Source organism: Zoogloea sp. (assembly GCF_023150065.1).
Taxonomy (GTDB): Bacteria; Pseudomonadota; Gammaproteobacteria; order Burkholderiales; family Rhodocyclaceae; genus Zoogloea.
On record NZ_JAKLLN010000020.1, the window covers coordinates 1 to 56,480 of the forward strand.

Below are 56,480 nucleotides of genomic sequence, written 5' to 3' on the forward strand. Positions count from 1 at the left end.
GGGACTGCAATTTTTTTCGGGCACGCAGCTCCAGCATCGCTTCCCCGTAGGCCTCCTGCAGTTGCTTGATCTGCTTCTCGTACTGCTCACGGATGTCCAGCGGGTTGGCACGCAGCGCGTTCTCCATGCCCCGCTTCGCCTCATCGATCCAGGTCTCGATCTCTGACGGGGGCAGATCATAAGAACGGCTGGCCTCTGCCACCGTCGTCTTCCCCTGCAGGATTTCCATCACCAACGCGCTCTTGCGCTTGGCTGTCCAGCGTTTGATTTCGTCTTCCATGGCCGTGCTCATGTGTCATTCCTTTCAAGGTTAACACCTGAGCAGGATTTCACTGGGTCAATACACGGGCACGCGTTTCTCGCAGCCTCTGGCGGGCTTCGGCCTTCAGCTCCCGCGCGTCTTGCTCGATGCCGTAGAGCGCAGCGATGCGCTCCAGCGCCTCGCCGGCGATCTGGCTTTGCCCGTGCTCCTGGAGCTCGAAGAACTTGCGCCGCGCGTGGGCCATGCAGCCGGCTTCGGTCACGCCTTTGGCGATCAAGGCCTTGTAGCCCGAGTAGTCGTCGCAGACGAGGGTGCCACGCCAGTCGCCCAGGAAGTCCTGGGCGTGTTTGCCGGCGCGGCTCTCGGCAAAGTCGTAGATCACCGCTCGGACCGGATCGTGGGCGCCGATGCTGTAGGACCACAGGTAGGCCCGGTGGGTCTTGCCGGCCCCGGGGTCGAGCATCGCCACTGGCGTCTCGTCGGCATGCAGTACCGGGAAGGCGAGGAGTTCTACCTTCAGGGCATCGACCAGGGGCTGAAGCTGGACACCCATCTGGCAGACCCACTTGCCGCGGATGTGGCGCTCGACGCTGAAGATGCCCGGGGTGTAGTCGAGCTTCTCGGCGACGTCCTCGCCGATGCGTTTCATCTGGCAACCGCAGGCGCAGAGGGTGGAGTCCGGTTCGTGATGGATCTCGGTGCGAGGCAGTTCGGGCGGCAGGGGTTTGCGCTTGGCCTGGCCCTTGGCGGATGCGGGTTTGCCGGAGAGCTGTTCAAGCTCCTCGGTTATCGCAGCCAGGTCGGCCTCGACCGTTTCCTCGAACAGCTGGGCCTGCTCTGCCGACAGGCGCTCGGTCTTGACCCCGAAGCGCCAGCGCTTGTGCAGTGCCAGCTCATGGGTGAGCTGGTTGATCTTGCTTTGGCGCCAGGTAAGCTCCCGATCCTGCGCGATGAGCAGCTGGCGCAGGGCGTTGGCGTCGAGTTCGTGGAGGTTGGTAGGGAGAGCCATGCGCAGATCATGCCGCCACAGCATCGCCCCGGCCATCGGGGCATCCCCCGATGGTGGACCTTTAAATCATCCGGATCACACCGTCATCCCGCAGCTGTTGCCAGGGAAGCCCCAGCACCAGCGCGTCGAACTGGGCCTGGGAGAGCGTGAGCGAACCGTTCCCCGCCGCCCAGTGAAAGCGCCCCTGGTGGAGGCGCCGGCAGGCGAGCCAAATCCCCTGGCCGTCGTGGATCAGCACCTTCATCCGGGTGCCGCGCCGGTTGGCGAAGAGGTAGGCATGATGGGGGCGCGCCTCGCCGAAGACCTGTACCACTTGGGCAAGGAGCGTGTCCATGCCGGCGCGCATGTCGAGCGGCGCCACCGACAGCCACAAGGCTTCGACCCGGATCACCCGAGCCACTCGCGCAGCCAAGCACCACAGGCTGCGGCCGAGGACGCGGGCCACTCGACCGTGACCACTGCAGCACCTTTGCGCAGTTCCAGCCGGATGGGGGGATCAACGTGGGGGGAAAGCTGCACCGGGACAAAGCCGCCCATCGGCTCGGAGGCCGCCACACGTAAGGGCAGGCAAGACAACGCCGGCGGCTCGATGCCCCGCTCGCGCATCCAGCGCCGCAGCTGGTTGGCATTGATCCCGTTCACCAGGGCCACCCCGGCGACCGACGCGCCGGGCTCCCCGCAGGCTTCGATCAGGGACTGTTTGAATGCCTCGGAGTGGGTGCGACGGGTACGGCGGGGCTTCGTGACGTTCATGAAAGTGTCCACTTCTATGCGTAGTGGACACTATGCTTAGCGAGCTAAGCCGATGGGGGAAGATGGGTTTGCCGGGGGCTTACCCACCTTCGGCGGCTTCAATGAGCACAGAGAGAACCTCGGCGCTGCCGGGGTTTTTACTTTCTTGGGCTTTCGCACTGAACCGCCACGACCCTAGGGGTTGATATCTGCCAGGGTATGCTTGTGGGGGCCACTTGGGACGAGATTCGGTGAGGCGCTTACATAGGTCGGGTGGGGCGAGTTTCAGCTCGAGCCGCCTTCGGCGTTCACTGCCGCGAAGACCTCACGGGCGGCGTTCAGGCCGTTGAGTGCCGCCGGAAACCCGGCATAGACCGCCATCTGCATGATCACCTCGACGATCTCTTCCCGCGTGACGCCGACGTTCAGTGCGCCGTGCAGGTGAACCTTGAGTTGCGGCGCGGCGTTACCCATGGCCGTGAGCGCCGCCACCACGGCGATCTCGCGACTGCGCAGATCGAGCTCGGGGCGGGAGTAGATGTCGCCAAAGGGGAACTCGATGAGATAGCGGGCGAAGTCAGGCGCGATGTCAGCCAGGCTGGCGATGACGCGCTCACCCGCCTGGCCGTCGATTTCGCGCAGCTTTTCCAGGCCGCGGTGGTAGCGGGGATTGGTGTCGGGGGTCATGAGAATTTTCCTTCCGTGGTTCAGGCGCGTAGCGAAGGGGTGTCTCCAGATCCCGGTAGTGCTCGATCTTGGCGTGCAGCGCCTGGGCGGCCTGCTGCATGGCGTCGATCGAAGCGAGCACCTGCGCGAGGTGCTGTTCCAGCATCTCGCGCCGCGCGGGCGCGGTACCTTCCCCTTCGCTGCGAAGTTGGGCGAAAGCCTGCATCTGCCCGATGGGCATCCGGGTTTCGCGCAGGCGCAGCAGGAATCCGATCCAGTCCAGGTCCGAGGCCGAGTAGCGGCGCTGGCCGCCGGGCGCGCGGGCGACGGGCACGATCAGCCCGGCACGCTCGTAGTAGCGCAGGGTGTGTGCCGTCAGGCCGGTGCGTTCGGCAACTTCGGTAATGGTCAGGAGGGATGCCATGGGAAGGATTTTCAAAGTTCGAGTGCGCTCGAAGTCAAGCCCTTCCACTTGGCGATGTCAACCGCTACCCACCGACTTGGGCGCCTGCCCGAAGTGCCGGGAGAAGGCCGCGCTGAAGCTGGCCGGGTGGCCCTTCTCGTCGTCTGCCGCGCAGGTGGTGGTGGTTGCCGGTTTGGGGGTTGAGCCCTGGGGCGCTGGGCACGACGCTGGCCGGTCCCCGTCCCCGACGCTAGGGCTGCGCGACCCCCAGTTCTTCGATGCTTGCCGGCCCCTGGCGGGGTTCGGCGGAGATGGCCTGGAGAAAGGCGAACAGGGCTTTTCTTTCGCGGGCGTTGAGGCCGAGGGGGCGGACTTCCGGCGAGGTGACGGGAAGATCGGGCTGGTATTTGGCCGGGCCGGTGGGGCGGAACTGGACCATTCCCGCGTCGTACATGGCGATGACGCCCTGGTTCTCGGTCAGGGGGAAGCGGCCGTTGTGCATGTAGTTGCCGGTGTGCATGACGTCGCGCAGGCTGGGGGTGCGGAAGCGGCCCTTGTCTTCGGGCCGGCCGGTGACCTCGAATCGTCCCAGGTCTTCCAGCTCGCGGCCATGGAAATGCAGGCCGTTGCTGTGGAAGCGGTTGTCGGAGAACAGCGGGGTGTTGTGGCAGTTGATGCAGCGGGCCTTGGTGCGGAACAGGTGGAGGCCCCACAGGGCGTTGTCGGAGAGGGCCTGGGGCTGGCCCTTGAGGAAGCGGTCGAAATCGCTGTCGCGGCTGATGAGGGTGCGTTCGAAAGTGGCGATGGTCTGGGCGATGCGCTCGATGCTCACCGCGCGGCTGCCAAAGGCCGCCTCGAACAAGGGGCGGTAGTCGGCCCGGGCGGCAACCCGGGCGACCGCCTCGGCGGGCGTGGAGTGCATCTCAAGGGGGTTGGCGATGGGGCCGCTGACCTGCTCTTCGAGGCTGGCGGCGCGGCCGTCCCAGAACAGGTCCTCCACGTAGGCCGTGTTGAGGATGCTCATGGAGTTGCGTGTGCCGAGCTGGCCGATGTGCCCGGGGGATACGCTGCGCCGGTCGGTCCAGCCAGTGGCCGGGTCGTGGCAGTGGCTGCAGGCGATCTGCTGGTTGCGGGAGAGGATGGGGTCGAAGAACAGGCGCTGGCCGAGGGCCACCTTGGCGGCGGAATAAGGGTTGCCGGCGGGGAAGGGGACAGGCGGTAGCAGGCCCAGGTCGGCGAAGCCCGCCTTGACGCTGTCGTCCACCGTGGGGGCGGGCCAGTGGGGCTGATGGGCAGCACCGGGGACGTAACGGGCGTAGGCGCTGCGCAGGCGGGCCAGTTCGGCGGCGGGCAGATCCTGCTCCGGCGCGGGCCGCGGCCGGGCCAGGCTGGGGCGGCTCAGGGAGGCGTGGAGCAGCAGGCCGGGGGGCTGGCCGGTGTCGGGGCAGTGCTGGAAGCAGTAAGGGGCGAGGCTGCCGTCCGTGTGCCGGGCCCATACCGGGGTGTCCGGGCGCAGGCCGGGAAAGGCCGCCTGCAGTTCGGTGGTGGAACCCGGCGTGGTGCTGCGGAACAGGGCATGGATTTCGTCAGGGGTGGGCAGGCGCCAGTTGCCGAGGCCACAGGGCGCGGCCTGGCGGAGGCGGTGCTCGGCCGCGTCGAGCTGGCCCCGGGTGAGCGGGCCGGCCAGGTGCCACAGGCTCTCGACGGTGAGCGGGGTGGGGCCCTGGGTGTCGTCAACGCAGGCGGCGGCCTCTCCGGGTGCGGCGGCGATGCCTTTGCCGATGAGCGGGACGAAGCGCCGGGCCGGCGGGATGTGGGGCAGGGGCGGGTCGTCCAGGCGCGGGCCGCGGACCAGACGGAGGTGGGCGTGGTCGCCCCGGGCCAGGCTGATGCCGGGCTGGATGTAGTGCCCTGCATCGAAGGCCACCGCGAGGACGCCGTCCACCCGGCGCAGTGTGCGTGTCCAGTAGAAGCCGGCGCGCCGGTCTGGGAAGGCCTTGGCGTCGACGGCCGGATCAGTCGCCGCGGCAGCCCCGGTGCGCAGGGTTTCCAGCTCCCTGGCGCTGGGCAGTCGCCAGTCGGTGTGGCCGCACAGCGCGCTGCGGTTGACCGCGGCGACGTAGTCGGTGGCCCGGCAGCTGGCGGTATGGCCGCCACAGTCGGGTGGATGGATCGGTGCCGCGGCGGGCTCGGGCAGGTAGCGGTGGTCGGCGGCCCGCGGGCCAGCCGGCGTTTTGCGTTCCCAGCTCAGGCCGCTGGCGGTGTCGATGACGCAGGCGGCCGAGGCTGCATCGGCGGGCGCTCCGCCGGCATCCTTGAAGCTGTAGCGGGAGGGGCCGACCGGCAGGGTGCAGGAGGCGGCCAGGGGCAGGAAGGCGAGGGCGAGAAGGTGCCGGTTCATGGGGCGTTCAGGGTTGGGCGGGCAGCATGGCGGCCCGGTGGATCTTGAGCCGTGGGGCGAGGCTGCGGATGCGCTGGTTGACTGCGGCCGCGTCGAGCTGCGCCAGGGCCGCGGTGGTCCGTTCGGGGCGGAGCAGGTCGCCGTCCTGGCGGTAGCTGCGCAGCATGGCGGCCATGCGTGATTCGTCGGAGGCCTGCTGCGCGGGTTCGGCGGATTCGCGCTGACGCCGGAAACGTTCGATGGCGTCTGCATCGAGGCCGTGGGCAAGCAGGTCGTCGAAGGTTTGCAGGGTGTGCCGGACGAGTTCGTCCTCCCGCTCCGGCGAGCAGGTGAAGCGGATGCTGCCGAGGAAGTGCTTGTCCACGGCATCGATCTGGTTGCTGACGCTCACGCTGTAAGTGCCGCCCAGGTTCTCGCGCAGCTCGGTGCGCAGCCGGGTGCTCAGTTCGCGCATCAGGGCCTGCAGGGCCAGTTCGTTTTCCGGGGAGGCATCGTCGGCGGGGCCCTGGATCGACAGCAGGACTTCGGTGCGCTGGGCCGTGCCGCCGTGCAGGCGCAGATCGGCCGGCGGGCTGCGGCGGCGCAGGGGCCGGGCCGCAGGGGCGGCATCCTCGTGCGCCGGGAGGCTGGCCAGGTAGCGCTCGACGAAGGGGCGCAGGGCCGTCGGCTGGCCGGGCGTGAGGAGGATCACCGTGCTTTCGGCGGGTGGCAGCAGTGCCCGCACGATGTCCCGGGCACGGGCGCTGTCGGCCAGCCACAGGATGTTCTCGGAGTCCAGTGGGGTGCTGCGGGGGTCGTCCAGCAGGCTTCGGCGGACGGCTTCCTGGAGTTGCCAGGAGGGGTTGCCGGCAAGCTCCTTCAGACCCGCCCGGATGCGGGCCATCTGGGCCGGGCTGGCGACGGGGCGGGGCCGGGTGAGCTGCAGGTGGAGCAGCTGGAAGGCGTCTTCCAGGTGGGTGTCGGGGCTGGTGATGATGATCTGGCTGCCCAGGTCGGCGGCGCTGCTGCGGATGCCGATTCCGCGCTGGGCCTTCCAGCGGGAGAAGGGTTCGGCATCCATGTTGACGGTGCGCCGGTCGAGCCAGGACAGGGCCTGGCCGGCGAGGGGGTGGTTGCCGTCGGACAGGTGCAGCAGCCCGCGCGGGCTGTGCAGGCCGATGGTGAGGGTATTGCCCCTGCGGGTGCTGGGCACCACCAGGGCTTTGAGGCCGTTGGAGAGGGTCCAGGCCTCGCCGCCGGGAATGCCGTCGAGGGGGGCGATGGTGGTGATGCTGCCGGCCTTGGGTGGGTCCGTCAGGCGGACCAGGCGGACGTCCTCCTGCTTGCGGGCAGGGGCCGCGGCGGCCGGGCGGACGGATTCCTCCAGGCGGGCAAAGTGCGCCGCATCCAGCGGCGGGGTGTCGAAGTCCTTGCCTTCCCAGATCACCAGCTGCTCGGCGCTGGCCCGCATGTCCAGCCACGCGGCGTTCAGTTCGCCAGGCTCGAGCATGAGCAGGCGGTCGGCCAGCAGGGCGTGGTGCTGGCGGGGCGACAGCAGGGGCTCGCCGTTGCTGCGGGCCGCTTCGAGGCGCCCGATGAGGGTGCGGGAGTCCATCAGCGTGGTGCCGCTGGCGAGCTGCTTGAGGCCGGTGACGAAGAGGTCGCGCTGGGGGCGCAGTTCATCCAGGGAGAAGCCGTTGCGGTCCAGGTCGCCAAGCTCGGCGAGGAGCTGGCGGGCGCCGTCCTCGGCGCTGTGCCCGGCGGCCAGGGGCAGACGGGCCTGGAGCATGCGGCTGCCGTCGGGCAGGGGGGCGAGCTGCAGGCTCAGGCTGGCCCGGTGGCCTTGCTGGCGGGTGGCGCTGCGCTGGCTGGCCAGCCGCAGGGCCAGGTTTTCGACGGTATGGGTCCACAGGGCTTCCTGGCTGTTCAGGACCAGCCGGGGCTGGCGCTGGGCCAGGGAGACCGCCCGGGTGCTGCGCTCCGGGTCGGCCAGGGCGAGGTGGCGGATGCCGTCGGTCACCGGTCGCAGCCGCGGCGGGCGCTCCGGGAAGGGGCGGGCGGGGAGGCCGCCCAGGGTGCGCTCGATGAGCCCCTGGAGGTGCCGGGGGTCGAAGTCGCCGACAGCGAGAACGTGCATGTTGCCAGGGGCGTACCAGCGTTCGTAGAAGGCCTTGAGGCGGGGGGCCTCGGCGGCCTGTACCTGTTCCATCACCCCGATCGGGTTGCGCTCGGGGTAGTGGCTGCCGGGCAGAATGGCACTGATGAGGCGGGGCGACAGGCGCTGGCCGGGGCCCTGGCGGGCCCGCCATTCGGCTTCGATCACGCCCCGCTCGCGGATCACCTCGTCGGGGCTGAAGCTGGCGTGGGCGGCCCATTCCCGGAAGATCTCCAGGGCTTCGGCGAGCCGCGCCGGCTCGCTGTCGGGCAGGGTCAGCATGTAACGGGTCTGGTGATGACCGGTGAGGGCATTGGAGTCGCGGCCAAAGCGCAGGCCGAGGGCTTCAAGGCGCGTGACAAGGCTATTGCCGGGGTAGCGCGCGGTGCCGTTGAAGAGCATGTGCTCGACGAAGTGGGCGTAGCCACGCTCATCGTCGGCTTCATCCATGGCACCCACGTCAACCGTCAGCCACAGGTGGATCTGGCCCTTGGGGTGGGCGTTGGGCAGCAGGCTCCAGCCCAGGCCGTTGCCAAGCCGCCCACTGCGGAGCTCCGGGTGGGTCGGCAGGGGGGTATCGGCCAGGGCGGGGAGGGCGGCGGCCAGCAGGCAGCCCAGCAGCAGCGCGAGCGGCCGCCGGGCGGAGGGGCGAAAAGAAAGCAGGGGCATCAGAAGCGGTAGCCGAGTTCCAGCCAGAACTGCCGGCCGGCCTCGTAGATGGTCGAGGTGGAGGTGGTGTCCAGGGTGTTCGTGCGGTTGAGCAGGTTGTTGATGGTGAAGGTGACGAAGGCTTCCTGGCCGGCGGTGGTGGGGATGCTCCAGTTGATGCGGGTGTCCCAGGTCAGGGCCGGGCCGAAGCTGACCTGGTCGTAGCTGTTCACCTGGGTGCCCTGGTAGTCGGCCTTGCCGTTGAGGGCCATCTTCTTGAAGCCGGTGCGATAGCGCAGGAAGTTGCCGATCTGCAGCCGGGCCTGGGGGATGTAGGTGTTGAAGAGCAGCCGCAGGGTCTGGGGCCGGGCGTAGTTGTCGGCGGGGCGGTCGGCCCAGCGGATGAACTTGCCGTCGTAGCGCACCATGCGCTCCAGGTCGCCGCTGCCGAGGTCGCTGAGGGTGTCGGCGTAGCTGGCATGGGAGGTCTCGACCCGGGTCCAGTCCAGGGCGCCCATCACCGTGGTGGTGGTGCCGAAGGCCTGGATGGGCTTGCGGCTCTCGTAGGCCAGGGACCATACGCTGCTGTCGGACTTGCCCACGTTGTCCCACCAGTAGTTGCCGGCCGAGCGCAGGTGGAGGACGACTTCATCGCGGCTCTTGCGCCCGACCCGCTTCAGGGTCCATAGGCCATCGGCCCATTTCTGGCGGACGCCCAGTACGGTTTCATCGCTGTAGGGCACGTCCAGGTCGCCGATGTGGTACATGGCGGCGGTACTGGAGGGGGTGGGGGTGCCCCACATGCCGAGCACGCCGCCCACGAGGTTGCGGTCCTGGGTGGCCATCTGCAGGGACAGGCGTTCGCGGAAGGTGTGGAACTGCATGAAGTTACGACCGTAGTAGCGGTTGTAGCCGCCTTCCAGCACGGTCTGGCCGTTGCCCAGGGCGTCGAGGAAGAGGGCACTGCGCGGCGCCAGGCTGCCCTTGGGCGACAGGTTGCTGTCGTCGTAGCGCAGGCCCAGGCGGGCGGTCAGGCGATCGTAGCGGATCTCGTCCTGGATGAAGGCGCCCTGGCTGGATTCGTTTACTTCGAACTTGCCCGCCTGGTAGATGATGCGCCGCTTGAGGAACTGGCCCTTGCCGGTCGAGGTGGGCGCGAGGGAGCAGGTGGCGCTGTCGATGGTGCCGTCGGCCTGCATGCAGGTGGTGGTGGCTGTGGCGACGGTGTATTGCTCGTACTGGGTGCTGCGCTCGTAAAAGGACTCCTTGCGCTCCAGCTCGATACCGGCCTGCAGGCGGTGCTCCATGCCCAGCAGGGTGAGGGGCTTGAGGTCGGCCCGGCCGGTGTAGTTGAGGGTGTCCTGCTGCTGGTTGATGTCGCCGTAGCCGCCTTCGCCGCTGCTGCTGCCCGGCACGCCCCAGTTCTTGTCGGCGGCGGAGTAGCTCCACTGCTTCCAGGTGCTGGCGTCGCCATCCCGGGAGCTCTTCATGCTGCTCCAGGTGAGGCGCTGGGTCAGCTTCACGTCGTCGAAGCGCTTGACCAGGCCGGCGTTCACGCCGACCCCGCCGGACTCCAGGTGGAAGAAGCTGTTCCGGGCGTTGCTGATGAAGTAGTCGTTGTCGGACGGCGCATAGCTGATCGAGAGGTCCAGGTCGGTGTCCCGGTCGAGCTTGGCGAAGCCCTTCAGGAAGAGGTTGTCGATCTGGCGGTGCTGGACCTTGCGCGTGCTGTCCCCGGCCATGCCGGCGTTCCCGGTGTAGCCGGCGAGGGGGATTTCCGCGCTGCGGCGGACGAAGCTGCCGATGAAGCCGAAGCTGTCATTCACCTTGGATTCGATGGCGGCCCGGTAGGTCATCTTGTCGAAGCGGGGCTGCTCGGTCATATCGGCGGAGCGTTCGTAGTCCTGCCTGTCGGCCGGGGCGACCTTGGCCTGCATCCATTCGGAACGGGTCATCTCCACCGACACGCGGCCGCCGAGGCTGCGTTTGGGCGCGCAGGTCTCGGCGCTGACCACGCCGCCGCTGAAGCGGCCGTAGGCGGCCGGCACGTTGGCGTCGCGCACGGTCACGTCGCAGATCAGGCTGGAGTCGATGGCGAAGCCCTGGCTGGCTGAGGGCGGGCTGTTGTTGCTGTTCACGCCGCTGAGGCTGGCGCTGGTGCTGGCCGGGTTGATGTCGTTGTTGATCGGCATGCCGTCCAGCTGGTAGAGGTTAGCGTAGAACTTGGCGCCGTTGATGCTGATGTCGGCGGGGGCGATCTCGCCCTGGGAGCCCGAGCGCTGCTGCTGTTCGCTGAACTGCACGCCGGGGTGCAGCTTGAGCAGGCTGGTGATGTCGCCGTTGCCGGAGGGCATGGCGCGCAGGGTGGCTTCATCCACGCTGAACACGCCGACCGACGGATCCCGCTCCCCCTTTACCCGCACCGGCGCCAGAGTGGCGTCGTCGCTGGCCGGGGTGCCGGGCGGCGGCAGGGCGGCCGTTTGCGGCACGGCTTCCACCAGCACCGCGTTGCCGCTTACCGGGCGGTGCCGCAGGCCGCTGCCGGCGAGCAGCTGGTCGAGGGCTTCCAGCGGGGTGAGGCGGCCCTGAACGGCCGGGGCCGTCTTGCCGGCAACCACGCCGGGGGCGTGGGAGATCTGCAGCCCGGTCTGCTGGCCGAGCACGACCAGGGCCGCACCGAGGGGCTGGGCGGGGATGAGGACGCTGACTTCCTGGGCGTGGGCAGCAGGGCAGGCAAGGCCGAGCAGCGCCGCGGCGAGCAGGGCGGGAGCGGTGGGGCGAAGTGCGTTGGTTTTCATCGGGGCAGTCGAATGGTTGTTGTTCGATGCCTGTAAGACGCTGCGGACAGGGGGCTACCTCACCCCCTTGCGCAAATATTTTTCAGCGCACCACCCGAATGCCCGGCAGCCGCATCACGCGGCGCTCGGCGGCGGCGGCGAGCAGGGCCAGGGCGGTGTCCGGGTCCTTGCTGCTGACGGTGCCGGAAACCCGCTGCCGGCGGGCGTCGGCCGAGGGCACCAGGATGATCAGGTGGGTGTGGCGGCCGAGTAAGGCGAGGGCATCGGCCAGGGGCGTGTCCTGGAACACCAGGGTGCCATCGGTCCAGCCCTCCTCCTGGGGCAGGGCGCGGGGTTCGACGTGGATGCCGGTGACGTCGAGGCGTACCCGCTCGCCGGCTCCCAGCGTGGCCGGGGGGGTATCGGCCGGACACTCGCTGCAGGTGGCCCGCACCCGGCTTTCGAAGACGCTCAAGGTGGTGCTGCCGGTTTCCTGGCTGACATCAAAACGTGTGCCCAGGGCTTCTGCATTTCCGTCCTGGGTCTTGACGGTGAAGGGACGAGGCGGGGTCTGGCGGGCCACCTGGAAGTGGGCCCGCCCGGCCAGTAGTTCGATGTGCCGGCCGGCGGCATCCATGTGCACCCGGATGGCGCTGTCGGCGTCGAGGGTGGCGATGGAACCATCGGCCAGGGTGATCCGGCGGATTTCGGCCTTGTCGGTGGCGTAGTCGGCCTGGCGTAGGGGGAGGAGGGCCTCCCGGGCGGGGGGGAACAGCACCACCAGGCCGCTGGCCAGCAGGATCGCCGCCGCCGCTGCCCGCGGCCGGCCGCGGCACAGGCGACGCCTGAGGGTGCCGGAGTCCACGTGGCCCATCTGGGCCCAGATCCGCTGCAGGCGCTCGAAGGCGCTGCGGTGCCTGGGGTCGGCGGACTGCCAGGCCTGGAAAGCGGCTTCCTCATCGGCGCTGAGGGGGCCGCGTCCGTGGCGGATGACCCAGCGGCCGGCTTCCTCCAGGAGCGGGTCCGGGTTCGCAGGGCTGGACATTCAGCCAGCCAGTACGGTCTGGCAGGCCAGCAGGACGCGCATCATGTGCTTTTCCACGGCGCTGACCGAGATCCCCAGCAGGCGGGCGGTTTCGGCATAGCTGAGGCCGTCGAGCTTGTGCGCTACAAAAACCTCGATGCTGCGGGTGGGTTGAGCAAGGAGGACCTGCTCAAGACGTCGAATGGTATCGGCCGCCGCGACTGTGTCGAAGGTGTCCGGCGCGGCGGCATCCCCGTGCAGTGCGCCATATTGCTCGAGGGCGGCCTCTTCCCGGCGCCGCTGACGGTGCCAGTCCATGGCGATGTTGGCCGCCACCCTGAACACGTAGGCCTTGAAATTGGCCGGCGGCAGGCTTGGTCGGGCGGTATTCAGACGAAGCCAGGTGTCCTGGGCGCAGTCCCGCGCGGTCTCCCGGGAACCCGTGCGCAGGGACAGGAAATCCACGATTTCCGAGTAATGCGCGACCAGGGTTTGGGGGAGACAGGCAGGCATTGGTTTGGGCTGGAAGGCCTCTATTGATAATAATTATCATTATATTTTTAGGCTCCAGTCTTCGCAAGAGGCAACTACTGGCGTGTGTGTCCGCCATCGTGGCGCCGGGAGGCGATATTGCCCACGGTGACCAGATCGTTGCCGTATCCTCGCCGAGCATCGGCGAAGCCATATGGGTGCCGGTCGTTCAAGGGAGCAAGGATGGTGATGCTTAGTGGTGCACTGCTGGTTGTTCTGCCGACCTGGTGGGCGATGTCGGTCAGGCTCGCGGGCCTGGGGCAGGGGCGTTTGGCCTGTCAGCTCAAGGGGTTGGCCTTTGCACTGTTCCAGCTGGCGGTGATGGTCGGCCTGATTTACCTGGATGCCTGGTGGGCGGTGCTGATTTACGTGTTTCTGATGCTGGCCACCGGCAACATGGTGCTTGAGGCGGTGGCGCTGCGCCACCCGGACAGTGCCCTGGGAGCCTGGTGGCTGCGTCAGAAAACGGCGGCGGGACGTCGCGCCGGCTGAATCTGCCCGTTCTGGGCGCTGGGCCTGGCTCCAGGTCCTCAAGCTTTGCCGTTTGGGTTCGCTAATCCTGCATGGTGCTCATGAACAGGTAAGCGAGATGGCAAGCGACTCACGTTTTCAGAATCTGCGGGCTTTGCTGGTGGAGCCTTCCGCCGTGCAGGCCCGGATCATCCGCGCCGAGTGCGACGAGATCGGGCTGCATCAGGTGGAGATTGTCGGCACGGTAGCCGATGCCCTTGATGCCATGCTGCGCAGCGCGCCGGATCTGACCTTGTCGGCGCTGTATCTGCCCGACGGCACTGGCACCGAGTTGGTTAAGGCGATGCGTGCCGAAGGCCGGCTGGCCGAGGTGCCGTTTCTGCTGATTTCCAGTGAAACCCGGCCCCAGGCCCTTGAGCCGGTGCGTCAGTCCGGCGCCTGCGGCATACTCCCTAAGCCTTTCACTGCCGCCCAGCTATCCCGGGCGATCAGCCGTACCCTGGATTTGCTCGGCACCAGTAGCGCACTGGAGAACGAGTTCGATCTGGAGTCGATCCGGGTGCTACTGGTGGATGACAGCCCCAATGCCCGGCGCTTCATCCGCCGGGTGCTGGAGAACCTGGGGCTGCGCAACTTCATCGAGGCCAGCAATGGCCGGGAGGCGGCAACGCTGCTGGCCGACACGATGGTGGATCTGATCGTGACCGACTACAACATGCCGGAGATGGACGGCCGGGAGTTTGTGGAGTACGTGCGCACCCGCAGCTGGCAGCAGGAGGTGCCCATCCTGATGGTCACCAGCGAATCCAGCGAAAGCCGTCTGGCGGCGGTGCAGGAAGCGGGCGTGTCGGGCATCTGTGACAAGCCCTTCGAGCCGGCGCTGCTGCAGCAACTGCTGGCCGGCATGCTGGGCCCTACCGACGCTGCGTAAGCGCCACCGTGGCCCGGCCTGAGCCCGGGCTCAGGCCTTCACCGCCTCCAGCAGCTCCTTCACTGCCGTCACCCGCATCTTCAGATCCGGGGTGGCGAGCTTGCGCACCAGCTTGTCGGGGCCGGACATCTTCACGCTGCGGTCCTTCTGGATGAGCATGATCACCTTCACCGGGTCGATGGGGGCGTTCTGGCCGAACTGGATGCTGATCTGGCTCTCGGACGCGTCCATCTTGGCCACGCCGTAGGGCTTGACCAGCATGCGCAGGCGGTGGGTTTCGAGCAGGGTGCGGGTCTGGGCCGGCATTTCGCCGAAGCGGTCGATGAGCTCTTCCTGCAGAGCCTGAAGATCGTCCTCGCTCTCGCAGTTGGCCAGGCGTTTGTAGAGGGTCAGGCGCTCCTGCACGTCGCTGCAGTAGTCGTTGGGGAGCAGGGCGGGAGCGTGGAGGTTGATCTCGGAGACGACCTCCAGGGGCTGGCTGAGGTCGGGCTCCTTGCCTTGCTGCAGGTCGCGCACGGCGCGCTTGAGCATCTCGGTGTAGAGGCTCACCCCCACCTGCTGGATCTCGCCGGACTGGTTCTCGCCGAGCACCTCGCCGGCGCCGCGGATCTCCAGATCCTGCATGGCCAGGTAGAAGCCGGAGCCCAGCTCTTCCATCATGGTGATGGCCTCAAGGCGCTTCTGGGCCTGGGCGGTGGGTTTGGCATGGGCGTCGGTGAGCAGGTAGGCGTAGGCCTGGTGGTGCGACCGGCCGACGCGGCCGCGCAGCTGGTGGAGCTGGGCGAGGCCGAAGCGATCCGCCCGGTTGATGATGATGGTGTTGGCCGTGGGGATGTTGATGCCGGTCTCAATGATGGTCGTGCACAGCAGCAGGTTGGCCTTTTGAGTGGTGAAGTCGCGCATCACCCGCTCCAGTTCCCGCTCGGGCAGCTGGCCGTGGCCGATGACGATGCGTGCTTCGGGCAGCAGCTCCTCCAGGGATTCGCGCACGTTCTCGATGGTCTCGACCTCGTTGTGCAGGAAGTACACCTGCCCGCCGCGCTTGAACTCGCGGATCACCGCCTCGCGGATGATGCCCTTGCTGTGGCGCTGCACGAAGGTCTTGATGGCCAGGCGCTTCTGCGGCGCGGTGGCGATCACCGAGAACTCGCGCAGGCCTTCCAGGGCCAGGCCGAGGGTGCGCGGGATGGGGGTGGCGGTGAGGGTGAGGATGTCCACCTCGCTGCGCAAGGCTTTAAGGGCTTCCTTCTGGCGCACGCCAAAGCGGTGCTCCTCGTCGATGATGACCAGGCCCAGGCGCTTGAAGGTGACGTCCTTCTGCAGCAGCCGGTGGGTGCCGATGAGGATGTCCACCTTGCCCTCGCCGAGCTGCTGGATGGCCTCGGCCTGCTCCTTGGCGCTCTTGAAGCGGGACAGCTCGGCCACCTTGATGGGCCAGTCGGCAAAGCGGTCGGCGAAGGTTTGATAGTGCTGTTCGGCCAGCAGGGTGGTGGGGCACAGCACCACCACCTGCTTGCCGTCGGCCACGGCGATGAAGGCGGCGCGCAGGGCTACTTCGGTCTTGCCGAAGCCCACGTCGCCGCACACCAGGCGGTCCATGGGCTTGCCGGACTTCATGTCGGCCACCACGGCGTCGATGGCGGCCATCTGGTCGGGGGTTTCCTCAAAGCCAAAGCCGTCGGCGAAGGCTTCCAGGTCGTGCTGCTTGAAGTCGAACTGGTGGCCCTTGCGGGCGGCGCGCTGGGCATACAGGGCCAGCAGCTCGGCGGCGGTGTCGCGCACCTGCTGGGCGGCCTTCTTCTTGGCCTTCTCCCACTGGCCGGAGCCCAGGGTGTGCAGATGCACGGCCTCCGGGTCGGCGCCGGCGTAGCGGGTGATGACGTGGAGCTGGGAGACGGGCACGTAGAGCTTGTCGCCGTTGGCGTACTCCAGGTGCAGGAACTCGGTGTCACCCTCGCCCAGGTCCATGTGCACCAGGCCCATGTAGCGGCCGATGCCGTGGCTGGAGTGCACCACCGGGTCGCCCGTCTTGAGCTCCGACAGATCGCGCAGCCAGCCTTCCATGGTGGCGGCCTTGCGGCTGTCGCGGCGGGTGCGGGTACGGGCGGTGGCGGCGTAGAGCTCGGACTCGGTGACCACGGCGAAGCCGGCCTCGGGCAGCACGAAGCCGGCAGCCAGGGGGCCGCTACCCAGGGCCAGGCGCGCATCACCGGCCAGGAAGGCGCCGAAATCGGCGTTGGCGGCGGGTTTCAGGGCGTACTCGGCGAAGTATTCGGCGATGGTCTGCTGGCGCCCGGCCGATTCTGCCAGCACCAGCACCCTGCCGGAAAACCCGCTGCAGAAGGCCTTGAAACGGTGCAGCGGATCGCTGGCCTTGCGTTCGACGGCGATGTCGGGAAGGGGCTCGACCGGGCCGCCCAGGGGCGAGACGGGCAGGCTCAGGCGGATGCGCTCCTTGAGGGCGACGAAGAAGGCTTCCTCCGAGAGGAAGAGCTGCTCCGGCGGCAGGATGGGCCGGGTCTTGTCGCCACCCAGAAGCTGGTGGCGGCTGCGGGCATCCTTCCAGAAGGCTTCGATGGCACCCGGAACGTCGCGGTGCAGCAGGATCGGGGCGCTGTCGGGGAGGTAGTCGAAGAGGGTGGCCGTCTCGTCGAAGAACAGGGGCAGGTAGTACTCGATGCCCGCCGGGGCGATGCCGTTGGAGACATCCTTGTACACCATGCAGCGGGAAGGGTCGCCCTCGAAGGTCTCCCGGAAACGGCCGCGGAAGCGGGTGCGCCCGGCTTCGTCCATGGGGAATTCCCGCGCCGGCAGCAGGCGCACTTCCTTTACCGGAAAGACGGTGCGCTGGGTGTCGGGGTCGAAGGTCTTGATGCTCTCCACTTCTTCGTCGAAGAGGTCGATGCGGTAGGGCAGGGCGGCGCCCATGGGGTAGAGATCCACCAGCCCGCCACGCACGCTGTATTCGCCCGGCGACATGACCTGGGTGACGTGGGCATAGCCGGCCACGGTCATCTGCATGCGCAGGCGGTCCACGTCGAGCTTTTCGCCCTGCTTGAGGAAGAAGGTGTAGGCCGCCAGGAAAGCCGGCGGGGCCAGCCGGTAGAGCGCCGTGGAGGCGGGCACCAGGGCGATGTCGGCCTCACCACGGCTGATGGCGTAGAGCGATGAAAGCCGCTCGGAGATCAGGTCCTGGTGGGGCGAGAAGCTGTCGTAGGGCAGAGTCTCCCAGTCAGGCAGCAGGTGGGTGCGCAGGCCGGGGGCCAGCCAGGCGATCTCGTCGGAGAGGCGTTGGGCGTCGATGGGGTTGGCGGTGACCACCACCAGCATGCGCTTTCCGCCGGCCAGCCGGGCAATCGCCAGGGCGTCGCCTGACCCGGCGACGGGTGGCAGGTCGAGGCGCTGGCCGGGCTTGGCCTGGGCGAAGGCGTCAAGGGCGGGAAGAAGGGCTTGAAAGGGGCTGGAGGCGGTCATGCGCGGGCGTGCTGCGGGAGAAACAAGGGGCGGATTATAGGCGTCCGGCTCAGGCCCGGGCGACCTGGAAGGTGTCCACGACGCGGCCACTTTCGACGCCTACCGGGCTCCAGGTGGATTCGACCACGTGGGTCCAGCCGTAGCGGTCGCGGCGGATCACGGTGGAGCAGCGGGTGCCGTAGCCCGGTGCCCGGATGAAGGCGCTGGAAAGCATCCGCTCCCAGGCCAGGCTCACCCCGGTGCGGGGCAGTTCGGCATCGGCCGCGGGGCGGTCATCACGCAGGAGTTCGGCCAGGGGGGTGTCGTCGGGCAGGGCACGCAGGGCACGGGCGAGGCGTGACTTGCCCGCCAGTACCTTCGGCCATGGCGTGTCGAGGAGGTGGTTGGACAGGGCGTATAGGCCGGGCTCGAGATGCCGGGCGCTGCCGGTTTCGCTTTCGTAGATGCCGAGGCTGTCCCCGTCGCTGAGCAGCAGGTTGAAGCCGTTGTAGCGCGGGCCTTCCGCCGTCAGGCGGGCCAGGGCGGCATCGGTGGACTCGGTGCCCGCCAGAAAATCGGCTACCAGGGCGCCCCGCGAGGGGGCATCCGGACGCTGGCGGGCCGGGTCGCGGAAATTGGTGAGGCCGGCAAAGCGGCCATTGCGGCTCAGGCCGAGCCAGGTGCCGCCCGCCTCCAGATCACGGCCGGCGAAGACGCCCGGCCGATCTGCCCACCAGCCGGCTTCTGCCGTGGCGCGGGCGAAGAACTCGTCCCGGTTGGCAGCCACGACCAGCGGGTAATCCGGATGGGCGCGCCAAGCGAGCAGGATCAGGCACATGCGACGAAGCGTTCGGTGTGGCGACGTCCACCGTCTTCAAGAAAGCGCATCAGGCCGTGGCGCTCAATGGCCTGCTCCAGTGCGGCGTCGAAGGCGGGGGCATCCAGCACGTTCTCGTAGATCTCCATCCAGGTCCAGGGGTCGTCGGCCTTGCGCAGGAAGCGTCCTGCGATGCCTGTCGATGCCTGGATTTCGGCCTGGAGGTTATACAAGCCCCGGGCCAGATCGGCCTCCATGCCGATCCGGACCGGGTAGTAGATGAAGTAGTGGGAGGGGCTCAAGGTTGGGTGTGCTCAGGCGAGGGCGTAGGGCAGGGGGAGAAAGCTCACCGCAGGGCCGCCGGTGCTGCCGAGATGCACTTCGGTGGATTCGGCGCTGGATGTCTGCAGGACCACGAGAGCATCGAAACCGCCGGCCGGCGCGGGCGCCGCGATGACCACCTTGCCGGCCGACTGCTCACCGAACTCGGGGGAGAACACGTCGGTGCCGGCAACCGGCAGTTCGGTGGCATCCGTATGCACGCGGAACATGCGCTTCTTGAGCTTGCCCAGATAATGGGTGCGGGCCACGATCTCCTGGCCGGGGTAGCAGCCCTTGTTGAAGCTGACACCGCCGATCAGATCGAAGTTGAGCATCTGGGCGACAAACTCTTCCTGCACCGGCAGGGTGACGGTGGGCAGGCCCTGGCTGATGTCCAGCCAGTGCCAGGCTGCCGTGCCGGCCGGCGCAGCGCCTGCAGCCACGAACTTGCCCCACAGGGCCACGGCTTCGGAGATCGGTGCCGAGATCAGGAAGCGGGCGCCATCCAGGCGCACCACCGTTGCCACGCCGGAGGCCGTTGCCCGGGGGGCGCCCGGAATGTGCAGCCCGGCAGCCTCAAGGGCGGCGCCGGCCTGGGGGCCGGCAAGGCCGATCAGGACGCTGTCGCCGCTGTCGTCCATCAGGCGGACCTTGGAGCGCAGCACGTACATGGACAGCTTCTTGAGCATGGCCGCGTGGATGTCGGCGGACAGCGTCAGCAGGTAATCGCCTGCCTCGCGCCACAGCACGATGCTGGCCAGCATGCGCCCCTTGGGGCTGTTGAAGCTGGTCAGCTGGGCCTCGTTGGAGCCGAGCTTCTTCACGTCGTTGGAGAACAGGTTGTGCAGGAAGACGCTGGCGTCTTCACCGGTGGCGCGGATCGCACCGAGGTGCACGAGAGGAACCAGCACGGTTCCCTGGGCCGCGAGCGTCACATCCTGCCGCTCGTCGTCATTGAACTTGACGGAGTTGTCCAAAAACTTCGCGCCGTTGGCGCCGAGATGGGATTGCCAAGTTGCATTCATCAGTCGTGTCCTGTCGCAAAAACGAGTCTTGAAGCGGTTTGCGCTATTATAGGGCGTTGCCGCGCGGGGGCTGGCCAATCAATTGAAGCAAGAATCAAGCCCCTGGTTTTTGCCGGATCTTCCTCCTTTCTTCACCTCTTTCGTTCCTCCCGAAAGCGCCAAGTTCCCCGATGAAGCGCCTGTTTTTTCGTGTTTTTGTTGTTGCGCTGATGGGCGTCCTTGCTGCAGTCGCCGGCCTTGTGTGGTTTGCCCTCAGTCCGGTGGGTTTGCGACAAAGTCCGCTGGATTTCACCATCGAGCCTGGCTCCGGCATGCGTCAGGTGGCGCGCCAGCTCACGGAAGCCGGTATCGACACCTGGCCCCCGGCACTGGTGTTCCTCGCAAGGGTGACGCGCCAGGCCAACGGGATCAAGGCCGGAAGCTATGAGGTCGAGGCCGGGGTCACACCGCTGGCCTTGCTCAACATGCTGACCCGTGGTGATGTCAGTCAGGCCGAGCTGGCCCTCATCGAGGGCTGGAACTTCCGTCAGTTCCGTGCGGCCCTGGATCGCCACCCGGATCTGCGCCATGACAGCGCAGGCCTGTCCGATGGCGAGCTGCTGGCGCGCATCGGCGCCGACGCATCCCACCCTGAAGGTCAGTTCTTTCCCGACACCTATCTGTTCTCCCGCCGCAGCAGTGATCTGGAGGTGTTGCGGCGCGCCCACCGCCAGCAGCAGAAGATCCTGCAGCGGGAGTGGGACAAGCGCGCCGAGGGGCTGCCTTACCCGACGCCTTACGAAGCCTTGATCATGGCGTCCATTGTCGAAAAGGAAACCGGCCAGGCCGCCGACCGGCCAATGGTGGCCTCGGTTTTCGTCAACCGCCTGCGCAGCGGCATGCTGTTGCAGACCGACCCCACCGTGATCTATGGCCTCGGCCCGGCCTTCGATGGCAACCTGCGCAAGCGTGACCTTCAAACCGATACGCCCTACAACACCTATACCCGGCCCGGATTGCCGCCCACCCCGATCTCCATGCCCGGCGTCGCCGCCCTCAGGGCAGCGCTCAATCCGCCCAGTACCGACTATCTCTACTTCGTGGCCCGGGGAGACGGCTCCAGCGCCTTCTCCCGGACCCTGACCGAACACAACCGGGCCGTCGCCCGCTACATCCGGAAACAAGCACCGTGAAATCCCGCTTCATCACCTTTGAAGGCATCGATGGTGCCGGCAAGAGCAGCCAGATTGCGGCCGCCGTCGCCCTGATCCAGTCCCGAGGCATTCCCGTGGTGCAAACCCGGGAGCCGGGCGGTACGCCTCTCGGGGAAAAGCTCCGTGAGCTCCTGCTCCACGAACCGATGCACCTCGAGACCGAAGCCCTGCTGATGTTCGCTGCCCGTCGCGAACATCTGGCTGCGCGCATCGAACCGGCCTTGTCGTCCGGCGCGTGGGTGGTCTCCGACCGTTTCACCGATGCCACCTACGCTTACCAGGTGGGCGGGCGCGGGCTGGATGAAAAACGCTTTGCCACCCTGGAAAACTGGGTGCATCCTCATCTGCAGCCCGATCTGACACTGATTTTCGACCTCGATCCCCAGGTGGCGGCAAGCCGTCTGGCGGGTACGGGCAACGCCCCTGATCGTTTTGAACGGGAGCAGGCCGATTTCTTTGAGCGGGTGCGCAATGCCTACCTGCGCCGGGCTGCGGCAGACCCGGCGAGAGTCAAGGTGATCGATGCTGGGCAGCGCCCGGAAGAGATTCGCAAAGAACTTGAACAAATTATTCTAGAAAACTGTTTTCAATGATCTTTGAATGGCAATCCGGCTTGTGGGCCCGGGTGCTCGACAGCGCTGGCCGCATGCCCCATGCCCTGCTTTTTGCCGGTCCGGCAGGCGGGGGCAAGCGCATTTTTGCCGAGGCCCTGGCTGCCCGTATCCTGTGCCTGCGTCCTGGTGCGGATGGGCATGCCTGTGGGCAATGCGAGGATTGCCAGTGGCGTCTGGCCGGGAATCATCCGGACCTGCTCCGGGTGATTCCCGAAGCCGATCAGGAAGATCGGGCCGATGCCTCCACCGAGAAACCCGAAGGGGGCAAAGCCGCCAGCCGGCAGATCGTGATCGACCAGATCCGCGCTCTTCAACAGGCCCTGACCACGGGCGGGCACCGGGGCAGTCAGCGAGTGGTGATCGTCGACCCGGCCGACGCAATGAATATCTTTACGGCCAACGCACTTCTTAAACTGCTTGAAGAACCAACGACAAGCACCCTGTTTTTATTGATTTCCTCTGCGCAAAAACGTCTGCTGCCGACCATCCGCAGCCGTTGCCAGACCTGGGCCTTTCCGCGCCCTCCGGCCGAGCAGGCGGCCCGCTGGCTCGCCGGGCGCAGGCTTCCGGATGCCCCCGCATTGCTGGCCTTCTGCGGTGGTATGCCCCTGGCTGCTGCCGCGCTGGCTGAAGGCGGCGGTGCCGCCGCCCGGCGACGTTTCGCCGACGAGATCTCGACACTGCAGGGCAAGGCCGCCCTGCGTCTTGCCGGCGAGTGGGAGAGTTGGCTGAAGGGCAAGGATGCCCTGGCCAGCGGGTTCGACATGCCGACCCTGGTGAGCTGGATGCAGCGCTGGGTAGCCGACCTGGTCAGCCTGAGGCTGGGCGGGCCGGTGCGTTTCTTCCCCGATCGGGAGGACGTGCTGAGAAGCCTGGCCGGGCGCCTGTCCGTGGATGCCGCCCTTGGCTGCTACAATGAAATCACTCAGTCGCGCCGGGTCTCGCAGCACCCTCTCAATGCCCGGCTTTTCTTGGAAGACATGCTCTTGCGGTACGCCCGAAGCCTTCAGGCTGCCGCACCGGCGGTGCGTAAATGAATGATCCTGTAAGACGATCGACGATGGCGCGCCCCAGCGTCCTGTCCCTGAACATCAGTTCAAAATCAGCGCTTTATGCTGCGTATATGCCGTTCATCAAGAACGGCGGGCTGTTTATTCCCACCGCCCGGATCTACAAGCTCGGTGACGAGATCTTCATGATCCTGCAGATCATGGACGACCCCACCAAGCACCCCGTTGCCGGAACCGTTGCGTGGATCACCCCCGCGGGTGCCCAGGGCAACAAGACCCAGGGCATCGGAGTCCAGTTCGGCGGAGACGAAGCAGGGCAGGTGCTGCGCAACCAGATCGAGCAGATTCTTGCCGGCCACCTGGGTTCGTCCCGTCCAACCCACACCATCTGATTCACCGGCACCAATCAATGCTCGTCGATTCCCATTGCCATCTCGATTTTCCGGACCTGATTGAAAACGAAACCGCCGTTCTCGAGCGGATGGCCGAAAACGGGGTAACCCACGCCCTGTGCGTCAGCGTCAAGCTGGAAACCCTGCCCGCCGTCATCGGCCTGGCCGAACGTCACACCAACCTGTTTGCATCGGTGGGAGTGCATCCGGACAACGCCGATTGTGACGAGCCCGACGAGGCAAGGCTCCTTGAACTTGCGGCCCATCCCAAAGTGGTTGCCATTGGTGAAACCGGGCTGGATTATTACTGGCACAAGGACTCCCCCGAATGGCAGCGTGACCGGTTCCGGACGCATATCCGTGCTGCGCGGCGCTGTGCCAAGCCGTTGATCATCCACACCCGGGAGTCCGCTGCCGACACCATCCGCCTGATGCGTGAAGAGCGTGCCGGTGAGCCTGGTGGGGTGATGCACTGCTTTACCGAAACTCGCGAAGTGGCAGAGCAGGCACTGGATCTGGGTTTCTACATCTCTTTCTCGGGTATCGTCAGCTTCAAGAATGCCGAGGCCTTGCGTGACGTTGCACGCTTCGTGCCCGCCGATCGCCTGCTTGTGGAGACCGACTCCCCCTATCTCGCACCCATGCCTTTCCGCGGAAAAACCAATCAGCCTGCCTATGTCCGACACGTGGCCCAGGCGATTGCCGACGCACGGGGAGAAAGCCTGGCCACCGTGGCCGAGGCCACGACCTGCAATTTCTTTCGACTGTTCAAGGACGCACGCCCCTCATGAAGCCCGTTGCGCAGATCTTTCGCCCCCGCACCCAAACACTTCTCGCCTTGCTGCTGGGCCTGCAGCTCTCCCTGCCTGTAGTGGCCGCGTCCCTGGACGACCTCCTGAATGCCGCCAAGATGGGTGATGCCAAGGCGGTCGCGCAGCTGGTGTCTCAGGGGATGGACAGCAACTCCACCGACCAGAACGGCAATACCCTGCTCATTCTGGCTGCCCGCGAAGACCAACCCAGGGTGGTGGAAGCGCTCGTCAAACAGCGGGGCATCAAGCTCAACGCCCGCAATGCCGCTGGCGACAGCGCCCTGATGCTGGCCAGCCTGAAGGGGCATGCCGAGGTGGTTCAGCTGCTCCTGGCGGCAGGGGCCGAATTTGATCACGACGGCTGGAATCCGCTGCTTTATGCGGCCTTCGAGGGGCGACTGCCGGTGGTGGAGCAGTTGCTGGCCAAGGGAGCAAACCCCAATGTGAAGGCTCCCAACCGCACGACGCCGCTGATGTTTGCCGCGCGAAACGGCCATGAGGAGGTTGTGCTGCGTCTGCTCAAGGCCGGTGTGGATCTGGACTGGAAAAACGACCAGAACGAATCGGCAGAGAGCTGGGCCATCAAGAACCGCAACACGGACATTGCCGGGCTGATCCAGGCTGAACGCAAGGCCCGTGCCGCGGGGGCAGGCAAGTAGGCCTTGCCCAGCACCGGGTAAAGCGGATCAGTAGTGACGCCCGTGGCCGAAGCGCCACGGCAGGGAAGGGGCAATGCGCCGGAACAGGGCGACCCCGACGAGGGCCAGGATGGCGGGAACCAGTGCCTGGCCGCCCTGGCCGCCGGCCAGCAGTACGCCGACAATGAGACCAACCAGCATCAGGGTGCGGCAGATGAGGCTTTCCATGATTGACTCCTTTTCAGAACGATTCGAGCCCGAGCGGGGCTGAAATGCATCACGACCAGGACTCGCCTTTGATTGTTGCCTGGCTCACCCTTCGATAACTGTAATTATATACAGCACTCGACGTATGGCAAGCCCTGTCGGGTGAAAAATGCTGCCTGACGGGTAAACTCACGCCCATGAAGGCGAAGAACCCCGACACCAGCGCTCCTCCCACCCCGCAAGGGCCTGTCCCTGTCCGCCCCCTGGACGAGCTGACGATCCCCCCTGAACTGGACGGGAAGAGCGGCGTTAACAGGGCCGACCCGGCCCGCCTGCAGATCACGGCGAACACGGACGCCGACGCGATCCGTTGTTTCCTGACCGAGTACGACCGTTCGCCCGGCACCTATCGCATCTACCAGCGGGAGTGCGAGCGCCTGCTGCTCTGGTCCCTGATCGACTGCGGCAAACCCTTGTCCAGCCTCAATCGCCAGGATTTCGAGGGCTATCTGAATTTTCTGGCGGATCCCCAGCCAGCCGCCTTGTGGTGCGGCCCCAAGGCGGAGCGCATCACCGAGCGCTGGCGTCCCTTTGTGGGCCCGCTCAGTGAGAGTGCGGTGCTCACGGCCATGGCGGCCATCAATTCGCTGATGAGCTACCTGGTGGATGCCGGCTATCTGCTCGGCAATCCCCTTGGGCTGATCCGTCAGCGCCGGCGCAAGATGTCCGCCGAGGTAAGCGGCCCCCTGCGCGCCGTGGCCAGCACGGAAGAGGTCGACAAGATCGAGCGCTTCCTGGATACGCAGATGTGGCAGGCGGTGACCGACGCCATCGAAGCCATGCCGAAGGATGCCGAGCGAGGGCGTGACGAATACGAGCGGGCGCGCTTCATCGCGGCAACCCTCTACATGCTGGCGCCGCGTGCCGGTGAACTGGAGAGCCACCGCATGAACAGCTTTCGGGAAGAGCGTGGCCTGTGGTGGTGGTACGTGGTGGGGAAGGGGGGCAAGAAGGCCAAGGTGCCGGTGGCCGACGACATGCTCCAGGCCTTGATCCGCTATCGCAAGTATCTGGGCCTGACGGCCGTGCCGCGCCGGGATGATGAGACGCCGCTGCTGGTATCCGTCAAGAATGGAAGCCCGATCACGGCCCGCCGGCTCAATCAGATTCTGAAGAAGATTTTCAACGCCGCGGCTGACCTGCTGCCGGACGATGCCGAGCACAAGAAGGAGAAGCTGCGTGCCGCTTCCGCCCACTGGGGGCGCCACACAGGCATCACTGCCAAGCTGGACAGCGGCATCGACGAACGTTTCGTGCAGAAGGATGCCCGCCACACCGACGCCCGGACAACCCAGCGTTACATCCACGAAGAGGAAGAGCGCTGGCACGAAGAGGCCCAGAAGCAGCGCCTGCGCTGGACGGAAAAAAAGGCGGACTGAACATGCGGTAAGCCGTCGCCCCAAGATGGGGATCGTAAAATTCAATCCGTGCCAAACAATACGGATTACGACCGTACACGTATGCTATGGTTTCCAGGACACACTTTTGTGCAAACCTGGCAAACGAGGGCTTGATTGATGGCACGCAGCAGCAGCGTCACCTTCGAGGCAGTCGAGCAGATCTGTTTTCAGCTGCTTTCCCTGGGCGAGAACCCGTCCTTCAACCTGGTCTATGCGGAGCTTGGCAACAAGGGCTCCAGCGAGATCGTCCAGCGTTACATCGATCAGTGGCGACGGGACACCGGCACGGCATTCTTTCGGCAACGCAGCGTGCCGGGCATGCCTGACGAGCTGGTGTCGTCCACCGACGGACTGATGGCGAAAGTGTGGTCGCTGGCCCTGCAGCATGCGGATCAGGTCTTCGCCAGCCAGCGCCAGCTCCTCGAGCAGGAGCAGGAGGCCGTGCTGGGGCGCCTCCAGGCCGCGCTTGACCGAAACGCGCAGCTTGAGTCAGAGGCCACCCAGGCGGCAGCCCAGGTTGAAGCCCTGAATCTTGGTGTCCAGACCCGGGAAACCAGTATTGCTGACCTGCGCAATCAGGCCCTGGAGTTCCTGCGCCAGAGGGAAGGCCTTGAAAACCGGGTCAGGCAGCTCGAAGAGGCCGCCGAGGCCCGGGAGCAGAAGTTCACTGCCGAATCCGAGCGTCTGAGCCGCCTGCTTCAGAACGACCGGGATCGCTACAACGCATCCCTGAAGGAGGAGCAGGACCGCAGCGCCCTGGACCGGGAGCTGCTGATGAAGCAGATTGATCAGGCGCGCCAGGAGAAGCTCGCCGAAATCACCACCATGCGCCAGCAGCTTGCCAACCGCGAGGATCGGGAAGCCCGACAGCGGGAGCAGACCGAAGAAGCCAAGGCGGGCCTGCGGGAGGCGGTATCCCGTGCCCGCCAGATCGAGACCTCCCTGGCGGCAGCCGAGGGGCGGATCGAACGTCTGCAGGTCCAGCTCAAGACGGCCAGCGAGGCCGCCCACGGCAAGGAGTCTGCCGTTGCCGCAGCAGAAGCGAGAGCCCGTGCGGTGGAGGAGGTTCGACTGGCTGAAACCGTAAGGGCCCAGCGGGCCGAAGCGGCGCTGGCTGAAGCCCTGGCTGAACTGGGGATGCTCAAGAAGAAGAACTGAAGCAGGCAGGAAAGAGGAAGAGACCGCAATCAGGTCAGGATTTTATTTTTTATTCAAATAGAAGAGGGGCTTTTCTGGTGTATTTATTTAACTTCTGAAAACAGTAATTTTCAGAAGTTAATGTTTGTCGTTGTTTTATTGAGCAAATATTGATTATTTTTAATAAATTTAAAGGCTTAAAGATCATATTTCATGCTCTTTAGAAGCACTTCCGTGCCGAGTTTGAAGTATGGCCATGCCGCCTTGGCGACGCTGCCTCCAGTAGCCTGAAAGCACCTGCTCTGCCTGATCGGCCCTGCCCTTCAGAATGAACTGCCGGAGTTCTTCCTGCAGAGCTTTCGACGGCTGCATGTCCGGGGATTCAAGGAGAGGACCGCATGCCAGCTTGAGACGGGTCACTGCGTCATCGATCTGATTGGCCAGATAGGGGTTTCCCGATGCCTGGCAAAGCCCGGGCCAGAACTGGCATCCCTCGTCGGGCGGTCGCCGGGCATCCGCAGCCTGGCGCATGGCAAAGCCCTCGAGCAGCTCCAGCACATCGAAGAGCTGCGAGACATCCTGACGGGTGGGAGAGGCAACATGGAAGCCCCTTGAATTGAACTCCACCAATCCGTTCCTGAGCAGGAGGGAAAGCGCTTCCCGGACAGCGCTGCGGCTCACGCCATACGAGGTGGCCAGGCGGTACTCGTCCAGGGTCTCTCCGGGCATGAGTTCATGCGCGCACATCCGCTCGCACAGGGAATCGGAAAGGACCTCGAACAACGGACGCGGGCGCACAGACATGCTTTGTTTCTCCTGACTCAGGATCGTGGCTACTCAATCAAAGGGTCCTTGGCATCGACCAGTTCGTCCGATGCATCAAAAACACGGGGTGGGCTTGCGTCGGGATCGGTGTTAATCGACGTTTTCATCGTCATCGGGAGCACCGATCACTACGCTCATCTCGCAATATACGCAGCAGAAAATTTGAAGCCACCCCTGAAAGAGCCGAGTTTTGCAAACACCAGAATGCGGGATAGCAAATCTTGCGAATGTGCCGGGTTGGTTTTCTGGCGCAGGAACCGGACCGTTGGCAAGGAGAGCCGGATGCTCAGCAGCGGCTGGCGCGAAGGCACTTCGCTGCGGCCACCATGTTGGTCAGCGCCGGCGTCACCTCAGCCCACTGCCGGGTCTTCAGGCCGCAGTCGGGATTGACCCACAAGCGTTCGGCGGGGATACGTTCGATGGCCTTCTTCATCAGGCCGACAATGTCTTCCTGGGTCGGGATGTTGGGCGAATGGATGTCGTACACACCGGGGCCAATCTCGTTGGGATACTTGAAGTCGTCGAAGGCATCGAGCAACTCCATGTCGGAGCGGGACGTCTCGATAGTGATCACATCGGCGTCCATGTCCGCAATGGCGGTGATGATGTCGTTGAACTCCGAGTAGCACATGTGGGTGTGGATCTGGGTTTCGTCGCGAACGCCATTGGCGGTGATGCGGAAGCTCTCCACGGTCCAGTCCAGGTAGTCCTGCCACCGGGATTTGCGCAGTGGCAGCCCTTCACGCAATGCGGCCTCGTCAATCTGGATCACCCGGATCCCTGCCCGCTCCAGGTCCAGCACTTCCTGGCGGATGGCGAGCGCAAGTTGCCTGCATGATGCAGAGCGCAGCTGGTCGTCCCGCACGAAGGACCAGTTGAGGATGGTCACCGGGCCGGTGAGCATGCCCTTCATCGGCTTGCGGGTGAGGGACTGGGCGTAGGTGATCCAATCGACCGTCATCGGGCGCGGTCGGCTGATGTCACCGAACAGGATGGGCGGCTTCACGCAGCGGGAACCGTAGGACTGCACCCAACCGAACTGACTGAAAACATAGCCGTCGAGTTGCTCGCCGAAGTATTCGACCATGTCGTTGCGTTCGGCCTCGCCGTGCACAAGCACATCCAGGCCAAGGGCCTCCTGCTCACGCACACTGCGCGCGATTTCGCTGCGCATAGCGGCCTTGTAGCCTGCCAGATCGAGACGGCCGGCCTTGAAGTCGCTACGTGCTTGGCGGATCTCCGCCGTCTGCGGAAAGGAGCCAATGGTGGTGGTGGGGAACGCGGGCAGCTTGAGCCATTCAGCCTGCTTGGGTGCCCGGTTGGTATAGCGGCTTTCCCGCATGCCCATATGGGCATCGATGCGCGCGACAGCGGCCTGGACAGCAGGGTTGGTAACCCGCGGGGAACTACGCCGGGCGAGCAGCGCGGCCTGGTTGGAGGTGAGCGCCTCCCGGACGGCTTCACGGCCATCCCGCAGGGCAGTGCCCAGCACTTTGAGCTCATCGAGCTTTTGCAGGGCAAAGGCCAGCCAGGACTTCACTTCGGCATCCAGCCTCTCCTCACTGCCCAGGTCCACCGGCACGTGCAGCAAGGAGCACGAAGGCGCGATCCACAGGCGCTCGCCCAGGCGTTGGGCAATAGGCTCCAACCAGTCGAGCACGGCCGTGAGGTCGGTCTTCCAGATGTTGCGGCCATTGATCACCCCCAGTGACAGCACCTTGCTGGAAGGCAACAGGTTGAGGATGGGGCCGACATCCTCGCGGCCGTTGATCGCATCGATATGCAGGCCCGCTACCGGCAGGTTGGCCGCGAGGTACTGGTTTTCAAGAAGCTGGCCGAAGTAGGTGGCCAGCAGGAGCTTGATGCGGCCACTCTTGAGTTCGTGATAGGCCGCGTTGAAGGCATGCCGCCAGTCGGCATCGAGCTCGGTGACCAGCAGCGGTTCGTCGATCTGCACCCACTCCACGCCCTGCTCCGCCAGGCTGTCCAGCAGCTGGGCATAGACCGGGAGCAGGCGTGGGAGCAGGGCCAGCTTGTCGGAATCATCCTTGGCCTTGCCGATGGCAAGGTAAGTCACGGGGCCGATGATGACAGGCTTGGCGTTTACCCCCCGGGCCCGGGCCTCGGCAAGTTGCTCGAGGAGGCGCGATGCATCGAGCCGGAAACGGGTCTCCGCGGTGAACTCCGGGACGATGTAGTGATAGTTGGTATCGAACCACTTGGTCATCTCACCGGCTGCCACACCGCTGCAGCAGCGCGCTTGATCGTCGGTGCCCGGGGCCGAACGGCCGCGTGCGACGCGGAAGTAGTTGTCGAGCACATCCCCCTGGAAGCTCAGCACCCGATCAGGGAGGTTGCCGAGGGTGAAGCTCATGTCGAGGATCTGGTCGTAGAAGGAGAAGTCGCCCACGGGCACCAGATCGATGCCGGTCTGGTCGGCCCAGTGGCGCTGGCGCAACGCTGTCCCGAGAGCGTTCAGATCGTCCCGTGAGGATTCGCCTTTCCAGTAAGACTCCAGCGCAAACTTCAGTTCGCGCCGGGCGCCGATGCGGGGAAAGCCGAGATTGTGGATGGTGGTCATGTGCAACTCCCTATAGCGGTTGAGCACCAGATGGTAGGGATTGCAAACGATGACGTAAAATGGTCTTATTTCACATATCAATGAACTAAATTCATAAAATGCTTGAGCGAATCCATCTTGCCATCGTGCTCGAAGTGGAAAAGCGGGGTTCGCTGACCGCCGCTGCCGAGGTGCTGTGCGTCACCCAATCGGCCCTCAGCCACAGCATGAAGAAGCTCGAGCAGCATTTGGGGACGGATATCTGGCTACGGGAAGGGCGCAGCCTGCGTCTGACCCAGGCGGGGCAATACCTGCTGGCCGTCGCCAACCGGGTGCTGCCGCAGCTCTCCTTGGCGGAACAGCACCTGCGCCAGTTCGCCCAAGGGGAACGCGGCACCCTGCGCATCGGAATGGAATGCCATCCTTGCTACCAGTGGCTGCTCAAGGTGGTTTCGCCCTATCTGGCGGCATGGCCGGACGTGGATGTGGATGTAAAGCAGAAATTCCAGTTCGGGGGCATCGGCGCCCTGTTCGGTTACGAGATCGATGTGCTGGTCACACCAGACCCCCTCTTCAAACCGGGGCTGCAGTTCGAGCCGGTGTTCGACTACGAGCAGGTGCTGGTGGTGGCCCGGGGCCACCCCCTGGCACGGGCGCCTTACATCACGCCCGACCAGATGGCGCAGGAGACCCTGATCACCTACCCCGTCGCCCCCGACCGGCTGGACATCTACACCCGGTTCCTCCAGCCCGCCGGTATCGCGCCCAGGCGCCACAAGACCATAGAAACCACCGACATCATGTTGCAGATGGTTGCCAGCCAGCGGGGTGTCGCCGCCCTGCCCCGCTGGCTGGTGCTGGAATACGCGGGCAAGGTCGATGTCGTTCCAGTGCGCCTGGGCCTGGAGGGCGTTGCCAAACAGATCTTCCTCGGTGTCCGGGAGGCCGATCTGGGGACGGACTATCTCCAGGCCTTTATCGAGCAGGCCCGTCAGCGGGTGGCACCTGCCGTCACACCCTGAACCCCGCCAGGCCTCAGGGTGCCTGCATCACCCGCTTCGCCACTTCGAGTCGTCGCCACACAAAGTAATCGGCGAGTGCCTGTCTGGATGATTGGCCCGGGCGATCATGGCCGGGGCCTCTCCCCTCCCCCTTCTGCGCCTGCTTGGCATCGATATCCGCCATCAGGAAGCTCGGGCCGAGGGCGAGATAGAGCTTGTCCGTGACACGCTGCAACAGATCCTGAACGAAGGGATTGGCGTCCCAGTCGTGATGGAAAACCTCAAGATGCTCCGTGATCTTGAGCAGCTCTGCCAGTTCGAATGCCGTGAATTCCGTGACCGTGCAGTGCTTGGTTTTTCGATGGGCAACGGTGACAAGGCCATCCCTGGTCAGTACCTTGATGGCTTCCCTGACCGGCGTTCGGCTGACTTCGAGCTCGCGCGCCAACAAAGTCTCATCGATAGCAGAACCAGGAGGCAGCTCGTGATTCAAAATCCGGGTGCGCAGCGCATCGGCAATGCTCTCAAAGAGCGCTTTCGGGCGAGGAATGGAGTCGGTCATTGGGGCGCACATGCTCGTTCCCTGTGACAAGCAGCGCCTCTTTCCGGATGCTTGGAGTGTTCCGGAAAGAGGCAAAGAAAAAAGCCGGCCGAACCTTAGTCCTGGAGAGACTAACTCGGGAGAGAATAAATGGGTTCGGCGGCAAAACCGTTGATCAATCGTCAGCCGTAGCGCTTTTCGAGTGCGTCCCAGCCTGGTTTGCCCACCAGGCGTTGGCGCTCGGCAAAGGGTGTCACCAGTCCACCGGACTCCAGGATCTCCTTGTCGTCACGCAGCACGCCCAGGGCTTTCTGCATGCCCATCACCGCGCCCTGCAAGGCAGCGTTGGCGTAGAGCACGATGCCGAAGCCCAGCTTCCCGAGTTCTTCCGCATTGAAGATGGGCGTCTTGCCGCCAATGACCATGTTCATCAACTGCGGGGTAGCGAGGCGCTGCGGGAGGGCCCGGATCTCTTCGGCAGTGGTGACCGCCTCGACAAACAGGATGTCGGCGCCGGCCTCGGCAAACTGCTGGGCGCGCTCCACCGCGGCTTCGAAGCCATGGACGGCGGCGGCGTCGGTACGTGCCATGACCAGAAAATCCGGATCGCGGCGCGCATCCACGGCAGCCTTGATCTTGCTCACCGCCTCTTCGGTGGAGATCACGTCCTTGCCGGCAAAGTGCCCGCAACGCTTGGGCGCCACCTGGTCTTCGAGCTGGATGCAGTCGGCGCCGGCGCGCTCCAGGGTGCGCACCGTGTGATACACGTTGAGGGCATTGCCAAAGCCCGTGTCCGCGTCCACCAGCAGCGGCACATCGACGGCATCGCGGATGCGTGCCGTGTGGTCGGCGATCTCTGCCAAGCCCATGAAGCCCTGGTCAGGCATGCCGAACCACATGTTGGTCACACCGGCGCCGGTGATGTAGATGGCTTCGAAGCCCAGGTCGGCGATGACGCGCGCCGAGAGGGCATTGAAGGCGCCCGGGACGATGACGCCGCGCTTGGCGGCCACCAGTTCTTTGAGTTTCTTGCGGGAAGACATGTGGAAATCCTTGCTCAGAATGCGTCGCCGGGCACGCGGACCCAGCCTTCCATCAGAATCCGCGCACTACGGCTCATGATGGCTTTGGTTACTGTCCATGTGCCGTCCACCAGACGGGCTTCGGCACCCACGCGCAGGGTGCCGGAGGGGTGGCCGAAGCGCACTGCGGTGCGCTCGCCCCCGCCGGCCGCCAGATTGACCAGCGTGCCGGGGATGGCTGCCGCCGTGCCGATGGCGACCGCAGCGGTGCCCATCATGGCGTGGTGCAGCTTGCCCATCGACAAGGCGCGCACCAGCAGGTCCACCTCGTCGGTCTTGATCGGCCTGCCCGACGACGAGACATAGTCCCGAGGGGGCGCGACGAAGGCGATCTTGGGGGTGTGCTGGCGGGTGACGGCCTCTTCGGGGGTCTTGATCAGGCCCATGCGCAGGGCACCGGCCACGCGGATCGCCTCGAAACGGGCCAGGGCGGCCGGGTCGCCATTGATGGCTTCGCGCAGCTCGGTGCCGGTGTAGCCGATCTCGGCGGCATTGACGAACACGGTCGGAATGCCGGCCGAGATCATCGTCGCCTTGAAGCTGCCGACGCCCGGCACTTCCAGGTCATCCACCGCATTACCAGTGGGAAACAGGGCTCCGCCCTCCTCCCCTTCATCCGACGGTTCGATGAACTCCAGCACAATCTCGGCAGCCGGAAAGCTCACCCCGTCGAGCTCGAAATCGCCAGTCTCCTGGACTTGGCCAGCCTTCACCGGCACGTGGGCGATGATAGTCTTGCCGATGTTGGCTTGCCAGATCCTCACCACGCAGATGCCGTCGTGGGGGACGCGCGCCGGATCCATCAGCCCGGCGTGGAGGGCGAAGGCGCCAGCGGCGGTGGACAGGTTGCCGCAGTTGCCGCTCCAGTCCACAAAGTCCTTGTCGATGGAGATCTGCCCATAGAGGTAGTCCACATCGTGATCCGGCCGGGTGCTGCGGGACAGGATCACGCACTTGCTGGTGCTCGATGTCGCCCCGCCCATGCCGTCGATATGGGTGGCGTAGGGGTCAGGGCTGCCGATCACGCGCTGGAACAATCGGTCACGGGCCTTGCCCGGCACGCGACAGGATTCCGGCAGGTCGTCCAGCCGGAAGAACACCCCCTTGCTGGTGCCGCCGCGCATGTAGGTGGCAGGAATGCGGATCTGGGGAACAGCGCTCATCAGGCGGTTTCCTTTTCAGTGGCCAGAAAGTCCTGGGCGAATCGCTGCAGGACGCCGCCGGCTTCGTAGATCGAGACTTCTTCGGCCGTGTCCAACCGGCAGGTGACGGGCAGCTCGATGCGCTGCCCGTTCCGGCGGTGGATCACCAGGGTCAGGTCGGTGCGCGGCTGGCGCACGCCGACCACATCATAGGTTTCGGTGCCATCCAGGCCCAGCGTGAGGCGGGTGGTGCCGGGCTTGAACTCCAGGGGCAGCACCCCCATGCCTACCAGATTGGTTCGGTGGATGCGCTCGAAGCCTTCCGCCACGATGGCCTCCACCCCGGCCAGGCGCACCCCCTTGGCCGCCCAGTCCCGGGACGAGCCCTGGCCATAGTCGGCACCGGCGATGATGATCAGGGGCTGCAGGCGCAGCATGTAGGTTTCGATGGCCTCCCACATGCGCATCACCTGCCCCTCCGGTTCGACCCGCGCCAATGAGCCCGCGCGGACGCTGCCATCGGCGTTGCGCACCATCTCGTTCCTGAGGGTCGGGTTGGCAAAGGTGGCACGCTGGGCAGTCATGTGATCGCCCCGGTGGGTGGCGTAGGAGTTGAAGTCTTCCTCCGGCAGACCCATCTTTGCCAGGTATTCGCCAGCCGCCGAATCCGGAAGGATGGCGTTGGAGGGCGACAGATGGTCGGTGGTGATGTTGTCCGGCAGAATGGCCAGGGGCCGCATTCCCTGCAGGGTCCGCTCGGCGGCCAGCATGCCCTCCCAATAGGGCGGGCGGCGGATGTAGGTGGACCGTGGGCGCCAGGCGTAGAGGGGGCTGATGGCGGAGCCCTCATCCCGGCGGGGGGCGAACATCGGTTCGTAGATCTGGCGGAACTGCTCCGGCTTGACGGCACGGGCGACGATGGCGTCGATCTCCTCGTCGGATGGCCACAGGTCCTTCAGTCGGATCTCCCTGCCGTCCATCACGGCCAGCACGTCCTGCTCGATGTCGAAGCGCATCGTGCCGGCAATGGCGTAGGCCACCACCAGGGGGGGCGAGGCCAGGAAGGCTTGCTTGGCGTAGGGGTGGATGCGCCCGTCGAAATTGCGGTTGCCCGACAGCACGGCGGTGGCGTAGAGGTCGCGCTCGATGATCTCCTGCTGGATCGCTGGGTCGAGGGCCCCGGACATGCCGTTGCAGGTGGTGCAGGCATAGCCGACGATGCCGAAGCCGAGCCTCTCGAGTTCGGAGAGCAGCCCAGCCTCTTCCAGATAGAGTCTGGCCACCCTGGAGCCTGGCGCAAACGAGGTCTTGACCCAGGGCTTGCGGACGAGGCCCAGAGCGTTGGCGTTACGGGCCAGCAAGCCGGCGGCCACCACGTTGCGCGGGTTGGACGTGTTGGTGCAGCTGGTGATGGCGGCGATGATCACCGCGCCGTCGGGCAGCAGGCCCTCATATTCTTCCGCCCGAGCCATTTCCAGCTTGACCGGGCCGGCGATGCCACGCTTCGTCAGTGCCGAAGTCGGCAGGCGTTTGTGGGGGTTGGACGGGCCGGCCATGTTACGGACCACCGTCGTCAGGTCGAACTCCAGCACCCGTTCGTACTTCGCGGTCTTCAGCGCTTCGGCCCACAGGCCGGTGGCCTTCGCGTACTGCTCGACCAGCGCGACCTGCTCCGGGCTGCGGCCGGTGAGCTTCAGGTAGTCGATGGTCTGCGCATCGATGTAGAACATGGCGGCGGTGGCGCCGTACTCCGGGCACATGTTGGAGATGGTGGCCCGGTCGCCGATGGACAGGCTGTCCGCTCCTTCCCCGAAGAACTCCACCCACGCACCGACGACCCTCTCCTGGCGCAGAAACTCGGTGAGCGCCAGCACGATGTCGGTGGCGGTGATGCCGGGCTGACGGGTACCCGTCAGCCTGACGCCGACGATATCGGGCAGGCGCATCATCGACGCCCGGCCCAGCATCACCGTCTCGGCTTCGAGGCCCCCCACGCCGATGGCGATCACGCCCAGGGCGTCCACATGGGGCGTATGGCTGTCGGTGCCCACGCAGGTATCGGGAAAGGCGACGCCGTCCCGGACCTGGATCACCGGCGACATTCTCTCCAGGTTGATCTGGTGCATGATCCCGTTGCCCGCCGGGATCACATCCACATTCTCGAAGGCGCGCCTGGTCCACTCGATGAAATGGAAGCGGTCCTCATTGCGACGGTCTTCCACGGCCCGGTTCCTGGCGAAGGCCTCCGGATCGAAGCCGCCGTATTCCACCGCCAGGGAGTGATCGACGATGAGCTGGGTCGGCACCACCGGATTGACCTTGGCCGGATCGCCGCCCTGGTCGGCAATGGCGTCGCGCAGGCCGGCCAGATCCACCAGCGCGGTCTGGCCGAGGATGTCATGGCAGACCACCCGGGCCGGGTACCAGGGGAAGTCCAGGTCACGCCGGCCCTCGATGATCTGCTCAAGTGCATCGGTGAGCATGGCCGGGTCGCAGCGGCGGACCAGTTGTTCCGCCAGCACGCGGGCAACATAAGGCAGCCCGTCGTAGGCCCCCGGGCGGATGGCGTCGATGGCGGCGCGGGTGTCGAAGTAGTCCAGCCGGGTGCCGGGCAGGGATTTGCGGTAAGCAGCGTTCATGATGACCTGGCCCTTACTGGCGCTGCTCGATGGGCACGAAGACCCGGTCTTCCGGCCCGACATAGTTCGCGCTCGGGCGGATGATCTTGTTGTCGATGCGCTGCTCGATGATGTGTGCCGCCCAGCCGGAGGTACGGGCGATCACGAAGAGCGGGGTGAACATGGCCGTCGGGACGCCCATCATGTGGTAGCTCACGGCGCTGAACCAGTCCAGGTTGGGGAACATCTGCTTGACCTCCCCCATCACGGCTTCCAGGCGGGCAGCGATGTCGTACATCTTGGTGGAACCTGCGTCCACCGACAGTTCAGCCGCGACCCCCTTGATCACCTCGTTACGGGGGTCGGACACGGTATAGACCGGGTGGCCAAAGCCGATCACGACCTCCTTGGCCTCTACGCGGCGACGGATGTCGGCCTCGGCTTCATCCGGGCTGTCGTAGCGCTTCTGGATCTCGAAGGCCACCTCGTTGGCGCCCCCGTGCTTGGGGCCCCGCAGCGCGCCGATGGCGCCGGTGATGGCCGAGTAGATGTCCGACCCCGTGCCGGCGATGACCCGGCCGGTGAAGGTGGAGGCGTTGAATTCGTGCTCGGCGTAGAGGATCAGGGAAGTGTGCATGGAACGCTCCCACAGGGCCGAGGGCTTCTGCCCGTGCAGCAGGTGCAGAAAATGCGCGCCGATGGAGTCGTCATCCGTCTCCACATCAATGCGTTTGCCGTTGGTGGCCCAGTGGTACCAGTAGAGCAGCATGGACCCCAGGGAGGCCATCAGGCGATCGGCGATGTCCCGTGTGCCCGGAATGTTGTGGTCGTCCTTCTCCGGCAAGGCGCAGCCCAGCGCCGACACCCCGGTGCGCATCACGTCCATCGGATGGGCGGAGGCCGGCAGGCACTCCAGGGCTTCCTTGACGTTGGTCGGCAGTCCGCGCATGGCCTTGAGCTTGGCCTTGTAGGCCTTCAGTTCCGCCCGGGTCGGCAGCTTGCCATGCACCAGCAGGTGGGCCACCTCTTCAAACTGGCAGCGCTCGGCGATATCCATGATGTCGTAACCCCGGTAGTGCAGATCATTGCCGCTCTTGCCCACGGTGCACAGGGCGGTGTTGCCAGCGGTGATGCCCGAGAGGGCTACCGACTTCTTGGGCTTGAATGAGGACTCTTGTGGTGTGTTCATTCCTGTCTCCTATGCAATTCCGCTAGGGCTTGCGCTTGTCTTGAGGAGTTCGCAATATACGCACCCTGATCGCAGTCACGAGCACTGAAAAGGCGAAGCGTTGCGAATGCCATTCTGCGAAATTGCGAATATTGTGAAGATGTCATTCATTCAAACTCAAGAGAGGAGCATCCGATGAAGAAAACCTTCATGGGCATCCGTCTGCGACGCTTTCGCGAAGAGCGGGGCCTGACCCAGGTTGCCCTGGCCAGGGCCCTCGAGCTCTCCCCCAGCTACCTCAACCAGCTCGAGCAGAACCAGCGCCCCCTCAGCGTGCCGGTGCTGCTCAAGCTCAACGCCGTGTTCGGCGTCGATGTCCAGCAGTTCTCCGAGGACGACGAAGCCCGTCTCATCGCAGACCTGCGTGAAGTCTTCCTGTCGGCTCCCGGCGAGACCCCGGTGTCCACCGCCGAGATCCGCGAGCTGGCGGCCAACATGCCCGCCGTGGCGCGCACGCTGATCGCCCTGGATCGGGGCCTGCGGGACCAGCGTGAGCGCACCGAGGCCCTGTCCATCCGGCTCGGCGATGATCGCAGCGGCACGTTTCGCCCGGCCCCCATGCCCTACGAGGAGGTGCGGGATTTCTTCTACGCCCGACACAACCACATCGACGAACTCGACCGCCTGGCCGAGTCGATCTTTGAATCCTGTGGTGACGACAGGGATCTGGTCGCCGCCCTCACCCAGCGCCTGGAGTCCGGGCACGGGGTGCGGGTCGCCATCGACAAGGACGACGGTGGCGCCCAGCGCAGCTATGACAGCGCCGCCCGGGTGCTGCGCCTGTCCTCGCGCCTCCAGTGGGGGCAGCAGGCCTTCCAGCTCGCCACCCAGATCGCGTTTCTGGAGGCCCGCAGCCTCATCGACGGATTGGCGAGCGAAAGCAGCTTTGCCCTGGAAGAATCCCGCGCTCTCGCCCGCATAGGTCTCGCCAGCTATTTTGCCGGTGCGCTGGTGCTGCCCTACAGCCGCTTCCTGGAGGCCGCCGAGGCGCTCCGCTACGACATCGGCCTGCTGGAAAGGCAGTTTGGCGTGGGCTTCGAGACGGTCTGCCACCGCCTGTCCACCCTCCAGCGCCCTGCTGCCCGCGGTGTGCCCTTCTTCTTCATCCGGGTGGACCGGGCCGGCAACATCTCCAAGCGGCAATCCGCCACCGACTTCCACTTTTCGCGCATCGGCGGCACCTGCCCCCTGTGGAACGTGTACGAGGCCTTCACGTCACCCGGGCGCATCTTCACCCAGATTGCCGCCATGCCCGACGGCCGCCGTTACCTGTGGATCGCTCGCACCACATCCCGGGAAGCCGGTGCCTATGGCGCTCCGGAGAAGACCTTCTCCATTGGCCTGGGCTGCGACCTGCGCCACGCGGAGCGGCTGATCTACTCCCGCGGGCTGGACCTCACCACCCCCGAGGCCGCCACGCCCATCGGCGCCGGGTGCAAGGTGTGCGAGCGGGATCACTGCTCGCAGCGGGCCTTCCCGGCCATCGGGCGAAGCCTGTCCATCGACGCAGACCACCGCTACTTCGAGCCCTATCGCCAGGACTGAGAGCGCCCCACCCTACCCTACTCCCAGGCCAGGGCTCCTCCCGTCTGGTACTCGGTGACCCGCGTTTCGAAGAAGTTCTTCTCCTTGCGCAGGTTGGCCTGTTCGTCGAGCCAGGGCAGGACGTTCTCCGCACCGGGGAAGGGTTCGGCGAGGCCGACCTGGCGGGCCCGGCGGTTGGCCATGAAGCGGAACTGGCGGGTGTGCAGGTCGGCGTTGTAGCCGAGGATGGGGTCACGCAGGATGTAGGCGGCGTAGGCGGACTCGGCGGCTTCTGCTTCGTCCCACAGGGCTTTCAGGGCGGACGGGTCGAGGCTCAGGTTCTCTTCCTTGAGCAGTTCGCGCACCACCCGGATGCCGAAGGCGCAGTGCAGCACCTCGTCGCGCATGATGTACTGCAGCTGTTCGGCGGCGCCCTTCATCAGGCCACGGCGCTGCAGGGCAAAGATGGGGGTGAAGCCGTTGTAGAACCAGCAGCCCTCGAAGATCGCCGCGAAGAAGAAGTAGGACAGGGCGAATTCGTGCAGGTTGTCCCGGTCGGCCAGGTCGAAGTCGGGGCGCATGACCCGTTCCAGGCGCCGGTTGGCCAGGGCGATCTTGCCGTGGATGGCGGGCACCACCCGGTAGCGGTTGTAGATCTCCTGCTGGTCGAGGCCGATGCTCTCGATGCAGTGCTGGTAGGTCCAGGTGTGCAGGGCTTCTTCATACACCTGGCGGGCCTGGTAGATCTGCAGCTCGGGGGCGCTCATCTTCTCCATCACGGCCAGGCCGATGTTGCGCATGGCCAGGATGTCGGAGGTGGTGAGGTAGGCCAGCACGTTCTCGAAGACGTGGCGCTCGGCGCCGTTGAGCTTGTGGTGGTAGTCGTGCACGTCCTGGGCCATGGAGATCTCCAGGGGCGTCCAGTGGTTGCGGTTGGCCTTCAGGAAGAACTCCCAGGCCCAGGGGTACTTGAACGGGGCCAGCTGGTTGATGTCGGTCTTGCCGCCGACGATGCGCTTGTCGGCGGCATTCACCGGGGCCAGGGAATGGGCGGGGGATGGGTTGTCGTCAGTGCGGCCCGGGAGCGCCGCAGGGCCTGGGGCCGCGGGCTCGCCGGACAAGGGGGCAATAGCGGCTGGGGTGGCTGGGGCGGCGGTTTCCCAGTCGTCGAAACGGAAGGCACTCATGTTCTTGGGTCCAGGTCACTCGCCATAGGTGGCGATCTTCTCTTTCAGTTCATGCAGTCCGGCGAGGAAGTCGGGGCCGGGATGCGTGAAGTGCTCGGCAGCCAGGGGCAGGATGGGAATGCCCGGTTTGGCGACGGCGGGATTGCAGGAGGTGGCGCGGCGGTCCTGCAGCGCCAGGATGAGCTCGGGCTCCCTGGCGGTGATCCATGCGGCCACGTCGCCATCCGGGGCGCCGGGCTTGAAGTTGCGGATGCTGTCGTGGTCGGCGACCACCTGGAAACCGGCGGCAGAGATCAGTTCATGCAGGGTTGTGCCCTTGCCGTAGGAATACGGCGCCGGACCGCAGGCCGACAGGATCAGCACCCGCCGCCCGCGGCTGTCCATCTTGGCTGCTACACGCCAGTCGGTATCGAAGGCGGCAAGCCGGCGGTCGATGTCGCTCACGCCGACGGCCCGGCCGACATCCCGCATCATCTCCTCCATCCCGGCCATGCCGCGAAACCCGCCGACGCGTATCGATGTTGCGCCGGGCGGGGTAGCCTTGCGCGCCACGTCGTCGCCCGTCCATTCCGAGAAGATGAGCAGATCCGGCTCCAGGTCGGCGATGGCCGGGGCGTCCGGGTCGATCACGCCGCCGGTATGGGGCAGCGGCATGGAATCGTAGCGGCTGACACCGACGATGCAGCGTGCCAGGCCCAGCCAGTCGAGGACACGGCTTATATAGGGGGACTGGCTGATGATGCGCGGGCATTCGGCAGCCTGGAGCAGGCCTGGCGAGCACAGCACGCACAGGAGCAACAGGCGAAGGTGCCGGGCCGCCTCCCCGGGCCATGCCGACAGGCTGTTCATGCGGGTGCGGGCGTGCGGTGCCGGTGTCATTGGCAGGCCTCGCAGTCCGGATTGTCGATGCTGCAGAAGCGGGGCTCCTCCCCTCCCCCGCTTTCGCCGCCACCGGTCTTTTCCATCTGGCTGGCGCCCAGGGTGCGCAGGTAATAGGTGGTCTTGAGCCCGCGGATCCAGGCCAGCTTGTAGAGCTCGTCGAGCTTCTTGCCGGACGGCAGGGCCAGGTAGAGGTTGAGGGACTGGGCCTGGTCGATCCACTTCTGGCGCCGGGCGGCGGCCTCGATCAGCCAGCGGGGGTCGATCTCGAAGGCGGTGGCGTAGCGGGCCTTGAGTTCGTCGGGCACCCGCTCGATGCGCGCCAGGGAGCCGTCGAAGTACTTCAGGTCGGAGACCATCACCGGGTCCCACAGGCCGAGGGCCTTCAGGTCGCGCACCAGGGCCTCATTGACCACAGTGAACTCGCCCGACAGGTTCGATTTGACGTAGAGGTTCTGGTACGCCGGCTCGATGCTGGCCGACACGCCGATGATGTTGGAGATGGTGGCGGTGGGAGCAATGGCCACGCAGTTGGAGTTGCGCATGCCATGGCGGGCAATGTGGGCCTTCAGGGCCTGCCAGTCGAGGCGGACGTCCGGGTTGGTGTCCAGATAGCCGCCCCGGGTGGCGCCCAGGATGGTCAGGGACTCATGGGGCAGCACGCCCTTGTCCCACAGGCTGCCGCGGAAGCTGGAGTAAGCTCCCCGCTCCCGCGCCAGTTCGGCCGATGCCCAATAGGCCTGGAAGCACACGGCCTCCATGCTGGCGTCGGCAAACTCCACTGCCGCAGGTGAGGCGTAGGGAATGCCCAGCCGGTACAGGCAGTCGGCAAAGCCCATGATCCCGAGCCCGACCGGGCGGTGACGCAGGTTGGCGTTGCGGGCCTTGGGGGTGGCGTAGAAGTTGATGTCCACCACGTTGTCGAGCATGCGCATGGCGGTCTGCACCGTCCGCGCCAGCTTGGCCTGGTCGAGCTGGCCGTCCTTGAGATGGGCGAGCAGGTTCACTGAGCCCAGGTTGCACACGGCGGTCTCGGCATCGGAGGTGTTGAGGGTGATCTCGGTGCACAGGTTGGAGCTGTGAACCACGCCCACGTGCTGCTGGGGCGAACGCAGATTGCACGGGTCCTTGAAGGTGATCCAGGGATGCCCGGTCTCGAACAGCATGGTCAGCATCTTGCGCCACAGCTGGACGGCGGGCAGCTTCTTGAAGAGGCGGATTTCGCCGGCCTCGGCACGGGCTTCGTAGGCAAGGTAGGCGGTTTCGAAGGTCTGCCCGTACTTGTCGTGCAGGTCGGGCACGTCCGACGGTGAGAAGAGCGTCCACTCCGCGTTCTCGTGGACCCGCTTCATGAAGAGGTCGGGAATCCAGTTGGCGGTGTTCATGTCGTGGGTGCGGCGGCGCTCGTCGCCGGTGTTCTTGCGCAGCTCCAGGAACTCCTCGATGTCCAGGTGCCAGGATTCCAGGTAGGCACATACCGCCCCCTTGCGCTTGCCGCCCTGATTGACCGCCACCGCGGTGTCATTGACCACCTTGAGGAAGGGAATCACTCCCTGGCTCTGACCATTGGTGCCCTTGATGCGGCTCCCCAGAGCGCGCACCGGCGTCCAGTCGTTGCCCAGCCCGCCGGCGTACTTCTGCAGCAGGGCGTTCTCCTTGATGGACTGGTAGATGCCCTCCAGGTCGTCGGCTACCGTGGTGAGGTAGCAGGAGGACAGCTGGGAATGCAGGGTGCCGCTGTTGAACAGGGTCGGCGTGGAGCACATGAAATCGAAGCTCGAAATCAGGTCGTAGAACTCGATGGCCCGGGCCTCCCGGTCGATCTCGCCGAGGGCCAGCCCCATGGCCACACGCATGAAGAAGATCTGCGGCAGCTCGATGCGCTGGCCGTCGATGTGCAGAAAGTAGCGGTCATAGAGGGTCTGAAGGCCCAAGTAACCAAAAAGCCGATCCCGCTCGGGCCGGATCGCGGCGGCGAGCCGGTCCAGATCGAATTCAGCAAGGCGCGGGTCGAGCAGCTCCGCTTCGATTCCTCTTCGGATGAAGCGGGGGAGATAGTCCGTGCAGGCGGCGCCCATCTGTTCGGTTGGCACCGGACGACCCAGCACCTCCTGCATCAGCCTCGCCAGCAGCAGGCGCGCGGTGGCGTAGTCGTAACCCGGGTCCGTCTCGATAAGACTGCGGGCCGACAGGATCAGGGCCTGGGTGACCTCCTCGATCGCGACTCCGTCATACAGATTGCGCAGGGCGTGCTCGAGGATCAGATCTGCCGATACGCTCTCCTCCAGCCCGATGCAGGCGGCGACGCACACCGCTCTCAGCTCGGCGACATCGAGGGGGAGCCTGGCTCCGTCCACCCTCACGTGCAGCGCGGAGGTGGTGACAGCCGCGACAACACGGGCGGCCCGCTCTTCGGCACGGCGCTCCCGGTAGAGGACGTAGGCACGGGCCACGTCATGCTCGCCGGAGCGCATCAGGGCCAGTTCCACCTGGTCCTGGATGTCCTCGATGTGCACGGTGCCCCCGTCGGGCAGGCGACGGGTCAAGGAGCGCACCACCACGTCGGTAAGACGTGCCACCACTTCCCGCACCCGGGAAGAGCCGGCACTCTGGCTCCCCTCCACGGCGAGGAAAGCCTTGGTCATCGCCACGGCAATCTTCTCCGGATCAAAAGCGACGACGGCGGCGTTGCGACGGATAACCTGGAAGGCCACGAGCGAAGGCTCGGTGCCTGCATTGAGGGCTAGGACGTTCGAGGACAAAGGGACTCTCCGGTTCGGAGGGCGGAGAATCCAGCGCAGAGGGGCAACGCGAAGCCGCGTCGGCACGGAAATGGCACCGTGCCCAGCAACGACCTGCTGCATTCGGAAAAACTCGACATGCTCACACCTTTCGCCAGGGACACCCCGCCCCATTGTTGCAAAGAAGGTTGTGGCAGGTCTCCTGGCTCTCGGGTCAGCATGCACCACCGGCCTTCCCGGACACATACCGACGTCCAGTGGCAAAGTGGGAGGGGTGCACTCTCCGATGACAGTTGCGGGGGCAGCTCCGGGTTTCAGGTTTGAACCTGGCACCGGATTCCCTTTTAATCCCCTTGGTGATGGGAACCAACAACGCCCGCAGTATGCATACGAGAGCGATGCCTCGTCAACAAGGACACTACAGGTAGTCGTTTTTCAGGAATTTTTACCATATGTGCCATTCATCTGTGCTCTGAGGGGGTCTCCTTGCCGCTCCTTCTGCCTCCGCGCTGCCCCGGGCCCTGATTGGAATCCCTCAGATCTTTAAAATCATTATTTGCTAATATTCAGGGTTCGCGGCCACTCGGCCGCCTCATGTTCATACGCAAGGATCCTCATGAAAACCGCCCACGATCTGGTCATGGCCGCCAAAGCCCTCATCCGCGAAGTGTCCCTTGATGACGCCGAGCAAGCCATTCGCGACGCCGATGTGTTGCTGGATGTAAGAGAGGCGGATGAATTCGCAGCAGGCCATCTGCCTGGCGCCCTTCATGTTTCCCGGGGGATGCTCGAGTTCAAGCTGGCCGGAACCCCCGAGCTGAGCAGTCGTGACCTGAAAGTTGTGCTGTATTGCAAGACTGGGGGTCGCGCGGCACTCGCAGCCAAAGCCTTGCAGGACATGGGCTATGTCCATGTCCAGTCCCTTGCAGGGGGAGCCGATGCCTGGGCCGCCGCGGGCCACCCCCTCGTCCGGCCGAGTCTTCCGGCCTTTGACTGATTGATTTAAGCGGGTTCCGGGGCGGCGCTGCAGTTTTTGCAAACTGCCCGGCACCTTTGAAGAACGTCCACACCATTTAGCTGTCGACGGAGGCTATGGAAGCATGTAGTTTCAGGCCGCTAGGCTATCAACGAACGTTGTGGAGTAATTGAGTGAAGAAAAGGCTGATCTGGGCCCTGGTGGCAACCGCGTTTGCTGCACCCGCCGCCTCGCTGGAGGCGCCAGCGACGCCCCCCCGTCTTGTGCCAACCGTCGAACATGCCCAGACGGCTTACCTGAGCTCACAGCTGCTGGGGCGCTATCACTACAAGACCCAGCCCCTTGATGACGCCATGTCGGAGAAGATCTTCGACCGCTACCTCAAGGCTCTCGATCCGGAGCGGCTGTTCTTCACCCAGGCCGACATCGACAGTTTCTCGGACGCCCGTACGCGCCTTGATGATGCGATCCTGCGTGGCAACCTGAGCATCCCCTTTGCCATCTTCCAGCGTTACGAGCAGCGCACCGTCGAGCGTCTGACCCACGCCCGCGACGTGCTCAAGCAGGGTTTCGAGTTCGACACCAAGGAGAGTTATCCCTACCTCCGCGAAAAGGCGCCGTGGCCGAAGGACGATGCCGAAGTCCGCGATCTGTGGCGCAAGCGCGTCAAGAACGACTGGCTGCGCCTCAAGATGGCCGGCAAGGACGACAAGGCGATCCGCGAGACCCTCGAGAAGCGTTACGACAATTATCTGGCCCGGGCGGCGCGCAACAAGAGCGACGACGTCTTCCAGATCTTCATGAACGCCTACGCCATGTCCATCGAGCCCCACACCAATTACCTGGGGCGTAGTGCTTCCGACGACTTCGACATCTCCATGCGCCTGTCCCTGGTCGGGATCGGTGCCGTGCTACAGGAGCGGGATGAGTACATCACCATCCGCGAGCTGGTTCCTGGCGGCCCTGCGGCCAAGTCGGGAAAGCTCGCTGTCGGTGATCGCATCGTCGGTGTCGGGCAGGCCGAAGGGACGATCAGCGACGTGGTCGGCGCACGGGTGGATGAGGTGGTCAAGCTGATCCGCGGGACCAAGGACACGCGGGTCGTGCTGGACATCCTGCCGGCCGAGGCGGGCCCGGATGGCAAGCACAAGCAGGTCGCCCTGGTACGTGACAAGATCAAGCTCGAGGAGCAGGCCGCCCGCAAGTCCGTCATCCGGGTCGGCGAGGGCCCTGCCCTGCGCAAGATCGGTGTGATCACCCTCCCCGCCTTCTATGAAGACTTTGAAGGCCGACGCCGGGGTGACAAGGATTTCCGCAGCGCCAGTCGCGACGTCGTGCGCCTGATCGACGAGTTGAAGAAGGAGAAGGTTGACGGGCTGCTGGTCGACCTGCGCAACAACGGCGGTGGTTCCCTGCGGGAGGCCGTCGAGCTGACCGGGCTTTTCATCGACAAGGGACCGGTGGTGCAGCAGCGCCGTCCGGACGGCAAGATCGGCGTCGAGAGTGATGAAAACGCCGGTGTGGCCTGGGCCGGGCCGATGGCGATCATGATCAACAGGGGGTCTGCATCGGCATCGGAGATCTTTGCGGCCGCCCTGCAGGACTACGGCCGTGCGCCCATCATCGGCGAGCAGAGCTTTGGCAAGGGCACGGTGCAGACCCTCATCAATCTTGACGACGTCGCCAAGAACGACAAGCCGAAGTTTGGGGATCTGAAGATGACGGTGGCCCAGTTCTTCCGGGTCAACGGGGGCACCACCCAGCTCAAGGGCGTGATGCCCGACATCCGTTTTCCGTCCATCGCCGATCCGGATTCCCAGGGGGAGTCCAGCTACGACAACGCCCTGCCCTGGACCCAGATCGATGCCGCCAGCTATCGCCCGGTGGGCACGCTGAAAGACCTCGTCCCTGCCCTGCAAAGCCGGCACCAGGCCCGCATTGCCAAGGACAAGAGCTTTCAGGCGCTGCTGGACGATGTGGCCGAGTTCAAACGGCTGCGCGAGAACCGCTCAATCTCGCTGAACGAAGCCGAGCGGCGCAAGGAAAAGGACGTGCGCGAGGCACGCCTCAAGGCCAGGGAGAAGATCGACGGCAAGGACAAGCTGACCGCCTTGCGAGACGATGGCCTGCAGGTGGGCGAGCGCAGTCTGGCGGCAGATCTGGCCGCCGAGAAGGCCCGCAAGGAGGTCAAGGATGTGCTGCTGGATGAGGCGGCGCGTATCGTGGCCGATGAAGCCGAACTGCTGGGCACCCGCCCGCAACTGGCCTTGAGGGAAAAGCAGAAAGGCTTGCTGCAGCCAGCGGAAGCCGTACGCTAAGAAGCCTTCCGGACGGCAGTGTGCGGGCGGGATGCCTCGGTGTCCTGCCCGTCGTCCATAAGGCGGCGATAACGCGAGACACCCTGCAGCGTGGTCGGGACGAGTTCCTGGATCACTGACAACACCTGGTTGCGCCACTCCCGCGCCGGGCCCGAGTGGGAAAAGTGCAAGGCCTCCCAGCGTGCCCACGGTACGTCGGGCATGTCCGCCTTGTCGGCATCGGGCAGCGCGAGAACGCTCTCACGCATCACCTCCAGCGACGCCATCATCTCCTCGCGCAAGGCCGGTTGTGCGAACACGGTTTCCCCGTCACGGCTGGCAACGCAGCGTCCGATGGCCTCCGCCGCATCCTGAAGATTGCCCAGCAGGGCGCCCCGCAAGACCTGGGCGCTGTGGTGCGGCCGCCGGGCGGGTGCTGTATCTGGACGGGAGATGCGATGCGACATGGGGTGGTTTTCCGGTGATGGGCCCCGGCCGGAGCCGGGAAAATCCGTGACGAGTTACTCTCGTCTTACGGGGGCCGCATTCTATCCCCTTCATATGACAGGGAAAAGTTGATGCTGTAAGCCCATGTGACAAGCGCCACGGGGGCCAGCCAAGGACCAACCGGCAGTGGCCCAAAAAACAATGGCGACCCCGAGGGATCGCCATTCCTGAAGCGTGCCCGACAAAGCGCCGGACACATTCCGCAGGGCGGGTTCAGCTGTTCACCGCATCCTTCAGCTTGGAGCCGGCGGAGAACTTGGGCTGCTTGGAGGCCGCGATCTGGATCTCGGCGCCCGTCTGCGGGTTACGACCGACGCGGGCAGCACGTTCGCCGACGGCGAAGGTGCCGAAACCAACGAGAGTCACGCTTTCGCCCTTGGCGAGGGCTTCGGTGATGATTTCCATCACGCCGTCAACGGCACGGCCGGCGTCGGCCTTGGTCAAACCACTCTTGCCTGCCAGCGCATCGATCAGTTCAGTCTTGTTCATAGCTCGTAATGGGTAGGTGATAAAAATGGGTGGATACAGGAGCTGAGGCAGGTGACGCTTTGCGCCTCAAGCGCGCTACAACACCCGCGGGCAGTAGCTTACCTTGCTCTTTTCCGCCTGTGGCGCGAATCTCAAGGTTTTCCGGGGTTTTCCGCCGTGTTCCGGCACAAAAGGCATGAATCGGCAGCCCCCATCAGCCGTTCGCCAGCTCCCGCAGACGCTCCAGGGCCTCTTCGATACGCTCCACCGCAATCACCTGCATTCCGGCGATGTCCTGCTTCGGTGCGTTGGCGCGGGGCACCAGGGCCACGGTGAAGCCCAGCTTGGCAGACTCCTTGAGACGCTCCTGACCCCGGGGCGCCGGACGGATTTCGCCTGCCAGGCCGACCTCGCCGAAAACCACCAGTTGCCGTGGCAAGGGGCGATTGGTGAGGGACGAAACGATGGCCAGCAGCACCGCCAGATCGGCTGCCGGCTCGGCGATCTTGACGCCGCCGACAGCATTGACGAACACATCCTGATCAAAGCACACGACGCCCGCGTGCCGGTGCAGCACGGCCAGCAGCATGGCCAGGCGGTTCTGTTCGAGCCCCACCGAGAGCCGCCGCGGGCTCGGGCTGTGGGCGCTATCCACCAGAGCCTGGATCTCGACGAGCAGCGGCCGGGTACCCTCCTGGGTGACCAGCACGCAGGAGCCGGCCACCTGCTGCCCGTGCTGGGACAGGAAGATGGCCGAGGGGTTGGAGACGCCCTTCAGCCCCTTCTCGGTCATGGCGAACACGCCCAGCTCGTTCACCGCTCCGAAACGGTTCTTGAAGGCCCGCACCAGCCGGAAGCTGGAGTGGGTGTCGCCTTCGAAGTAGAGCACGGTGTCGACGATGTGCTCGAGCACCCGTGGTCCGGCCAGGGCGCCATCCTTGGTCACATGGCCGACCATGATCAGCGTGGTGCCGCTCTGCTTGGCGAAACGTGTGAGCTGGGCGGCACACTCCCGCACCTGGGCCACCGACCCAGGGGCTGAGCCGAGGCTTTCGGAGTAGATGGTCTGGATGGAGTCCACGACCGCCACGTCGGGTTTGAGATCCCGCAGGGTGCCGAGGATGCGTTCCAGGTTGATCTCGGGCAGGAGTTGCAGACTGCCCGCCTCCAGTTGCAGGCGCCCTGCCCTCAGCGCCACCTGCTCGGCGGACTCTTCGCCGCTCACGTACAGGGCTTTGAGGTGCCCTGAGAGCAGGGACAACGCCTGCAGCAGCAGGGTGGACTTGCCGATCCCCGGATCACCGCCGATCAGCACGACGCCCCCCGGCACCAGCCCACCACCCAGCACCCGGTCGAACTCGTCGATGCCGGTAGGCACCCGGGGCGATTCCCGCGGGCTGATTTCAGCCAGGGTCTGCAGGCGGCCAGAGTCGCCAGCCAGGGCGCTGAAGCGCTTGGCGACGGGGGCCTCGGGCTCGACCACCGACTCCACCAGGGTGTTCCAGGCCTTGCAGTGGGGGCACTGCCCCTGCCAGCGGGGTGACTTGCCCCCGCACTCTGAGCAGACGTGCTCGGTCTTCGCCTTGGCCATCTGCCCTAGCCTTCCAGTACGCGCACCGGAACCCGGGCTGCCAGGGCACAGAAGAGCTCGTAGCTGATGGTGCCGGCGGCGCTGGCCACCTCGTCGGCAGCCAGGCCGTCGCCCCACAAGGTTACGGGCGAGCCGATGCCGGCTTCTTCCAGATGGGTGAGGTCGCAGGCCAGCATGTCCATGGACACGCGTCCGAGGGTTCGGGTGCGCCGCCCGCCCACCAGGATGGGTGTGCCGGTGGGCGCATGGCGGGGGTAACCGTCGGCATAGCCGCAGGCCACCACACCGATGCGCATCGGCCCGGTGGCCTCGAAGGTGCCACCGTAGCCGACCCGCTCGCCAGCGCTCAGGCCTTGGACGCCGATGATCTCGCTGTTCAGGGTCATCACCGGCTTCAGCCCTAGGGCTTCGGCGCTATGCAGGTCGGGCATGGGTGAGGCGCCGTAGAGCATGATGCCCGGCCGCACGTACTGCCCGGCGGCCTCGGGGAAGCGCAGCAAGGCCGCCGAATTGGCCAGGCTCACGGGCAGATCGAGCCCGCTGGTGCAGGCCTTGAAGCGCGCCATCTGCGGGGCGATGCCGGCCTCGTCATCGGCCCGGGCAAAGTGCGTCATCAGGGTGATGTTGCGGACGCAGTCCAGGGCGCGGAGGCGTGCCAGCGTGGCGCCAAGGGCTTCGCCGGTAAAGCCGAGGCGGTTCATCCCCGAGTTGATCTTGAGCATCACATCGATGGGGCCGGCAAGTGCTGCCCGCTCCAGCATGGTCAGCTGCGCTTCGCTGTGAATGGTGGGCGTCAGGCCCAGCGCCACGATGTCGGCCAGATCGGCAGGTTCAAAAAAGCCTTCAAGCAGCACGATGGGCTGGGTCAACCCCGCGTCCCGCAGGGCCCGGGCCTCGGCCAGATCGAGCAGCGCAAAGCCATCGGCGACCGGGCCCAGGGCCCGGATGGCGTTGTTCAGGCCATGCCCGTAGGCGTTGGCCTTGACCACCGCGTAGGCCCTGGCCTGACCGGCCTTGGCACGGGCGATAAGGTAGTTGTGACGCAAGGCTTCCAGATCGATGGAAGCGCGGATCGGACGGGGCATGGTTTCAGGCTTTTTCAGTGGCGCACATGCGGCCGATTTCCTCGGTGACGAAATCGGCGAAGGTATTGACCAGACGGGAGCGGAACTTGTCCTTGAGCAGGATGACTTCCAGCGGGGTATACAGCCGTGGCGACAGGGGCACGCCCACCAGCCGGCCCGCCGTGACCGCACTGCGGATGGCCGCGCTTGAAGCAATGGCGATGCCGAAGCCTTGGGCGGCCATGTGCTTCACGGTGGACAGGCTGCCCAGCTCGGCCGCCACGTTGAGATCTTCCAGGGGAATGCCCGCTGCCGTGAAGAACTGGTCCACCAGCTCGCGGATGGCATTGCCGGGCTCCCGGTGCAGCAGCGGATAGGCTACCAGTTGCTCTGCCCGCACCGATTTGGCGCTGGCGAGGGGGTGGTCGGGGGCAACGATCAGCTGCAACTCGTCACGGCCCGCGCTGCGCCTGTCCAGGGTGGGCTGCTCGGTGATGATCTCGATCAGGCCCACGTCGAGGTTGCGATCCATCACCCGGCTCTCGATGAGCTGGGAGTTGCCGACCGAGACCCGGGGCACCACGCGCGGGTAGCGCCGCTTGAAGCCTTCGAGCAGATAGGGCAACCAGTAGCCGGCAATGGTGGTGCTGGTGCCCAGATGCAGGATGCCGGAGAGCTCGTCGGTGAGTTCGGAGACCCGGGACTCGAGTTCTTCGGTGAGACCGAGGATGCGCTCGGCGTAGGCCATGACCAGCTCACCGGCGGAGGTGAGGGTGACCCGCCCGTGGCCCCGGTCGAAGAGCCGGGTGTTGAACTGCTCTTCCAGCTGCTTGATCTGGAAAGTCACGGCGGGCTGGGTCATGAACAAGGCTTCGGCAGCCCGGGTGAAGGACCCGTGCCGTGCCACCGCGTGGAAAACCTGGAGACGTCGATCGGCCATGGTTCATAAATCCGGTTTATGAGTACCCCATTGAATCACAACATTGATCCGTCCGCCAGAACCGACATGACCTTCGTGGTATAAAGCGCGGTCCGTCAAATTCACCGAGCCTCCATCTCCCTGCGATGCCCTTCGGTTTCTACATGATCATGGCGGCGCAGTTCTTTTCTGCGCTGGCCGACAATGCCCTGTTGATCGCCTCCATCTATGTGCTCAGGGAGATGCAGGCCCCCCAGGAATATGAACCGCTGCTGAAGCTGTTCTTCACCCTGTCGTATGTGCTGCTGGCGGCTTTTGTCGGGGCTTTCGCCGACTCCATGCCCAAGTGGCGGGTCATGCTGATCAGCAACACCATCAAGATCGGGGGCTGTTCGCTGATGTTCTTCGGCGTGCATCCCCTCGCCGCCTACGCCATCGTCGGCCTGGGGGCGGCGGCTTACTCGCCGGCGAAGTACGGCATCCTCACCGAATACCTGCCCCACCGCCTGCTGGTGGTGGCGAACGGCTGGATCGAGGGGCTCACGGTGGGCGCCATCATCCTGGGGACGCTGGTCGGCGGCATGCTCATCAAGCCGTCCTTCTCCCAGGCCCTGTTGGGGCTTGATTTCCCCCTGATCGACACGGGTATCGATACGGTGCCCGAAATGGCCCTGTGCGTGATCGGTCTGCTCTACCTGCTGGCTGCGCTCTTCAACCTCAAGGTGCCGGATACCGGGGTGGACCACAAGGTTCTCAAGAAGAACCCGATCTACCTGATCCACGACTTCAATCATTGCCTCCGGCTGCTGTGGCGGGACAAGCTCGGCCAGATCTCCCTGGCCACCACCACCCTCTTCTGGGGGGCTGGCGCGACCCTGCAGTTCATCGTGATCAAGTGGGCCGAGCAGGCCCTGCACCTGGATCTGTCCAAGGCTTCAATGCTGCAGGGCGTGGTGGCGGTAGGCGTGGCGATCGGTGCGGTGATGGCGGCGCGCCTGGTGTCCATGCGCTCGTCCGTCAAGGTGATTCCCCTGGGGATCGCCATGGGCGTGATCGTCAATGTGATGATCTTCGTCACCGACATGAACCTCGCGATGGCACTGATGGTGCTGATCGGTGGCCTGTCCGGCTTCTTCGTGGTGCCCATGAATGCGCTGCTGCAGCACCGGGGCCATATCCTGATGGGGGCGGGTCACTCTATCGCCGTACAGAACTTCAACGAGAACCTGTCCATCCTGATCATGACCGGGCTCTACGCCATCCTGATCAGCTCTGGCGTGTCCATCAACACGGTGGTGGTGGCCTTCGGGCTGTTCGTGGCGGGCACCATGTACATGGTCAAGCGCCGCCATGATGCCAACCAGCGCGAATTCGATTCGGTCGGCGAACTGGACGACGTGCGCCACTGAGGCGCGGCCCTGGCCCCCCTCGGGCTTATTCGCTGCCGTCGAGCAGTCGGTGGGCCTCGGCGTGGCGATACATGTCCAGGGCGGTGGCCAGCCCGGTTTTCTGGCGGATGCCGGTCTGGTAGTTGGCCACGGTCTTGGCGCTGAGAAACAGCCGGCTGGCGATTTCCTCTACCGTGCGTCCTGCGGCGAGCAGCCTGAAAATCTCGAACTCGCGGGGTGACAGGGTGAGATGCCCGGCCTGCCCGCCCTCCCCTGCCAGTGCGTCGGCAATGTCCGCCGACAGGGCCCGCTCACCCCGCGCCACCTGGCGCACGGCGTCGATGAGGGCGTCGGGTTCGCTGCTCTTGGTCAGATAGCCGTCGGCCCCTGCTTTCAGGGCCTGGGCAACCATGGCCGGGTTGTCATGCATGGAGAAGATCAGCACCTTGAGCGCCGGCCGGCGTGCCTTGACCCGGGCCAGGGTTTCCAGGCCGCCGCGTCCGGGCATCGACAGATCGAGCACCAGCACATCGGCTTCGTGGCCAGAAAACCACTGGCAGGTCGAGTCGCTGTCGCTGAAGTCGGCCACCACCTGCATGTCGTCCTCGAGTTCGAGCAGGCGCCGGTAGCCGGTGCGGACCACCGCGTGATCGTCAGCCAGCACCACCCTCAGCACGTCGGGTAGAGCCTCCTGCGCGACGTTCATGACAGCTCGCCACGGGGCAGCCGCACCGACAGGCTAAGGCCAGGGCGGGCGGCCCCGGCAGTACGGGGCGCGATGTCGAGCTGACCACCCCGGGCCCAGACCCGCTCGCGGATACCGGCGAGGCCGTTGCCGTGGCTCATGGCGGCGTCCGGTGAGGCCATGCCCACACCGTCGTCCGAGATCTGCCAGCGCAGCATGGCGGGGTCGTCGGGGTCGATGCAGACCGAAATGTCCACCGCGGTGGCGTTGGCGTGGCGGGAAATGTTGGCGAGGGCTTCCTGGGTCATCCGATACACGATCAGGCTGGTTTCACGGGGCAGGTACAGGGTGCCCGGCGTCACGCTGAGGTGGAAGCGGGTGCCCTGCCCGGCCGAATCCTGCCAGCTTTTGACCAGCTCGTGGAGCAGTGGCTGCAGGTCGACGCTGGTGTGCCCCGACTGGCTGCCGGCGTCGGGCTGCAGATGGCGCAGCAGGCTGCGGATTTCCCGATGGATTGCCGCCGTCTGGGCTTCCATGTCACGCACTGCGGCGTGCAGGCGGGGGGCCTCGGTGGTCTGCCGCAGCAGATAGGCGATGTTGGCGCGCAGGGCGGTGAGCCCCTGGCCCAGGTGTTCGTGCAGCTCGATGGCCAGGCTCGCCCTTTCGTCCTCCTGGAGCGTCTGCATCTGCAGGGACAGGTGCTTCTGGCGGGCTTCGGCGGCGGCCAGGGCTTCGGCCAGGTGGTTGAGCGCACCGGCAATGTGGTCCAGCTCGCGCACCGGCAGGCGTGGCAGGCGGGCGCTGAAGTCCTGCTTGCGAAAGGCAGCGATGGCCCCGACGATGCCCCGCAGGGGGCCGAAGGCATAGCGCACCGCGGCGTAGAGTCCGGCCAGCATGGCCAGCCCGAAGGCCAGGAACAGCCCGGCCATGCCGATGATGTCGGAAACCGCCTCCTCCTGCTCGCTGGTCGGATTGGCAATCAGGGTGGCCTGGAAGCGGCTGCCGTCGCTGCGTTGCAGGAGCAGCCGCGTGCGCCCCGCCATGGCATCGGACGCGGTGGGCGGCGCGGGGATCAGGATCTGCCCTGCCCCGTCCTCGAGCTGGAAGTCCAGGTGGCGAAGGCTGCCCGAGCGGCTGATGCTGCGCAGCTTGGCCACCTGGCTGTCGAGGGCCTCCGGCGCGATGTTCTGCAGTGCCGAGAGTTCGCCGACCAGGTGGGCGAGTTGGTCTGCCCCCTGGCTTTCCCGGCGGATGTCACTCTGGGCGCGCAGGGTGGCCAGCGCCAGGGCCACTCCGAAACAGGCGAGGAAGATCCAGGCGGAGCGCCGCATCAACAGGCTGGTCATGTCCATGCGCGGTCACCCCCGATGGAAAGCGGGCTCCCGCAGGAGCCCAAGCTGATGAACAAGCGTCAGAGACTGTAGCGCACGCCGATCCAGGCCGTCCGGGGGGCTCCCGGCGCGTAGAAGGTGGAGCCCACTTGCGGGTACTCGCCTCCCACCTCGCCAAAGGGCCGGGCCACCACGCCACCGGCCGCCGAGAAGGCCGTGGAGCCGAGCTGGGCACCGGTGCTGTACTCCCGGTCGAACAGGTTGTTGATCTGCCCGAAGACCTGGAGCTGGCGATTCACCCGGTAGCGGGCACTCAGGTTCATCACCGCGTAGCCGGCGGAGCGCCCGGAGCCGAGGTAATAGGTGCCGTCGGGCTGGTGCTGGTTGTTCTCGTTGCCGCGGGCGTAGGAGCCCGACACGCCGATCAGGTCGGCGCCCATGGAAAACGCCTGGGTGAAGCGATAGTCGGCGGATGCCTTGAGCAGGTGCCGGGGAATCAGCGGAATGCGGTTGCCCTTCTTGATGTCGATGGTGCCTTCAAGGCCCGGACCTTCCTCGTTGGTGCTGTTGCCGGCGCCACCGACTTCCTCGGATGAGCGATAGGTGGCGTCGAGGAAGGTGTAATTGACGGCCAGGCTGAGGGCGCCGATGGCGGTGCTCGCACCCGCCTCAACGCCCTGGCGGCGGGTCTTGCCGAAGTTCTTGAAGTAGCCGTAGCCGAGCTGGTCATCCGCAACGAACAGGATGTCGTCGTGGCTGGTGGCGCGGAAGACGCCCAGGTTCCAGCGGCTGGATGCGTCGAACTGCCCGCGCAGGCCCAGATCCCAGGTCTTGGTGACCACCTGCTTGAGGGGTGGG

General features: G+C 65.6%; 49 protein-coding genes and 1 riboswitch (1 of these 50 running past the window's edge). Of the genes, 15 read left to right on the forward strand and 34 right to left on the reverse strand.

The annotated features are described in order from the left end of the window. From L6Q67_RS18610 to L6Q67_RS18660, 11 genes are all read right to left on the reverse strand, one after another. On the reverse strand, positions 1–292 hold a 292-nt coding region (locus tag L6Q67_RS18610), incomplete at its 3' end, for a transposase (RefSeq protein ID WP_296573024.1). A gap of 37 nt (positions 293–329) precedes the next feature. Then, the gene (locus L6Q67_RS18615; RefSeq protein WP_296573027.1) at positions 330–1,271 is read right to left on the reverse strand and encodes a transposase; all 942 of its coding nucleotides are present in this window, start codon (positions 1,269–1,271) and stop codon (positions 330–332) included. Positions 1,272–1,332: 61 nt separating this feature from the next. Continuing rightward, positions 1,333–1,671 carry an IS66 family insertion sequence element accessory protein TnpB gene (gene tnpB / locus L6Q67_RS18620; RefSeq protein WP_296573030.1) on the reverse strand — a complete coding sequence of 113 codons (339 nt, stop codon included), beginning with the start codon at positions 1,669–1,671 and terminating at the stop codon, positions 1,333–1,335. Further along, positions 1,659–2,024, reverse strand: a complete 366-nt coding sequence (locus L6Q67_RS18625) for a transposase (RefSeq protein WP_296573033.1) — start codon at positions 2,022–2,024, stop codon at positions 1,659–1,661. The genes tnpB and L6Q67_RS18625 overlap by 13 nt, the downstream gene beginning before the upstream one ends. Before the next feature lie 264 nt (positions 2,025–2,288). Next, on the reverse strand, positions 2,289–2,690 hold the full coding sequence (locus L6Q67_RS18630; protein WP_296573037.1) for a carboxymuconolactone decarboxylase family protein: 402 nt from the start codon (positions 2,688–2,690) through the stop codon (positions 2,289–2,291). Then, entirely contained in the window at positions 2,617–3,093 is a 477-nt protein-coding gene (locus tag L6Q67_RS18635) for a MerR family transcriptional regulator (RefSeq protein ID WP_296573039.1), read from the reverse strand. The genes L6Q67_RS18630 and L6Q67_RS18635 overlap by 74 nt, the downstream gene beginning before the upstream one ends. 229 nt (positions 3,094–3,322) lie before the next feature. Then, on the reverse strand, positions 3,323–5,473 hold the full coding sequence (locus tag L6Q67_RS18640) for a cytochrome c peroxidase (protein ID WP_296573041.1): 2,151 nt from the start codon (positions 5,471–5,473) through the stop codon (positions 3,323–3,325). A 7-nt stretch (positions 5,474–5,480) separates the two neighbouring features. Next, entirely contained in the window at positions 5,481–8,276 is a 2,796-nt protein-coding gene (locus L6Q67_RS18645) for a pitrilysin family protein (RefSeq protein WP_296573044.1), read from the reverse strand. Next, positions 8,276–11,053 (reverse strand): TonB-dependent receptor, encoded by a 2,778-nt coding sequence (locus L6Q67_RS18650; RefSeq protein ID WP_296573047.1) that lies wholly within the window; start codon positions 11,051–11,053, stop codon positions 8,276–8,278. The genes L6Q67_RS18645 and L6Q67_RS18650 overlap by 1 nt, the downstream gene beginning before the upstream one ends. An 82-nt stretch (positions 11,054–11,135) precedes the next feature. Continuing rightward, positions 11,136–12,077 (reverse strand): FecR domain-containing protein, encoded by a 942-nt coding sequence (locus L6Q67_RS18655; RefSeq protein WP_296573050.1) that lies wholly within the window; start codon positions 12,075–12,077, stop codon positions 11,136–11,138. Next, on the reverse strand, positions 12,078–12,569 hold the full coding sequence (locus L6Q67_RS18660; protein WP_296573059.1) for an RNA polymerase sigma factor: 492 nt from the start codon (positions 12,567–12,569) through the stop codon (positions 12,078–12,080). 207 nt (positions 12,570–12,776) lie between these two features. Between L6Q67_RS18660 and L6Q67_RS18665 the strand changes: the two genes are divergently transcribed. Next, positions 12,777–13,079: a hypothetical protein gene (locus tag L6Q67_RS18665; RefSeq protein ID WP_296573061.1), complete on the forward strand. Its 303-nt coding sequence runs from the start codon at positions 12,777–12,779 to the stop codon at positions 13,077–13,079. 97 nt (positions 13,080–13,176) lie between these two features. After that, entirely contained in the window at positions 13,177–13,989 is an 813-nt protein-coding gene (locus tag L6Q67_RS18670; RefSeq protein WP_296573064.1) for a response regulator, read from the forward strand. A gap of 30 nt (positions 13,990–14,019) precedes the next feature. Here the strand turns inward: L6Q67_RS18670 and mfd are convergent, their stop codons facing one another. Genes mfd through L6Q67_RS18690 form a run of 4 tightly spaced genes read right to left on the reverse strand, consistent with a single transcriptional unit; the run spans position 14,020 to position 19,605 of the window. Next, positions 14,020–17,463 (reverse strand): transcription-repair coupling factor, encoded by a 3,444-nt coding sequence (gene mfd, locus L6Q67_RS18675; RefSeq protein ID WP_296573067.1) that lies wholly within the window; start codon positions 17,461–17,463, stop codon positions 14,020–14,022. A gap of 49 nt (positions 17,464–17,512) precedes the next feature. Further along, positions 17,513–18,280, reverse strand: a complete 768-nt coding sequence (locus L6Q67_RS18680; RefSeq protein WP_296573070.1) for an NRDE family protein — start codon at positions 18,278–18,280, stop codon at positions 17,513–17,515. Further along, complete coding sequence (locus tag L6Q67_RS18685; RefSeq protein WP_296573074.1) at positions 18,271–18,561, reverse strand: DUF4936 family protein; 291 nt, start codon at positions 18,559–18,561, stop codon at positions 18,271–18,273. Before L6Q67_RS18685 ends, L6Q67_RS18680 begins: the two co-directional genes overlap by 10 nt. A gap of 12 nt (positions 18,562–18,573) precedes the next feature. Next, the gene (locus L6Q67_RS18690) at positions 18,574–19,605 is read right to left on the reverse strand and encodes a folate-binding protein (protein ID WP_296573077.1); all 1,032 of its coding nucleotides are present in this window, start codon (positions 19,603–19,605) and stop codon (positions 18,574–18,576) included. A 170-nt stretch (positions 19,606–19,775) separates the two neighbouring features. On the opposite strand from L6Q67_RS18690, the gene mltG reads away from it, so the two are divergent. From mltG to L6Q67_RS18720, 6 genes are read left to right on the forward strand one after another with little or no spacing between them, the layout of a single operon-like run. Next, the gene (gene mltG, locus L6Q67_RS18695) at positions 19,776–20,777 is read left to right on the forward strand and encodes an endolytic transglycosylase MltG (RefSeq protein WP_296573080.1); all 1,002 of its coding nucleotides are present in this window, start codon (positions 19,776–19,778) and stop codon (positions 20,775–20,777) included. Further along, positions 20,774–21,391, forward strand: coding sequence for a dTMP kinase (gene tmk, locus L6Q67_RS18700; RefSeq protein WP_296573083.1), 618 nt, complete (start codon positions 20,774–20,776; stop codon positions 21,389–21,391). Before mltG ends, tmk begins: the two co-directional genes overlap by 4 nt. 53 nt (positions 21,392–21,444) lie before the next feature. Continuing rightward, positions 21,445–22,449 (forward strand): DNA polymerase III subunit delta', encoded by a 1,005-nt coding sequence (gene holB / locus L6Q67_RS18705; protein ID WP_367171657.1) that lies wholly within the window; start codon positions 21,445–21,447, stop codon positions 22,447–22,449. Then, positions 22,446–22,814: a PilZ domain-containing protein gene (locus tag L6Q67_RS18710; protein ID WP_296573089.1), complete on the forward strand. Its 369-nt coding sequence runs from the start codon at positions 22,446–22,448 to the stop codon at positions 22,812–22,814. Before holB ends, L6Q67_RS18710 begins: the two co-directional genes overlap by 4 nt. Before the next feature lie 17 nt (positions 22,815–22,831). Beyond that, entirely contained in the window at positions 22,832–23,605 is a 774-nt protein-coding gene (locus L6Q67_RS18715) for a TatD family hydrolase (protein ID WP_296573093.1), read from the forward strand. Next, positions 23,602–24,285 (forward strand): ankyrin repeat domain-containing protein, encoded by a 684-nt coding sequence (locus L6Q67_RS18720; RefSeq protein WP_296573096.1) that lies wholly within the window; start codon positions 23,602–23,604, stop codon positions 24,283–24,285. The genes L6Q67_RS18715 and L6Q67_RS18720 overlap by 4 nt, the downstream gene beginning before the upstream one ends. A gap of 27 nt (positions 24,286–24,312) precedes the next feature. On the opposite strand, the gene L6Q67_RS18725 is transcribed toward L6Q67_RS18720, so the two are convergent. Beyond that, positions 24,313–24,492, reverse strand: coding sequence for a hypothetical protein (locus tag L6Q67_RS18725; RefSeq protein ID WP_296573099.1), 180 nt, complete (start codon positions 24,490–24,492; stop codon positions 24,313–24,315). A gap of 176 nt (positions 24,493–24,668) precedes the next feature. On the opposite strand from L6Q67_RS18725, the gene L6Q67_RS18730 reads away from it, so the two are divergent. Next, positions 24,669–25,910, forward strand: coding sequence for a site-specific integrase (locus L6Q67_RS18730; RefSeq protein WP_296573104.1), 1,242 nt, complete (start codon positions 24,669–24,671; stop codon positions 25,908–25,910). Between the two features lie 138 nt (positions 25,911–26,048). Continuing rightward, positions 26,049–27,089: a DNA-binding protein gene (locus L6Q67_RS18735; RefSeq protein WP_296573106.1), complete on the forward strand. Its 1,041-nt coding sequence runs from the start codon at positions 26,049–26,051 to the stop codon at positions 27,087–27,089. A 183-nt stretch (positions 27,090–27,272) separates the two neighbouring features. On the opposite strand, the gene L6Q67_RS18740 is transcribed toward L6Q67_RS18735, so the two are convergent. After that, complete coding sequence (locus L6Q67_RS18740) at positions 27,273–27,872, reverse strand: GntR family transcriptional regulator (protein ID WP_296573109.1); 600 nt, start codon at positions 27,870–27,872, stop codon at positions 27,273–27,275. 307 nt (positions 27,873–28,179) lie between these two features. Further along, positions 28,180–30,474 carry a 5-methyltetrahydropteroyltriglutamate--homocysteine S-methyltransferase gene (metE, locus tag L6Q67_RS18745; protein WP_296573112.1) on the reverse strand — a complete coding sequence of 765 codons (2,295 nt, stop codon included), beginning with the start codon at positions 30,472–30,474 and terminating at the stop codon, positions 28,180–28,182. 98 nt (positions 30,475–30,572) lie between these two features. Between metE and L6Q67_RS18750 the strand changes: the two genes are divergently transcribed. Beyond that, a complete protein-coding gene (locus L6Q67_RS18750; protein ID WP_296573114.1) occupies positions 30,573–31,475 on the forward strand; it encodes a LysR family transcriptional regulator in 903 nt (300 codons plus the stop codon). A gap of 13 nt (positions 31,476–31,488) precedes the next feature. Here the strand turns inward: L6Q67_RS18750 and L6Q67_RS18755 are convergent, their stop codons facing one another. The 5 genes from L6Q67_RS18755 to prpC all read right to left on the reverse strand — a co-directional run bounded on the left by L6Q67_RS18755 (position 31,489) and on the right by prpC (position 38,026). Beyond that, on the reverse strand, positions 31,489–32,016 hold the full coding sequence (locus tag L6Q67_RS18755) for a GntR family transcriptional regulator (RefSeq protein WP_296573117.1): 528 nt from the start codon (positions 32,014–32,016) through the stop codon (positions 31,489–31,491). A gap of 161 nt (positions 32,017–32,177) precedes the next feature. Next, positions 32,178–33,038, reverse strand: a complete 861-nt coding sequence (locus L6Q67_RS18760) for an isocitrate lyase/PEP mutase family protein (RefSeq protein WP_296573119.1) — start codon at positions 33,036–33,038, stop codon at positions 32,178–32,180. A 14-nt stretch (positions 33,039–33,052) separates the two neighbouring features. Further along, positions 33,053–34,240 carry a 2-methylaconitate cis-trans isomerase PrpF gene (gene prpF, locus L6Q67_RS18765; RefSeq protein ID WP_296573122.1) on the reverse strand — a complete coding sequence of 396 codons (1,188 nt, stop codon included), beginning with the start codon at positions 34,238–34,240 and terminating at the stop codon, positions 33,053–33,055. Continuing rightward, a complete protein-coding gene (gene acnD, locus L6Q67_RS18770; RefSeq protein WP_296573125.1) occupies positions 34,240–36,858 on the reverse strand; it encodes a Fe/S-dependent 2-methylisocitrate dehydratase AcnD in 2,619 nt (872 codons plus the stop codon). The genes prpF and acnD overlap by 1 nt, the downstream gene beginning before the upstream one ends. A gap of 13 nt (positions 36,859–36,871) precedes the next feature. Continuing rightward, the gene (gene prpC / locus L6Q67_RS18775; RefSeq protein WP_296573128.1) at positions 36,872–38,026 is read right to left on the reverse strand and encodes a 2-methylcitrate synthase; all 1,155 of its coding nucleotides are present in this window, start codon (positions 38,024–38,026) and stop codon (positions 36,872–36,874) included. Between the two features lie 174 nt (positions 38,027–38,200). Between prpC and L6Q67_RS18780 the strand changes: the two genes are divergently transcribed. Then, positions 38,201–39,610, forward strand: a complete 1,410-nt coding sequence (locus L6Q67_RS18780; protein WP_296573130.1) for a short-chain fatty acyl-CoA regulator family protein — start codon at positions 38,201–38,203, stop codon at positions 39,608–39,610. Positions 39,611–39,627: 17 nt separating this feature from the next. Here the strand turns inward: L6Q67_RS18780 and L6Q67_RS18785 are convergent, their stop codons facing one another. The 3 genes from L6Q67_RS18785 to L6Q67_RS18795 are packed head-to-tail and all read right to left on the reverse strand — an operon-like array spanning position 39,628 to position 44,417. Further along, positions 39,628–40,776 (reverse strand): ribonucleotide-diphosphate reductase subunit beta, encoded by a 1,149-nt coding sequence (locus L6Q67_RS18785; protein ID WP_296573132.1) that lies wholly within the window; start codon positions 40,774–40,776, stop codon positions 39,628–39,630. Between the two features lie 15 nt (positions 40,777–40,791). Beyond that, positions 40,792–41,655, reverse strand: a complete 864-nt coding sequence (locus L6Q67_RS18790; RefSeq protein WP_296573134.1) for a hypothetical protein — start codon at positions 41,653–41,655, stop codon at positions 40,792–40,794. Then, complete coding sequence (locus L6Q67_RS18795; RefSeq protein ID WP_296573137.1) at positions 41,652–44,417, reverse strand: ribonucleoside-diphosphate reductase subunit alpha; 2,766 nt, start codon at positions 44,415–44,417, stop codon at positions 41,652–41,654. Before L6Q67_RS18795 ends, L6Q67_RS18790 begins: the two co-directional genes overlap by 4 nt. 153 nt (positions 44,418–44,570) lie before the next feature. Next, positions 44,571–44,782: riboswitch (cobalamin riboswitch) on the reverse strand. Between the two features lie 230 nt (positions 44,783–45,012). On the opposite strand from L6Q67_RS18795, the gene L6Q67_RS18800 reads away from it, so the two are divergent. Together L6Q67_RS18800 and L6Q67_RS18805 are read left to right on the forward strand one after the other, a co-directional pair. Continuing rightward, entirely contained in the window at positions 45,013–45,393 is a 381-nt protein-coding gene (locus L6Q67_RS18800; RefSeq protein WP_296573141.1) for a rhodanese-like domain-containing protein, read from the forward strand. A 152-nt stretch (positions 45,394–45,545) separates the two neighbouring features. Next, positions 45,546–47,690, forward strand: coding sequence for a carboxy terminal-processing peptidase (locus tag L6Q67_RS18805; protein ID WP_296573143.1), 2,145 nt, complete (start codon positions 45,546–45,548; stop codon positions 47,688–47,690). Here the strand turns inward: L6Q67_RS18805 and L6Q67_RS18810 are convergent. From L6Q67_RS18810 to L6Q67_RS18830, 5 genes are all read right to left on the reverse strand, one after another. Continuing rightward, positions 47,687–48,136 (reverse strand): hypothetical protein, encoded by a 450-nt coding sequence (locus L6Q67_RS18810; RefSeq protein ID WP_296573145.1) that lies wholly within the window; start codon positions 48,134–48,136, stop codon positions 47,687–47,689. The genes L6Q67_RS18805 and L6Q67_RS18810 overlap by 4 nt on opposite strands. 253 nt (positions 48,137–48,389) lie before the next feature. Then, positions 48,390–48,665 carry an HU family DNA-binding protein gene (locus L6Q67_RS18815; protein ID WP_296403269.1) on the reverse strand — a complete coding sequence of 92 codons (276 nt, stop codon included), beginning with the start codon at positions 48,663–48,665 and terminating at the stop codon, positions 48,390–48,392. A 193-nt stretch (positions 48,666–48,858) separates the two neighbouring features. Next, a complete protein-coding gene (radA, locus tag L6Q67_RS18820) occupies positions 48,859–50,235 on the reverse strand; it encodes a DNA repair protein RadA (protein ID WP_296573147.1) in 1,377 nt (458 codons plus the stop codon). Between the two features lie 5 nt (positions 50,236–50,240). Next, on the reverse strand, positions 50,241–51,320 hold the full coding sequence (gene alr, locus L6Q67_RS18825; protein ID WP_296573149.1) for an alanine racemase: 1,080 nt from the start codon (positions 51,318–51,320) through the stop codon (positions 50,241–50,243). Positions 51,321–51,324: 4 nt separating this feature from the next. Then, on the reverse strand, positions 51,325–52,239 hold the full coding sequence (locus L6Q67_RS18830; RefSeq protein WP_296573151.1) for a LysR family transcriptional regulator: 915 nt from the start codon (positions 52,237–52,239) through the stop codon (positions 51,325–51,327). A 125-nt stretch (positions 52,240–52,364) separates the two neighbouring features. Here L6Q67_RS18830 and lplT point away from each other — a divergent pair, with 125 nt between their 5' ends. Further along, positions 52,365–53,627: a lysophospholipid transporter LplT gene (lplT, locus tag L6Q67_RS18835; RefSeq protein WP_296573156.1), complete on the forward strand. Its 1,263-nt coding sequence runs from the start codon at positions 52,365–52,367 to the stop codon at positions 53,625–53,627. 25 nt (positions 53,628–53,652) lie between these two features. Here lplT and L6Q67_RS18840 read toward each other — a convergent pair whose 3' ends face one another. The 3 genes in view from L6Q67_RS18840 to L6Q67_RS18850 are tightly spaced (at most 59 nt apart) and all read right to left on the reverse strand, a layout consistent with a single transcriptional unit that may run on beyond the window. Then, positions 53,653–54,312: a response regulator transcription factor gene (locus tag L6Q67_RS18840; RefSeq protein ID WP_296573159.1), complete on the reverse strand. Its 660-nt coding sequence runs from the start codon at positions 54,310–54,312 to the stop codon at positions 53,653–53,655. Then, positions 54,309–55,643, reverse strand: a complete 1,335-nt coding sequence (locus L6Q67_RS18845; protein ID WP_296573162.1) for a histidine kinase — start codon at positions 55,641–55,643, stop codon at positions 54,309–54,311. The genes L6Q67_RS18840 and L6Q67_RS18845 overlap by 4 nt, the downstream gene beginning before the upstream one ends. Positions 55,644–55,702: 59 nt before the next feature. Beyond that, a protein-coding gene (locus L6Q67_RS18850) for a TonB-dependent receptor (protein WP_296573166.1) crosses the window boundary here: on the reverse strand, positions 55,703–56,480 show its final stretch. The gene runs 1,727 nt beyond the window's last position; 778 of the gene's 2,505 nt are visible here — the last part of the coding sequence; the start codon falls outside the window, past its right edge; its stop codon occupies positions 55,703–55,705.

Excerpts from the sequence above, each read along its gene's own strand:
- L6Q67_RS18615 (WP_296573027.1), bottom strand. The coding sequence starts at position 1,271 with ATGGCTCTCCCTACCAACCTCCACGAACTCGACGCCAACGCCCTGCGC.
- L6Q67_RS18625 (WP_296573033.1), bottom strand. The coding sequence starts at position 2,024 with ATGAACGTCACGAAGCCCCGCCGTACCCGTCGCACCCACTCCGAGGCA.
- L6Q67_RS18630 (WP_296573037.1), bottom strand. The coding sequence starts at position 2,690 with ATGACCCCCGACACCAATCCCCGCTACCACCGCGGCCTGGAAAAGCTG.
- L6Q67_RS18635 (WP_296573039.1), bottom strand. The coding sequence starts at position 3,093 with ATGGCATCCCTCCTGACCATTACCGAAGTTGCCGAACGCACCGGCCTG.
- L6Q67_RS18640 (WP_296573041.1), bottom strand. The coding sequence starts at position 5,473 with ATGAACCGGCACCTTCTCGCCCTCGCCTTCCTGCCCCTGGCCGCCTCC.
- L6Q67_RS18645 (WP_296573044.1), bottom strand. The coding sequence starts at position 8,276 with ATGCCCCTGCTTTCTTTTCGCCCCTCCGCCCGGCGGCCGCTCGCGCTG.
- L6Q67_RS18650 (WP_296573047.1), bottom strand. The coding sequence starts at position 11,053 with ATGAAAACCAACGCACTTCGCCCCACCGCTCCCGCCCTGCTCGCCGCG.
- L6Q67_RS18655 (WP_296573050.1), bottom strand. The coding sequence starts at position 12,077 with ATGTCCAGCCCTGCGAACCCGGACCCGCTCCTGGAGGAAGCCGGCCGC.
- L6Q67_RS18660 (WP_296573059.1), bottom strand. The coding sequence starts at position 12,569 with ATGCCTGCCTGTCTCCCCCAAACCCTGGTCGCGCATTACTCGGAAATC.
- L6Q67_RS18665 (WP_296573061.1), top strand. The coding sequence starts at position 12,777 with ATGCTTAGTGGTGCACTGCTGGTTGTTCTGCCGACCTGGTGGGCGATG.
- L6Q67_RS18670 (WP_296573064.1), top strand. The coding sequence starts at position 13,177 with ATGGCAAGCGACTCACGTTTTCAGAATCTGCGGGCTTTGCTGGTGGAG.
- mfd (WP_296573067.1), bottom strand. The coding sequence starts at position 17,463 with ATGACCGCCTCCAGCCCCTTTCAAGCCCTTCTTCCCGCCCTTGACGCC.
- L6Q67_RS18680 (WP_296573070.1), bottom strand. The coding sequence starts at position 18,280 with ATGTGCCTGATCCTGCTCGCTTGGCGCGCCCATCCGGATTACCCGCTG.
- L6Q67_RS18690 (WP_296573077.1), bottom strand. The coding sequence starts at position 19,605 with ATGAATGCAACTTGGCAATCCCATCTCGGCGCCAACGGCGCGAAGTTT.
- mltG (WP_296573080.1), top strand. The coding sequence starts at position 19,776 with ATGAAGCGCCTGTTTTTTCGTGTTTTTGTTGTTGCGCTGATGGGCGTC.
- holB (WP_367171657.1), top strand. The coding sequence starts at position 21,445 with ATGCCCCATGCCCTGCTTTTTGCCGGTCCGGCAGGCGGGGGCAAGCGC.
- L6Q67_RS18710 (WP_296573089.1), top strand. The coding sequence starts at position 22,446 with ATGAATGATCCTGTAAGACGATCGACGATGGCGCGCCCCAGCGTCCTG.
- L6Q67_RS18715 (WP_296573093.1), top strand. The coding sequence starts at position 22,832 with ATGCTCGTCGATTCCCATTGCCATCTCGATTTTCCGGACCTGATTGAA.
- L6Q67_RS18720 (WP_296573096.1), top strand. The coding sequence starts at position 23,602 with ATGAAGCCCGTTGCGCAGATCTTTCGCCCCCGCACCCAAACACTTCTC.
- L6Q67_RS18725 (WP_296573099.1), bottom strand. The coding sequence starts at position 24,492 with ATGGAAAGCCTCATCTGCCGCACCCTGATGCTGGTTGGTCTCATTGTC.
- L6Q67_RS18730 (WP_296573104.1), top strand. The coding sequence starts at position 24,669 with ATGAAGGCGAAGAACCCCGACACCAGCGCTCCTCCCACCCCGCAAGGG.
- L6Q67_RS18735 (WP_296573106.1), top strand. The coding sequence starts at position 26,049 with ATGGCACGCAGCAGCAGCGTCACCTTCGAGGCAGTCGAGCAGATCTGT.
- L6Q67_RS18740 (WP_296573109.1), bottom strand. The coding sequence starts at position 27,872 with ATGTCTGTGCGCCCGCGTCCGTTGTTCGAGGTCCTTTCCGATTCCCTG.
- metE (WP_296573112.1), bottom strand. The coding sequence starts at position 30,474 with ATGACCACCATCCACAATCTCGGCTTTCCCCGCATCGGCGCCCGGCGC.
- L6Q67_RS18750 (WP_296573114.1), top strand. The coding sequence starts at position 30,573 with ATGCTTGAGCGAATCCATCTTGCCATCGTGCTCGAAGTGGAAAAGCGG.
- L6Q67_RS18755 (WP_296573117.1), bottom strand. The coding sequence starts at position 32,016 with ATGACCGACTCCATTCCTCGCCCGAAAGCGCTCTTTGAGAGCATTGCC.
- L6Q67_RS18760 (WP_296573119.1), bottom strand. The coding sequence starts at position 33,038 with ATGTCTTCCCGCAAGAAACTCAAAGAACTGGTGGCCGCCAAGCGCGGC.
- prpF (WP_296573122.1), bottom strand. The coding sequence starts at position 34,240 with ATGAGCGCTGTTCCCCAGATCCGCATTCCTGCCACCTACATGCGCGGC.
- acnD (WP_296573125.1), bottom strand. The coding sequence starts at position 36,858 with ATGAACGCTGCTTACCGCAAATCCCTGCCCGGCACCCGGCTGGACTAC.
- prpC (WP_296573128.1), bottom strand. The coding sequence starts at position 38,026 with ATGAACACACCACAAGAGTCCTCATTCAAGCCCAAGAAGTCGGTAGCC.
- L6Q67_RS18780 (WP_296573130.1), top strand. The coding sequence starts at position 38,201 with ATGAAGAAAACCTTCATGGGCATCCGTCTGCGACGCTTTCGCGAAGAG.
- L6Q67_RS18785 (WP_296573132.1), bottom strand. The coding sequence starts at position 40,776 with ATGAGTGCCTTCCGTTTCGACGACTGGGAAACCGCCGCCCCAGCCACC.
- L6Q67_RS18790 (WP_296573134.1), bottom strand. The coding sequence starts at position 41,655 with ATGACACCGGCACCGCACGCCCGCACCCGCATGAACAGCCTGTCGGCA.
- L6Q67_RS18800 (WP_296573141.1), top strand. The coding sequence starts at position 45,013 with ATGAAAACCGCCCACGATCTGGTCATGGCCGCCAAAGCCCTCATCCGC.
- L6Q67_RS18810 (WP_296573145.1), bottom strand. The coding sequence starts at position 48,136 with ATGTCGCATCGCATCTCCCGTCCAGATACAGCACCCGCCCGGCGGCCG.
- L6Q67_RS18815 (WP_296403269.1), bottom strand. The coding sequence starts at position 48,665 with ATGAACAAGACTGAACTGATCGATGCGCTGGCAGGCAAGAGTGGTTTG.
- radA (WP_296573147.1), bottom strand. The coding sequence starts at position 50,235 with ATGGCCAAGGCGAAGACCGAGCACGTCTGCTCAGAGTGCGGGGGCAAG.
- alr (WP_296573149.1), bottom strand. The coding sequence starts at position 51,320 with ATGCCCCGTCCGATCCGCGCTTCCATCGATCTGGAAGCCTTGCGTCAC.
- L6Q67_RS18830 (WP_296573151.1), bottom strand. The coding sequence starts at position 52,239 with ATGGCCGATCGACGTCTCCAGGTTTTCCACGCGGTGGCACGGCACGGG.
- lplT (WP_296573156.1), top strand. The coding sequence starts at position 52,365 with ATGCCCTTCGGTTTCTACATGATCATGGCGGCGCAGTTCTTTTCTGCG.
- L6Q67_RS18840 (WP_296573159.1), bottom strand. The coding sequence starts at position 54,312 with ATGAACGTCGCGCAGGAGGCTCTACCCGACGTGCTGAGGGTGGTGCTG.
- L6Q67_RS18845 (WP_296573162.1), bottom strand. The coding sequence starts at position 55,643 with ATGGACATGACCAGCCTGTTGATGCGGCGCTCCGCCTGGATCTTCCTC.